48 protein-coding genes and 1 riboswitch are annotated in these 45814 nt (G+C 41.6%); of the genes, 3 read left to right on the forward strand and 45 right to left on the reverse strand.

Going from position 1 to position 45814, the window contains the following annotated elements; translation table 11 throughout:
- Nucleotides 1-215: 215 nt before the first annotated feature.
- A complete protein-coding gene (locus QGT46_RS13315; RefSeq protein WP_024728805.1) occupies nucleotides 216-587 on the forward strand; it encodes a winged helix-turn-helix transcriptional regulator in 372 nt (123 codons plus the stop codon).
- Nucleotides 588-725: 138 nt separating this feature from the next.
- Here QGT46_RS13315 and QGT46_RS13320 read toward each other — a convergent pair whose 3' ends face one another.
- The 13 genes from QGT46_RS13320 to QGT46_RS13380 form a co-directional block, all read right to left on the reverse strand.
- Nucleotides 726-1067 carry a hypothetical protein gene (locus QGT46_RS13320; protein WP_148459514.1) on the reverse strand — a complete coding sequence of 114 codons (342 nt, stop codon included), beginning with the start codon at nucleotides 1065-1067 and terminating at the stop codon, nucleotides 726-728.
- Nucleotides 1068-1131: 64 nt separating this feature from the next.
- Nucleotides 1132-1320, reverse strand: coding sequence for a transposon-encoded TnpW family protein (locus QGT46_RS17365; protein WP_148459572.1), 189 nt, complete (start codon nucleotides 1318-1320; stop codon nucleotides 1132-1134).
- Between the two features lie 300 nt (nucleotides 1321-1620).
- A complete protein-coding gene (locus QGT46_RS13330; RefSeq protein ID WP_148459515.1) occupies nucleotides 1621-2442 on the reverse strand; it encodes a DNA-3-methyladenine glycosylase family protein in 822 nt (273 codons plus the stop codon).
- A gap of 550 nt (nucleotides 2443-2992) precedes the next feature.
- Complete coding sequence (locus tag QGT46_RS13335; RefSeq protein ID WP_148459516.1) at nucleotides 2993-3601, reverse strand: AAA family ATPase; 609 nt, start codon at nucleotides 3599-3601, stop codon at nucleotides 2993-2995.
- Nucleotides 3602-3650: 49 nt separating this feature from the next.
- A complete protein-coding gene (locus QGT46_RS13340; protein WP_024728809.1) occupies nucleotides 3651-4385 on the reverse strand; it encodes a GntR family transcriptional regulator in 735 nt (244 codons plus the stop codon).
- Nucleotides 4386-4418: 33 nt separating this feature from the next.
- The gene (locus QGT46_RS13345; RefSeq protein ID WP_148459517.1) at nucleotides 4419-5201 is read right to left on the reverse strand and encodes an SDR family NAD(P)-dependent oxidoreductase; all 783 of its coding nucleotides are present in this window, start codon (nucleotides 5199-5201) and stop codon (nucleotides 4419-4421) included.
- A 14-nt stretch (nucleotides 5202-5215) separates the two neighbouring features.
- Entirely contained in the window at nucleotides 5216-5692 is a 477-nt protein-coding gene (locus QGT46_RS13350) for a PTS sugar transporter subunit IIB (RefSeq protein ID WP_024728811.1), read from the reverse strand.
- Complete coding sequence (locus tag QGT46_RS13355; RefSeq protein WP_148459518.1) at nucleotides 5664-6098, reverse strand: PTS sugar transporter subunit IIA; 435 nt, start codon at nucleotides 6096-6098, stop codon at nucleotides 5664-5666. Before QGT46_RS13355 ends, QGT46_RS13350 begins: the two co-directional genes overlap by 29 nt.
- A gap of 12 nt (nucleotides 6099-6110) precedes the next feature.
- Nucleotides 6111-7745, reverse strand: coding sequence for a PTS system mannose/fructose/sorbose family transporter subunit IID (locus QGT46_RS13360; RefSeq protein WP_148459519.1), 1635 nt, complete (start codon nucleotides 7743-7745; stop codon nucleotides 6111-6113).
- Between the two features lie 21 nt (nucleotides 7746-7766).
- A complete protein-coding gene (locus tag QGT46_RS13365) occupies nucleotides 7767-8771 on the reverse strand; it encodes a zinc-dependent alcohol dehydrogenase family protein (protein WP_148459520.1) in 1005 nt (334 codons plus the stop codon).
- Between the two features lie 14 nt (nucleotides 8772-8785).
- Nucleotides 8786-9631 carry a class II fructose-bisphosphate aldolase gene (locus QGT46_RS13370; RefSeq protein ID WP_148459521.1) on the reverse strand — a complete coding sequence of 282 codons (846 nt, stop codon included), beginning with the start codon at nucleotides 9629-9631 and terminating at the stop codon, nucleotides 8786-8788.
- A 201-nt stretch (nucleotides 9632-9832) separates the two neighbouring features.
- Nucleotides 9833-10102, reverse strand: coding sequence for a DUF3795 domain-containing protein (locus tag QGT46_RS13375; protein ID WP_024728816.1), 270 nt, complete (start codon nucleotides 10100-10102; stop codon nucleotides 9833-9835).
- 28 nt (nucleotides 10103-10130) lie between these two features.
- The gene (locus QGT46_RS13380; protein ID WP_024728817.1) at nucleotides 10131-10655 is read right to left on the reverse strand and encodes a PadR family transcriptional regulator; all 525 of its coding nucleotides are present in this window, start codon (nucleotides 10653-10655) and stop codon (nucleotides 10131-10133) included.
- Nucleotides 10656-10775: 120 nt separating this feature from the next.
- Here QGT46_RS13380 and QGT46_RS13385 point away from each other — a divergent pair, with 120 nt between their 5' ends.
- A complete protein-coding gene (locus QGT46_RS13385) occupies nucleotides 10776-12182 on the forward strand; it encodes an MATE family efflux transporter (RefSeq protein WP_148459522.1) in 1407 nt (468 codons plus the stop codon).
- Nucleotides 12183-12430: 248 nt separating this feature from the next.
- On the opposite strand, the gene QGT46_RS13390 is transcribed toward QGT46_RS13385, so the two are convergent.
- The 15 genes from QGT46_RS13390 to QGT46_RS13460 all read right to left on the reverse strand — a co-directional run bounded on the left by QGT46_RS13390 (nucleotide 12431) and on the right by QGT46_RS13460 (nucleotide 25458).
- On the reverse strand, nucleotides 12431-13603 hold the full coding sequence (locus tag QGT46_RS13390) for an iron-containing alcohol dehydrogenase (protein ID WP_148459523.1): 1173 nt from the start codon (nucleotides 13601-13603) through the stop codon (nucleotides 12431-12433).
- 21 nt (nucleotides 13604-13624) lie between these two features.
- Nucleotides 13625-14653, reverse strand: coding sequence for a zinc-dependent alcohol dehydrogenase (locus QGT46_RS13395; protein ID WP_148459524.1), 1029 nt, complete (start codon nucleotides 14651-14653; stop codon nucleotides 13625-13627).
- 71 nt (nucleotides 14654-14724) lie between these two features.
- Nucleotides 14725-15405 carry an L-fuculose-phosphate aldolase gene (locus QGT46_RS13400; protein WP_148459525.1) on the reverse strand — a complete coding sequence of 227 codons (681 nt, stop codon included), beginning with the start codon at nucleotides 15403-15405 and terminating at the stop codon, nucleotides 14725-14727.
- A 13-nt stretch (nucleotides 15406-15418) separates the two neighbouring features.
- Nucleotides 15419-16474, reverse strand: a complete 1056-nt coding sequence (locus tag QGT46_RS13405) for a 2-hydroxyacid dehydrogenase (protein WP_148459526.1) — start codon at nucleotides 16472-16474, stop codon at nucleotides 15419-15421.
- 40 nt (nucleotides 16475-16514) lie between these two features.
- Nucleotides 16515-17942 (reverse strand): PTS transporter subunit IIC, encoded by a 1428-nt coding sequence (locus QGT46_RS13410; RefSeq protein WP_024728823.1) that lies wholly within the window; start codon nucleotides 17940-17942, stop codon nucleotides 16515-16517.
- A 41-nt stretch (nucleotides 17943-17983) separates the two neighbouring features.
- On the reverse strand, nucleotides 17984-18283 hold the full coding sequence (locus tag QGT46_RS13415) for a PTS sugar transporter subunit IIB (RefSeq protein ID WP_024728824.1): 300 nt from the start codon (nucleotides 18281-18283) through the stop codon (nucleotides 17984-17986).
- Between the two features lie 15 nt (nucleotides 18284-18298).
- Nucleotides 18299-18754 carry a PTS sugar transporter subunit IIA gene (locus QGT46_RS13420; RefSeq protein WP_024728825.1) on the reverse strand — a complete coding sequence of 152 codons (456 nt, stop codon included), beginning with the start codon at nucleotides 18752-18754 and terminating at the stop codon, nucleotides 18299-18301.
- Nucleotides 18755-18907: 153 nt separating this feature from the next.
- Complete coding sequence (locus QGT46_RS13425; RefSeq protein ID WP_024728826.1) at nucleotides 18908-19315, reverse strand: hypothetical protein; 408 nt, start codon at nucleotides 19313-19315, stop codon at nucleotides 18908-18910.
- A gap of 30 nt (nucleotides 19316-19345) precedes the next feature.
- Nucleotides 19346-20053, reverse strand: coding sequence for a phosphoenolpyruvate-utilizing N-terminal domain-containing protein (locus QGT46_RS13430; protein WP_148459527.1), 708 nt, complete (start codon nucleotides 20051-20053; stop codon nucleotides 19346-19348).
- The gene (locus tag QGT46_RS13435) at nucleotides 20050-22104 is read right to left on the reverse strand and encodes a BglG family transcription antiterminator (protein ID WP_148459528.1); all 2055 of its coding nucleotides are present in this window, start codon (nucleotides 22102-22104) and stop codon (nucleotides 20050-20052) included. Before QGT46_RS13435 ends, QGT46_RS13430 begins: the two co-directional genes overlap by 4 nt.
- Nucleotides 22105-22110: 6 nt before the next feature.
- The gene (locus tag QGT46_RS13440; protein WP_148459529.1) at nucleotides 22111-22371 is read right to left on the reverse strand and encodes an HPr family phosphocarrier protein; all 261 of its coding nucleotides are present in this window, start codon (nucleotides 22369-22371) and stop codon (nucleotides 22111-22113) included.
- A gap of 290 nt (nucleotides 22372-22661) precedes the next feature.
- Nucleotides 22662-23396, reverse strand: a complete 735-nt coding sequence (locus QGT46_RS13445; RefSeq protein WP_024728830.1) for an ABC transporter ATP-binding protein — start codon at nucleotides 23394-23396, stop codon at nucleotides 22662-22664.
- A 5-nt stretch (nucleotides 23397-23401) separates the two neighbouring features.
- Nucleotides 23402-24400 carry an ABC transporter substrate-binding protein gene (locus QGT46_RS13450; RefSeq protein WP_270430438.1) on the reverse strand — a complete coding sequence of 333 codons (999 nt, stop codon included), beginning with the start codon at nucleotides 24398-24400 and terminating at the stop codon, nucleotides 23402-23404.
- Nucleotides 24401-24428: 28 nt separating this feature from the next.
- Complete coding sequence (locus QGT46_RS13455) at nucleotides 24429-25193, reverse strand: ABC transporter permease (protein ID WP_270430437.1); 765 nt, start codon at nucleotides 25191-25193, stop codon at nucleotides 24429-24431.
- Entirely contained in the window at nucleotides 25162-25458 is a 297-nt protein-coding gene (locus tag QGT46_RS13460) for a thiamine-binding protein (RefSeq protein ID WP_024728833.1), read from the reverse strand. Before QGT46_RS13460 ends, QGT46_RS13455 begins: the two co-directional genes overlap by 32 nt.
- Nucleotides 25459-25651: 193 nt before the next feature.
- Nucleotides 25652-25765: riboswitch (TPP riboswitch) on the reverse strand.
- Between the two features lie 162 nt (nucleotides 25766-25927).
- Here QGT46_RS13460 and QGT46_RS13465 point away from each other — a divergent pair.
- Nucleotides 25928-27334: an amidophosphoribosyltransferase gene (locus tag QGT46_RS13465; RefSeq protein WP_270430436.1), complete on the forward strand. Its 1407-nt coding sequence runs from the start codon at nucleotides 25928-25930 to the stop codon at nucleotides 27332-27334.
- Between the two features lie 123 nt (nucleotides 27335-27457).
- Here the strand turns inward: QGT46_RS13465 and QGT46_RS13470 are convergent, their stop codons facing one another.
- The 17 genes from QGT46_RS13470 to QGT46_RS13550 all read right to left on the reverse strand — a co-directional run.
- Entirely contained in the window at nucleotides 27458-28414 is a 957-nt protein-coding gene (locus QGT46_RS13470; RefSeq protein ID WP_024728835.1) for a transketolase family protein, read from the reverse strand.
- Complete coding sequence (locus QGT46_RS13475) at nucleotides 28402-29268, reverse strand: transketolase (protein ID WP_024728836.1); 867 nt, start codon at nucleotides 29266-29268, stop codon at nucleotides 28402-28404. Before QGT46_RS13475 ends, QGT46_RS13470 begins: the two co-directional genes overlap by 13 nt.
- Nucleotides 29269-29277: 9 nt before the next feature.
- Nucleotides 29278-29556 (reverse strand): PTS sugar transporter subunit IIB, encoded by a 279-nt coding sequence (locus QGT46_RS13480; RefSeq protein WP_024728837.1) that lies wholly within the window; start codon nucleotides 29554-29556, stop codon nucleotides 29278-29280.
- 27 nt (nucleotides 29557-29583) lie between these two features.
- Entirely contained in the window at nucleotides 29584-30969 is a 1386-nt protein-coding gene (locus QGT46_RS13485) for a PTS ascorbate transporter subunit IIC (RefSeq protein ID WP_024728838.1), read from the reverse strand.
- A 36-nt stretch (nucleotides 30970-31005) separates the two neighbouring features.
- Complete coding sequence (locus tag QGT46_RS13490) at nucleotides 31006-31464, reverse strand: PTS sugar transporter subunit IIA (RefSeq protein ID WP_024728839.1); 459 nt, start codon at nucleotides 31462-31464, stop codon at nucleotides 31006-31008.
- Nucleotides 31461-33512, reverse strand: coding sequence for a BglG family transcription antiterminator (locus tag QGT46_RS13495; protein WP_148459532.1), 2052 nt, complete (start codon nucleotides 33510-33512; stop codon nucleotides 31461-31463). The genes QGT46_RS13490 and QGT46_RS13495 overlap by 4 nt, the downstream gene beginning before the upstream one ends.
- A 291-nt stretch (nucleotides 33513-33803) precedes the next feature.
- Nucleotides 33804-34418 carry a class I SAM-dependent methyltransferase gene (locus QGT46_RS13500; protein WP_270430435.1) on the reverse strand — a complete coding sequence of 205 codons (615 nt, stop codon included), beginning with the start codon at nucleotides 34416-34418 and terminating at the stop codon, nucleotides 33804-33806.
- A 21-nt stretch (nucleotides 34419-34439) separates the two neighbouring features.
- Nucleotides 34440-37754 carry a DEAD/DEAH box helicase gene (locus tag QGT46_RS13505; RefSeq protein WP_270430434.1) on the reverse strand — a complete coding sequence of 1105 codons (3315 nt, stop codon included), beginning with the start codon at nucleotides 37752-37754 and terminating at the stop codon, nucleotides 34440-34442.
- A 181-nt stretch (nucleotides 37755-37935) separates the two neighbouring features.
- The gene (locus QGT46_RS13510; protein WP_330625607.1) at nucleotides 37936-38316 is read right to left on the reverse strand and encodes a hypothetical protein; all 381 of its coding nucleotides are present in this window, start codon (nucleotides 38314-38316) and stop codon (nucleotides 37936-37938) included.
- Nucleotides 38317-38409: 93 nt separating this feature from the next.
- Nucleotides 38410-39432: a Gfo/Idh/MocA family protein gene (locus QGT46_RS13515; RefSeq protein WP_270430433.1), complete on the reverse strand. Its 1023-nt coding sequence runs from the start codon at nucleotides 39430-39432 to the stop codon at nucleotides 38410-38412.
- A gap of 47 nt (nucleotides 39433-39479) precedes the next feature.
- On the reverse strand, nucleotides 39480-40304 hold the full coding sequence (locus QGT46_RS13520) for a PTS system mannose/fructose/sorbose family transporter subunit IID (RefSeq protein ID WP_024728844.1): 825 nt from the start codon (nucleotides 40302-40304) through the stop codon (nucleotides 39480-39482).
- Complete coding sequence (locus QGT46_RS13525; protein WP_148459537.1) at nucleotides 40297-41061, reverse strand: PTS mannose/fructose/sorbose/N-acetylgalactosamine transporter subunit IIC; 765 nt, start codon at nucleotides 41059-41061, stop codon at nucleotides 40297-40299. Before QGT46_RS13525 ends, QGT46_RS13520 begins: the two co-directional genes overlap by 8 nt.
- 11 nt (nucleotides 41062-41072) lie before the next feature.
- On the reverse strand, nucleotides 41073-41549 hold the full coding sequence (locus QGT46_RS13530) for a PTS system mannose/fructose/N-acetylgalactosamine-transporter subunit IIB (protein WP_024728846.1): 477 nt from the start codon (nucleotides 41547-41549) through the stop codon (nucleotides 41073-41075).
- Nucleotides 41536-41958, reverse strand: coding sequence for a PTS sugar transporter subunit IIA (locus tag QGT46_RS13535; RefSeq protein ID WP_148459538.1), 423 nt, complete (start codon nucleotides 41956-41958; stop codon nucleotides 41536-41538). The genes QGT46_RS13530 and QGT46_RS13535 overlap by 14 nt, the downstream gene beginning before the upstream one ends.
- A gap of 186 nt (nucleotides 41959-42144) precedes the next feature.
- Nucleotides 42145-44778 carry a sigma 54-interacting transcriptional regulator gene (locus QGT46_RS13540; protein ID WP_270430432.1) on the reverse strand — a complete coding sequence of 878 codons (2634 nt, stop codon included), beginning with the start codon at nucleotides 44776-44778 and terminating at the stop codon, nucleotides 42145-42147.
- A gap of 500 nt (nucleotides 44779-45278) precedes the next feature.
- Nucleotides 45279-45527, reverse strand: a complete 249-nt coding sequence (locus tag QGT46_RS13545) for a hypothetical protein (protein WP_148459540.1) — start codon at nucleotides 45525-45527, stop codon at nucleotides 45279-45281.
- Between the two features lie 60 nt (nucleotides 45528-45587).
- Nucleotides 45588-45814, reverse strand: a 227-nt coding sequence (locus QGT46_RS13550) for a type II toxin-antitoxin system RelE/ParE family toxin (protein ID WP_301591236.1), incomplete at its 5' end; no start/stop codon positions are given.

Raw genomic sequence — 45814 nt, forward strand, 5'->3', positions numbered from 1 at the left:
AAGGCATAGCTTCCTCTATGTCCAACGTTTATGCCCTTTTTTGCCAAATCTCTATTCCTGCACGATATTCAGTTTTCAAATTTCAGTTAGAATCTCATTCATTGAGATTCCGAGAAGTTATTTACATTCAAAAAACTTTTGTTATAATTAGTATAGCTTTAAGAAACAAAAATACAAGTACGCACACTTTTGTGCCCTAGAATAGTGAGGATTAAATGGCTGATAGAAATTTATATAATGGCTCTTGTGAAATTGTAAGTGCGCTCAATCTTCTCAGTGGTCGTTGGAAGTTACCAATTTTATGGAAATTATCTTATGGAAATATACGATACAATGAACTAAAAAGGCAAGTTCATGGTATCACCAATATTATGCTAACTCGTTCATTACAAGAATTGGAAACACATGGTTTAGTTACTCGTATTCAATATTCGGAAATCCCACCTCATGTAGAGTATTGTTTAACACAAGCCGGATTAAAGTTGGTTCCAGCGTTACAGGAGTTAAAAAAGTGGGGAGAAGAACAGGCGATTCTTGAAAAACAGCTACTTTCAACTTCTAAAAATAAAGTTTCAAATTCAAAATAGTTTTATATTTATCTATCTTTTTGACCATATAAGAATGAGAGGGATTCCGTAGTCGTCGGCATTGTGTGTAATGTGTATAACTGGCTGTCTTATGGAGTTGTGGGTAACTCTGTTTGCAGAATATGGGAAAGCTGCACTTTAGCTTTTCCATGTTCTGTGAACAGAGTTATCCATGACGCAATAGCCTGTTATGCACATTTCCACAATGCTTTTTTTGCTTCTCCGGCTCGCTGGCTCTGCGTTTCTCCCTCCATTCCTTTTGCCGTTCTCGGTTGTGTGCAAGCCGCTTTTCCTCCGCTTCCTGTTCCTCCTGCTGGCGGCGATCATTCCCCCGCCCGATAAGCGGCGGCGGCAAAGGTGTTTCGTCCAGTCTTTGCGCACCTGCGCCTTTTGCTCCTGCACAAGCTGTTTCCGCTTGTTTTCAAGCTGTCTGATTTCCTTCTCGATACCTGCGATTTTTTCAAGTTTGGTCTTTGGCATATCTGAAATGCTCCTTTCATTTTTGGAGTATGGAATGGATTTTTACAAATAAGCGGTTTTCCGTTTACTCCGTCCTGTCGGCAAGTATCATTTTCAATAGCTTGTCGCGGAATGTTTCTGTGCCGCTGTGGTTGAAAAACAACTCCGCAACAATGATCTGCCCGTTCCTCTGCGTCGTGATGATACCGTCGGGTTTCCGGGCGCGAAAAAGGGATTTCCCGTGGTTGGAAAATCCCTCTTTGCTGTCGGTTATTCTGTTTTACTGTGCGGGCGGCGCGGTGGCTTGTGCTTTTTTCCTTTCCCAAATGTCCAGATATCTCCCTTGCATCCCCTGCAAAATCCTCTCCGGATGCGAATACCCTATCTGCACGCCACGGCGAAAAATCCTGGTTCCAGTCGGCACCTGTGATGCCGATAAGAATGCACTGTTCCTTCATCTGTGCCCGGATATTCTCTGCTTCTCCCGGAAAAGTATGTATCCAGATGACCGGGTCATCTTTCCTTATTTTATCATCAAAAATTGTGATCTCATATCCCTTAACTTTCAACTCCTTCATTTATTCATCTTCTTTCCCATCAGTTCATAATAAAAAATGTACTGCTGCATGACTCCTTCACATCCATTGTATCTTTCTGCCGGAAACCCGTCAGGATAATGGCCTTCCAGAGCCTGTCTGATGTGAGTGTCTACAGGAAATGCTTCAAAATGATGAAGTGCAAACAGGCAGATACAGTCCGCCACTTTCTCCCCGATGCCATACAGTTTCATCAATTCAGTCTTTGCCTCTTTATAAGGCATCTGTTTTATTGCCTCCAAAGAGACTTCTCCCTCTGTCAGGCTTTTTGCAGTCCCCACCACATACTTGCTCCGGTACCCCAGGTTGCTGTCCTTCAAAGCATCCTCATGAAGTTCCGCCAATGCCTCCGCTTGGGGAAAAGTATAGTAAAGCTTCCCTGATCCGTCAAATCTTTTCTCTCCATAACACTCACAAATGTTGTCAATACACCGGCGGATGCGGACAATATTGTTTTGCTGTGATATTAAAAATGAGACGATCATTTCCCATAAATCCTGATTCAAAATACGGATGCCGAAACCAAACTCCGAGGCTTTTTTCAGATATTGGTCTTGTTCATCAATTGATTCTATGTATTTTTTGTAATCTGTATTCAGATCAAAATATTCCCTCCAAAATGTCTCGTACTTCCTTTCATCACAGTGAAATGTGCATTGGTTTCCATTCTGGGTCACTTCCAAATATTCATTTCCTGCAATCACCGAATATGTATTGTCATGCTTCTGCCTCATACGGAAACACTGACCGGAATCACAGATCTGTGCAATGTTAAAACAGTCTAATTCTTTTGTTATCATAATACTCCTTATAATATAGACATATAAACTTTCCTTTTATACTTCATCATTTTCTCTTTGCCTAATATGGAATTATCTTATTTACATCCCTTATATCTGAGTAGCTTGTATCATCTATGATAATTCCAATACCGCTTCTGTCTGATTCTGCACAGTTTCCAGATGTTATCTTGATCACTTATTGTTAATCCTAAGTACACTAAGACTATATTTGTACGCGTTCAATTGGTGTATTTCAAACACTTATAGTTAGCTCTAATACCCATTTCCTTCGCATAAAATAGTCATTCTATTAAAACAACAATTCTCACCAAAAAGCTCATATATCTCTCCATCCCGCATAAACTCGGATTTTTTTAAAACGGTTGATCCCCCATACTTTATACGCTATCATAGGCCGACCTTTATTAAATATCATACTATAATAATTACCTTTTTCCATTTATTTTAAAAATTCATAGAAAATACTGGTACGATCCTCAAAATATTTAATTCATCACATTTTTGCTTCCGTTAAACAATAAAAACAAATTTTTTCACAATTCTGTCTCTATCGATCCAATATCTCATCCACCCGATCCAACACCGCCTCACAATCAACCTTTTCATAATCCGTCACGTCCAGTTCAATCAGACTCCCCAGCTGAAACTTATCATAACCTTTATTTAAACACCGGTCTTTAAATATTTCATAAGTCACCAGAGCATCCGCCTTCGTCCGGTCTTCCAGCACATCCCCTTCATGATATCGTGTCACCAAATGTGCCAGGTGTCTGGACGGTTCCAGATCTCTGTTTCTTGACCGCTCATACAACACATCAATGTTTCCGGTAAGGCGGATCGTGAGCACCTGATATCCATAAGTTAAGGAAAGGCTTTCAAGTCTTCCCTTCTGTTTTTCGCTGAACGGATAATCCGAAATTACCGAGTACTCCCCACTCATGAGTTCCTCCAGCTTTGCATAGTACAACTCCCAGCTTTGATCTTCCAGACGAATCTTTTCTTCTATATTTTCAAATCCAAAACGGTCCCACAGCTTCTCTTTCATTTCATCCTGAGAAACTACAACAAATTCATTGTGCCGATTTAAAATCTGTTTGCACAGGAACGTCTTCCCCGTTGCGGGATAACCGGCAAGGAGTATCATTGCTTTTTTCATACATCTCTCCCAAATAAACAGACTGCCGCGGCAAAACGGCAGTCTCCTGTTATAATGCTAATTCAACTGTCAGATAATAAGTATCTGCCCGGTAATAAGCTTCTACATACTCTCTTGGAATTTTGTTTTCGTCATAGGAAACACGCTTCACATAGATCAGAGGCGCTCCCACTTCCACCTGAAGCAGCTTGGACCTCCGCTCATCTGCCAAAATAGAATAAATCTTTTCTTCCGCTTTCGCCAGCTTGATGTGACAGTGGTTCACATAATAAACTCTCAGCGATTCCTTGGAAAAGTCTTTCTCCAGCGCTTCCGGAACCCAATCGTAATCCAGATAATTGGTCTCAATATACATGGGCTTTTCATCTGCATACCGGACCCTCTCAATCCTGATCACTTTTGCGCCCTCTTCAAGTTGAAGATTTTCTAAGACTTCCTGATCCGCACGAATGACCGTCTTATCCAGAACCTTTTTGCTCGCCACCCTCTTGCCGTCACTGTGTTCCCGCAAAAAATTGACGATCTTCTGGTTATCACTTTTTGCTTTCATGTTCTTTACATAAGTCCCATGGCCGCGTTTTTTTTCGATCAGTCCTTCATCTGCCAGCATATCCATCGCTTTTCTGACCGTAGCCCTGCTGACCTTATAATAAGCCATCATTTCACTCTCAGCAGGGATCAGATCCCCGATCTGATACTTCCCGGTGACAATGTCCTGGTACATATAATCATATATCTGGTAATAAAGCTGTTCCCTTCCGCTGAAATCCAATTCATGTTTCATCGCTTACACCTCTCTGTAACTGTGTTCCTAAAATTATTCCATCAGCTCCCCGCCCACGAGATTGATGGACTGTCCGGTCAGATAGCTTGAGCTGTCCGTAGTCAGGAAGATCGCCGCATCCGTTACATTTTTCAGATCTACCAGCTTATGCATCGGAATATTCTTCTCAAAATACGGGAGCACTTCTTCCGGATCTAAATTTCTTTTCTTTGCATATTCATATTTTAACTTCTGCCACATCTCTGTCGGGACAATTCCCGGACAGATGGTATTTACCCGTATGCCCTTGTCTGCAAATTCTTTTGCTATGGACTGGGACAGTCCCTGGACACCGTATTTGCTTGCGCAGTAAATGGTCTGCCAGGAACTTGGCTTTTTCCCTGAAAGTGAAGACATATTGATGATTGTTCCGCCTCCGTCAAGCATCTGTCTCACTGCCGCCTGACAGCACAAGAACGTGGCTTTCAGATTCACATTGATCGTCGTATCCCAAAGTTCCTCACTGCTTTCCAGAAACGGCGCCATCTTGGAAAATCCGGCAGAGTTGATCCATGAATTGATTCTACCATATCTTTCGGCTGCTTTACATGTATTTTCATCAATTTGCTCTTTCTTCGTCACATCCGTCTTGAAAAAGCAGGCCTCACCGCCTCCGGCCTTTATTTTCTCCACAACCTGCATGGATTTTTCTTCATTCAGGTCAAAGATTACAACTTTGGCTCCCCTCTTTGCAAACTCTTTTGCCATAGCGGCTCCCATGCCGCTTCCGCCTCCGGTGATGACAGTTACCTTATCATCTAATCTCTCCGCATTCATGTTAAAAGCCTCCTTTACTTTTTAATATACTCCGCAACATTGACCTGTTTATCCTGAGGCATAACCTGGACAAAAACATTAACTCCCTTTTGGATCAAATCAAGGAAGTTTTTATTTTCTTCCGGGTTAGTAGAAATATTTTTATACAAAACACTTCTCCCTTCTTTTGCGCCCATTCCTCCCACGTCGATCTCATCGATTTCAATTCCTTGATCCACCATGTAATTCAGGATTTCCGGCCCTTTTACAAGAAGGATTGTAGGCGCTTCCAGCCCCTGTTTCATAAATTCCACCGCATCGTCCCGGTTAAATATACCGATGGCAATCTCATCGGGCACTGCCATTTCCAGCACATTGATCATAAAATCGTCTTCTGCCACTTCATCATCGGCAACGACAACCTGTACTGCATTTTTCTGCTTGATCCAGGCTGTCATCACCTGCCCGTGGATCAGCCGGTCGTCAATTCTTGTTAAGACTAAGTTTTCCATTCTTCCTGCCTCCTTTGCTTAAATTCATTCCCTTTACCGCCAATGCCCCCGGAGAGACTGCCTCCTGTATCAGTTCATCCAGCGTGCTCTTTTCGGTTCTGGCAAAAACCAGAGTGATCAGCATCGGCATATTCATACCTGAAACCATACCGATCTTATGGTCTTTCGCCAGGTATCCTGTACTGTTAAAAGGGGTTCCCCCTGTCACATCCGTAAGAACCAAAGTACCTTCCTCTGATTCGTACTCTTTTATCTCACTTTCCAGTCTGTTTCTGTATGCTTCCGGAGACTCTCCGGGCAGGAGAGGGACAGCTGATATCCCCTCCTGTTCCCCTGCCACCATCTGAAGGCTTTCTAAAAGCCCTTCACAGAAACGGCCGTGGCTTACTAACATAATATGTATCATAACGGCATCCCTCTATCCCACAAATCCAAGCAGCCCCAGATAAGATGCCGCAATTCCTACAATGAAGATGCCGATAACGATCCAAGTGACGTTGATCTTCTTTGAAACAAGCTTCCATACAATCAGGGTAATAGCTAAAGGAATGAGTCCTGGAAGAAGGGAGTTTAAAATCTCCTGAAACTTTACCACACCGCTGCCCACGGCAATCTTAAACGGAGTATTCACTGTAATTCTTGTGGAAGCCATGCACCCCACAACCATGAGTCCCACAATGCTGAAGGCATTGGTCACCTTATCAATCACCCCGTTTTTAAGGATTTTTAACAGAGTAGATTTTCCGTATTTGTAGCCGTTCATAAACATGAAATATCCGCATGTAAAAATCAGGATCTCAAACAATACTGTAAAAAATACCGGTCCGACATAATTCCGGTCCAGCGCCATCGTACAGCCGATACCCGCTAAAATAGGAAACAGGATTCCCTGCATAACGGTGTCTCCGATACCGGCTACGGGTCCCATGAGTCCGGTGCGGACGGAATTGATGTCTTCTGCCGAAACACTTTCCCCGTTGGCTCTGGCCTCCTCCATAGAAACCGTGATCCCGTTAATGATCGGCCCGATAGTAAAGACTTCTGAGTTATAAAATACCATATACTTTTTCAGCTCTCTGACCCGCTCTTCATTGGATTCGTACAGGCGTTTGACCGGCCCGATCATCAGATTGGCGATTCCCAGGGCCTGCAGCCGTTCATAGTTATAGCATGCCTCTGTGCTGGTGGTGGCCAGCCATGTCTTTACAAGATCTCTTTTTGACAGTTTTTTCTGATAATCCCTCGCTTCTGTTTCCTCTGCATAATCAGTGCGCTCTTCATTTTTCTTCAGCGTGAGGCGCTTCACTTTCTTCGTTTTTTCTTCCTTTTTATTATCGGCCATAAACATGATAATTGCAATGATTGCCGCAAAAATCGCAACGGCCATAATATCCAGTTTTAAGTAGATCGTCAGGAAAAATCCGGCAAAGAAATACGGAACCAGCTTTTTCTTTCCAAGATAGTTTAAAAGCATGGCGATTCCAAGTGCAGGCATGATCCCTCCGACTACCTGCAGCGCAGTTACAAGACTCTTGGGAATGGCATTAATCAAAGCAGTACCCCATGTTTTCCCGGACATCACGAGCGCAAAGGCAGGAATCCCATACAGCGCAAAGGCCACCAGAAAGGACGGGACAAAATTCATAAGCCGCACTCCTCTGATATTCCCGTTTTCCAGCATAACATCAGCCCTGTGAATCCAGAAAGAGTTCACAGTCATATAAACCTGATTCAGTAAAAGGCCAAACATACTGAACGGGATGGCAAATGTCACTGCCATCGTCGGGCTCGCGCCTGATAGAATCGTCATGGCTGTACCAAAGATCCCTGCAACGATCGTATTGCTAGGCATGGTTCCCCCTGCGGAAATCCATCCCAGATAGATCAGCTGTATGTTAGCACCCGCGAGCATACCTGTCATCGGATCTCCCATAAAAATACCGGTCAGCAGCCCTGTCGTCAGCGGGTACACCAGACATTTTGTCACCGGACCAAAAAACCACCACTGCCCCATTGTTGCCAGCAAAGCTACTAAAATTGCTGAAATTACCATCTTAAATCCTCCTCTTTCCGATTAATGTTTTCCGCTTAAGCGGACCATCACTTTCCCTTTCTTTGCATACCTCTGTGTTTTCAGCTCCTCACCCATCTCTTCCAGATCAAGGCTGGCACTGATGATTGTATCGGTATCAAGCTTTCCGCTTTCTAAAAGCGCCACCGCCCGTTTCGTTGTGTTTGGATTTAAATAAGAAGTATAGATGCTGAGTTCCTTCGTATACGCCTCAAATTGGTTCATGGAAACCGGCTCATCCGGATCTCCGAGTCCAAACAGCAGTACCTTGGCATTTTTTCCCGCAATCTTCAGAGACTGCTCCATGGTTGATTTTAATCCGATACATTCGATAACATAGTCAATATTAAATGTCTCAGCCAGCTTTTCTATCTCTTTGTCATCCACTGCATAATCGGCTCCCAGCTCAAGAGCCAGCTGCTGTTTCTCTTTCTCCCTCTCAACCACGATGATGACAGAGGCCCCCGAGAGTTTCACCATCTGAAGCATCAGGCTTCCGATAGAGCCCAGACCGTAAATTACCACTGCCGAGCCGCTTCGGATCTGAATCAGATCCAGTCCGTGGATCACACAGGACAAAGGCTCTGCGAATGCCGCATTTTTAAGATCCAGCTTCTCCGACACTTTATAGACGTTCTGCTCCGGAGGGTACACATAGTCAGAAAATCCTTTTGCCACACCGTGCCTTTCAAAACAGAAATTCGGAAGCCCCTGCTGGCAGTAAATACATTTCCCGCATCCGTAACTGGGATCTGCTGCCACCCTGTCTCCAGGTTTAAAATACTTAACCTTCGGTCCGACGGCTGTCACAATCCCGGAACACTCATGTCCGAGAATAATCGGCGGTATCACCGGACTGGCCCCGTTTTTCCCTTCAAATTTATGTATGTCTGTGCCGCACAGGCCGCACCATGCCACTTCGATTTTCACTTCATCATCTTCCGGTTCCCGGTCAGGTACTTCTCTCACTTCATAGGTCCAATCCCCTGTATAATATCCTGCTCTCATATGCATCACCCGCCTTAATTGAGATTTTTAAAGAGTTCTATTTTCCTCTGTACTACCTGGTTGACTGCTTCGATACACGGCACTACATTATTTCTCAGAGAACTGCTTTCCGAGGTCTGTCCAAAAAGCTCTTTGGACTTTTTCGTCCAGGTGACCAGAAGTTCTGTTCCCACATTAAATTTCCTGATTCCAAGATCGATTACCCGTCTCACGTCCTCATCCTTTACTCCGGTCCCGCCGTGAATAACCAGAGGAAGATCTACCGCCTCTTTAATTTCTTTCAGCCTTTCAAAGTTAATGTTTGTCTTGGACTTATACTGTCCGTGATTCGTGCCGATTGCCACTGCCAGTGCATCAATCCCTGTCTTCTTCACAAAGTCCACTGCTTCTTTTGGGTCTGTATAGCGCACTTCCGCCTCTGACACTGCTACTCCGTCCTCTGTTCCCCCGACGATCCCCAGTTCCGCCTCCACAGAGACATCAAATTTCCCTGCATATTCAATGATCTGCTGTGTCTTTAAAATATTTTCTTTCAGCGGCAGGGATGATCCGTCAAACATGACAGAACTGTAACCGGCATCAATCGCCTCTTTTATATCATCATACTCTTTTGCATGGTCCAAATGAAGCACCACGTCAATTCCTGCTTCCTCCGACATGGTCCTGCACACAGATACCAGATTCTTGTGCCCCACATATTTGGCCGTTCCGACACTCGTCTGAATGATCACCGGAGTCCCCTGTTCTTTCGCCGCCAGGATAATGGCTGGAAGCATTTCCAGACTGTGGGTATTAAACGCCCCCACTGCCATGTTCAGTTCATCCGCTTCTTTCAGAACCTTCTTCAAATTTGTATACATCTTAACCTCCTCAAATATTGACTTCTGCCTTTTGTTTTAAAATTCTATTTGTTCACCTCCCATCATTTTATCCTAACGTTATAATGTACGGACGTTTGTACTTTCGAATGTATTATACAACTCTTTTTACATTTTGTAAACAGTTTTTAAGCCAGAAGATGAAAAATCTTCTGGCTTAAGGTCATTCTCATATTCTATTGTTTACTTAACAGTACTCTCTCCCGCCCAAATCCTGCACTGCGTAATCTTAGGTTCCGGATCAAACCCCTCTTCCACGCCCATAGCAGAAAGCATCTCACACGGGAAATCCGGACAGACTCCGCAGTGGTCGAATCCTTTTTTCTCACAGCAGGACTTCACCCCGCACTCACCGCCCCAAAACGGCTGTTTCATTTCTGTGCATCCTTTACAGTGAACCTGCTCCTTTCGTTCACATGAATTGCAGCAGACACCGCATCTTGATTCAAACATAACTTACCCTCCTAAATTTTTCTTTCAGTTAAAGAGTTTCTTTCAGTTCCTCAATCCATGTTTCCAGCGCCTGTGCCAAGATAAGCTGCTGCTCTAAAACAGCCATTCCTGTTTTCGGAATCTCCGGCAGATGTTCTTTCAGGCTTACATTTTCTTCGATATATCCTTTTAAAGTCTTCATGTTATTCTCAATCTCTGTCAAACAGGATTTCTGTTTTTCCTTCGGCAGACTGTCCAGATTTACAATGACGGCATTAAAGTCGAGAAATATTCGGACAGGTTTTGAAGCGATCTCCAGCATGAGCTTTTCAAATTGCTTCTCGCCCTGCTCCGTCAAAGAATAAACCGTCTTTTCCGCCATATTTCCTTCTTTTACAATATCGCCTTTCATAAATCCTTTTTTCTCCAGCTGGATGACTTTTTTGTAAATAGAAGGTGTACTGATCTTCACCCATTTGGATATATTGCGGTACTCTACGATCTTTTGAATATCGTAGGCACTTAAAGATTCCTTCTTCAAGATTCCCAACACGATAAGATCAATGGTTGCCATGATTTCCCCCTTTTGCTTGACAACTACTATAATTTATAGTAGTATGTGATTCACTATTTACTTGCTATAATTTATAGTAGTATATTTTATATTTCATGTCAACAGAAAGGAGAGTTCATTATGAATGAACAAAACAAAAAGATGGAACTGTTAGGAAGTGCTCCGATACCGAAAGCACTTTTAGCCATGGGGCTGCCGACTATGATCGGCATGATGATCAATGCCTTATACAACCTGGTAGATGCTTACTTTGTGGGAGGGCTGGGAACCAGCCAGATGGGCGCAATCTCCGTTGCCTTTCCCCTCGGACAGGCGGTGGTAGGACTGGGCCTGTTATTCGGAAACGGAGCCGCATCCTATATTTCCAGACTGCTGGGACGCGGAGAAAAAGATACTGCCAACAAAGTCGCCAGTACAGCTCTCTACAGCAGTGTGGCTGCAGGTGCAGTCTTAATTATTTGTACGGTGATTTTTCTGAATCCGATTTTAAAGTTGCTTGGAGCAACCAAAAGCATAATGCCCTATGCAGTCACTTATACAGGCATCTATATTGTCTCATCTATCTTCAACGTTTTTAATGTGACAATGAATAATATTGTCACCAGTGAAGGGGCCGCTAAGACAACGATGTGTGCCCTGCTGACAGGTGCTGCTCTGAATATTATTTTAGACCCCATCTTCATTTATGTCCTGGATCTGGGCGTGGCCGGTGCTGCAATCGCTACGGCCATCTTACAAATAGTTTCTACCGCTGTGTATTTATGTTATGTATTCAGAAAGAAAAGTGTATTTGATTTCAAAATAAAAGACTGCTGTTTTTCTAAAAAAATGATATCGGAAATCATGAAAATAGGGATTCCTACCCTGATCTTTCAGCTGCTGACCAGTCTTTCCATCGCACTGATCAACAAACAGACGAAAGTATACGGGGATTCCGTCATCGCCGCTATGGGTGTGGTAACAAGGGTTATTTCTATGGGAAGTCTCATGGTCTTCGGATTTATCAAAGGCTTTCAGCCAATTGCAGGATTCAGCTATGGGGCAAAAAAATATGACCGCTTACATGAAGCGGTCAAAACTTCTATTATATGGTCCACAATATTCTGCCTAATCTTTGGGGCAGCTGCGGCTTCGTTTTCCTCATCTATCATTTCAGGATTCACAGAAGGAGATATGGAAATGATCCGTGCCGGCCAAAAGGCACTGCGGGCAAACGGTTTATCTTTTCTGCTCTTTGGTTTCTATACGGTATATTCATCCCTTTTCCTTGCTCTGGGAAAAGCAAAGGAAGGTTTTATCCTGGGTGCATGCAGGCAGGGAATCTGCTTTGTCCCTGTCATCTTCATTTTCCCGGCACTTTGGGGTATCAGCGGAATTCTTTATGCTCAGCCGATTGCTGATGTTATCTCTGGGGTTATTACAGTATTTATGGCTCTGCACCTTCATAAGGAACTTAAGAGTACAGCAGACGTTACTGCCCCAGTAAACAGGAGTCCCCAGCCAGACAATATAAAATATGAGTCTTAATGCTGTCCGCACAAAATCCCCGTTTCCATGCGGTTTGACGAAACGGGGATTTTTCTCTGTTTTTTATTATAATGTTATTGCAAAAATCAAATTTCTAAGAGGCGTGTACATTAATATCTAATTTTGTACTGACAAAAAAGTTTTAATAATGATTTTAATATTATTTTTAAAGATTTTCTTTCAAAAAGCTAACCTCTGAAATCGATTGATCTCAAAGGTTAGCTTTGACAAAATATAAAATTAAGCCTTTACAAGCTGTTCACAGTATCTTTCCCATAGTATACCTTAAGAATTAATTCCTTCATCTCTTCTGCCGTTGGCTGAATCGGATTAAATGGCGTTGCGACGTCACTCATTGCTTTTTCCGTTAATTTATCCAAATTCTTAATAAAAGTGTCTTCCTGTACTTTTTCTTTCATTGTTTTTGGAATATCTATTTTCTCGCTCAGCTCGGCAATTGCCTCCGCCAATGATTCCTTTCCAATGTACCCCGCAAGCTCATCATACATTTTTTTAACTTCTTCATCCTGACTGTTATATTCCAATCCGTATGGAAGTACAATCGCATTGGCAAGCCCATGAGGCACTCCATATTCCGCCCCGAAAGAATGAGCAATCCCATGAACAATTCCTAATCCGGAATTAGAAAATGCGATTCCTCCCATGCAGGATGCGGCCAGCATCTCTGCCCCTGCATTTTCGTTTTCCGGATTTTCGTACACTTTTTCCAGACTCTTATATCCATAAAGAAAAGCGGCCAGGGACATTGCCTTTGAAAATGGATTTGCAGTTGGCGTTACATAAGATTCTATTGCATGTGTCAGGGCATCCATTCCGGAAGCTGCCGTTAAACTCTTAGGCATCGTTGCCGTAAATTCAGGATCTAAAACAGCTGCATCCGGAACCAGTCTTCCATTCATGTCTCTGACAGAATATTTTTTCTTTTGTTCAATATCCTTAATTAAAGCTGCTCTGGTTGCCTCACTTCCTGTTCCGGCAGATGTGGCAATACAGCAGACTTTTGCTTTCACTCTTAAATTCTCTATGATATTCGGAGGCATTGTCTCCTCCAGTGTTCGATAGGCAGGATTCTCATAAAACACCCACATAGCTTTTGCTGCGTCCATTGCTGATCCGCCGCCAAATCCTATAATCCAGTCCGGTTCAAAAGTCTTCATCTTTTCTGCACCCTTTAAAATTGTATGAAAACTTGGCTCCGGTTCAACTTCTGTGTAGGCCTCGTATTCAAAACCGGCTTCTTCTAAAACATCCGTAACTTTTTTATAGGAGCCGACATCTATAAGAACATTTCCGCTCATGACAATAAATGCTCTTTTTCTTGGTCCTTCCAGTGTCTTAAGCTGTTGTACCGCGTTCTTCCCCCAGTAAATTTTTTCGCACCCTAATTTTATAGAATACATGTTATCACCATCCTTTTCTGCCTAGTAAACAATACAATTTTTAATTACTTTTTGGGCCGCATGTTCAAGTATCGCCTCTTCCAGTTTCTCAAGCGGATACTCCTTTTGAATAAAATCATCACTTTGGATCACTCCCATTTTTAACAACTCCAACGCAGTTCGAACATGTCTCGGGGTTGTGTGAAATACACCTTTGACCGTTACTTGTGAATAGTGCAGAAGAGTTGCATCAATCGAAAGGATACTTTTTTCCTTTGTTCCGCCGAATAAAAGAACAAACCCGGCTTTCCTTGCCATCTTAACACTGCTTTCCCATACATTGATCAGGCCGGTAGCCTCAATTACAATATCCGCTCCCCTGCCTCCTTCTGTCATCGCTTTTACTGCATATGCGCTGTCCTCAATATCTGTAATATTTAATATCTCATGAACCCCCAGCTTCTTTGCAAGCTCCAATCGATTTTGTGCCTTATCCGTAACAATAACATGAGCGCCTTTTAACACTGCAAGCCTCGCAAACATCAAACCGATCGGACCTGCACCGTTTACCGCTACTACATCACCTAAGTGAATGGGGCATTCTTCAATTCCATATACAGCACAGGAAAATGGCTCCATCAGGGAAGCACTCTTATGAGAAATCGAATCATCAAGCAAAAACATATTCTGTTCTACGATTCTCTCCGGTACTTTTACATATTCTGCATAGGTCCCTCTGTTAAATAACATGTCTTCGCACATAGAAGGAAATCCCTTTTTACAGAAATAACAATGATTACATGGGGCTGTATTGTGCACAGCTACCCGGTCTCCCTCTTTAAAATTCTTAACCTTTTTCCCCACTGCGGCAATCACTCCCGAGTATTCATGTCCGAATGGATGTGGTGGTTTCAATAAAGGATATCCCCTCTTATATATTTTTACATCCGTCCCACACGTAGCAGAGATCTTGTTTTTTACTAAAACATCTCCTTCTCCGATTTCAGGAACCTCACATTCTTCAATCCGAAGATTTTCCTGTTCATACAAAACTGCTCTTCTCATTTTCATTCCGGGACTCTGCTCCTCCTTAAATTAAATTGGAAATCCCGGCTCCAAAAGCGGAAACCGGGATTGAAACATCAGTAACAATTGGATGTCTGATCTTCTTTGTCTTTTTTTGGCTGTCCATATGATTTGAATTTCTCCATAACCACGTCCATTTCTTCGTCACTTAAAACAACCGGCTCACCGACTGACATTGCCCGATACTGCATTTCCGCACAAAATTCCATATTCACTGCCAGACCAAATGCTTTTTCAATTCCGGGTCCGCAAGTCAAAAGCCCATGATTTGCAAGTAAAACAGCTTTCCCCTTTCCGCAGGCTTTGATCGCTGCCTCCGCAAGCTCCGGAGTTCCGAATGTACAGTATGGTGCACACGGTACCATCGACGTTCCCGCACCTCCGATGACATAATGCAAGGCCTTAATCGGCATATTCAGACATGCAAATGTTGTACAATAAGCAGAATGTGTATGTACGACTGCCCTTGCATCCGGTTTATTTACATAAAAAACTGTGTGCAGCCCCCATTCACTGGAAGGCTTTTTATCACCTTCAACGACATTTCCTTCTAAATCCATCACAACGACATCCTCCGGGGCAGTTTCAAAATAACCTACGCCGGATGGACTGATTGCCATCATCTTTTCTTCTGCATTATATATACTGATATTTCCGCTTGTCCCCTTGCTGAGACCGGCTGCACTCATTTTTTTGCCGTACTCGACTACCAATTCTCTTTCTTTTTTTAATAACATATTGTTCCCCTTTTTAAAATGTGATCTGGTTTAAATTGACTATCATATCACTGGTTTTTGTCTCCCAAAAACGATTAATCGTGTCTGCCAGTAGTTTTGGAGATTTTGGGAGGGCATCGACAACATTTCCGGCGTTATGCGGCGTTAAAGTAATATTATCCAGTTTCAGAAGCGGATCGTCCTTATCCAGCGGTTCATTCCAATACACATCTAATGCCGCTCCGCCGATCCGTTTATTTTCTAATGCCTCAATAAATGCCCCTTTATCTAAGACCTTCGCTCTGGATGTGTTGATCAGATACGCCGTCGGTTTCATAAGACTGATAACTTCTTCATTAATACTGTTTTCAGTCTCCGGTGTTACCCTTAAATGAAGTGATATAATATCCGCTTCTCTGAACACTTCTTCTTTCTCTTTCATTGTTACAGCAATGCCTTTGGCATTCATGGCATCCTGAGTCACAAATGGATCATAAGCAATGATTTTCATGCCGATCCCGGCGGCTTTTTCCGCCACTAAACGTCCGATATGTCCCAGCCCTATGATCCCTACTGTCATTTCTCTCATTGCAGTGGTATATGCTGAATTAACATACTCTTTTCTCCAGATGCCCTGTTTCATTGCTGCGTGGGCTCTTGCAATGTTTCTTGTCTCAGCAAACATTAAGCCGACCGCAAAATCTGAAGTTGCTTCCGCATTTCTTATCACATGCACCACCGGAATATTTTTTTCAGTTGCGGCTTCCACATCTACATGCTCCAGTCCCCCGCGGCATGTTCCAATCAGCTTTAGATTTTGAGCCCTCTCAATTAATTTTTTCGGAACGGGACAGAAATGTACCAGCAGAATATCTGCATCTTCTATTTCGGTATAAAGTTCTTCTGGGATCTCTTCTGCCTCCGGCCCCTTTGTTTCTATGTTTAAAGCCTTTTTCTGAAAATCCTTTCGGTCATCTGCTTTCCAAACAATTTCTTTAATTTCCGGTTCATCATCAATGTTCAGGCTTTTTGCGGCTTCTGCCAGCAATCCGCTGCTCACGATGATATCCCCTACTACTGCAATCTTCATAATTTCCCCTTTCGTTTCAAAGTATCATCCGCACTGGGTCTTATGCAGTTTCTCCGCCCGATGCTCCGGCGGCTGCCTGTGCTCCTCCCATAGCATTAGATTCTAAATAATCCCATACTCTTTGTTTATTCTTCTTAAATAATACGAAACACAAAAGATAGACAGCTATGACCGCTCCAATAATGATCGGATTCATGGTCAGGAATGCGTATGTAATAAGCCCTGCCGTACAGTTTGACAGAATAAATCCGATAATTAATACAGTTCCTGCAGTCACTTCATATCCGGCATTTACTGCGATGTCTGTAAATACGGCTGCCCAGGAGGATGCCATTAACAGCTTTGCGCAGAACACAATACAGGCTGCAATCCAGGATTTAAAGATGTTGCCGTTTGACAGAGATACCGGAACTTCTACCATATATGGAAGAGAGGGCAATACCATTACCGGAAGAACGATATTTCCAGGCAAAATGAAGGCTAACAGAAGGGCCACCGGGATAACTAACAAGCCTGTTGTCAATGTAGCCGCTTCTCCATATCCCAGTGCATCATTTACTGCGACGATAAACTCCCGGTCCTTTCCATACTTTGATTTCTTTAATGCCTTTCTTGAGTAATCCGTAATGACAGTAAATCCTGAGGCAAACAATCCCGCAATCTTTGGAAAGATTGCCATTACTGCTGAACAGGTCACCGCAACATCTGCAACCTGTCCCCATGAAGTCATCTCATTTAAAGTCGATATATTTCCGACGATTCCAAGAATCAGTCCTACGATCAGGCCTACATACATTGGTTCGCCCAGAAATCCGATTTTCTTCTTAATTGCATCCGGTCTTAAATTAATCTTATCTGCTCCCAGTTTCCCAAGTGCAAAGTCTAAGGCTAAGTACAGAGGTACATCCCCCATATGATGCGGCGCTATCATTGCACAGCCTGGATAATGATAGTATGTAGACCATCGCTTTTGAACAATCTCTGCAAGCAGCAAGACAACCAAATTGACAAAAAGCATAAGAACAAATGCCATCACAAGGTTTCCTTTGATCTGGTATAACAGCGATCCCCACACGATGATTGAGTAATTATTCCACAGATCCGACGGCTGAAAGATATCTGTAATCTTTACCAGGAAAATTACAATCTGGAAGATCAGCCCGACTCCGATAAACATCATCCCAATGTCAGTGGAATAAGCTACCGAAGCAACGGCCTGCCACCCTACATCCAGCGCCGGCAGATTGATTCCCGTCTGCTCGATCAGTTTTGTTACTAACGCTGATAATACGCTGCCAAACGCACTGGTTATAAACGCCATACCTTTCAAACCGACACCGATCAGCACAGCAGACATAAAAGCCTTTTTTACCGGTGCTTTGAATATTAAACAAATAATAAATATGATAATCGGCACTGTTATATAGTTTCCGAATGTATCAAAAAACAGTTTCAGTGTATCCCACATATTTCAACCTCCTCGTATGAATGTTTTCCCGCCTTTCAAAACTACAGTTCCAGACTCTCTACCTCCTGCATTAATTCTTCAATAAATTCTTCTTCATTAATGCCCACAAGGAAACCTGTGGCATTCAAAATGGGAACTCCGTAGTTTCCTTCCACAGGGCTTGTGTAAACGATCAGGTCATAACCGCCTCCCTGCATGGCACCCGGAACTCCTCCGGGACTCACTTCCGTAGCTTCCATCTCATACCCTTTTTCCTCAAATATATCTGCTAATTTTGAAGAAAGCATTGCTGAACTCACTGTTCCTGAACCGCACACTGATAATACTTTTATTGCTCTCATAATTTCTCTTCCTTTCTAATCTTCTAAGATTTTTAAACAATCCAGGATTTCTGATCTGTCTTTAGAATCCCTGATCTTCTTCAACAGCTCTCCGTTTTGAATGATCTTCATCATCTGTTTCAGCATACTGATCTGCATATCCGAATCTTTGATTACCAGAGGAATAATCACTTCACAATCCAGCCACACATCTTTTGTTCCCATTGCACAAAATCTTACAGGTTCTCTGGGTACGATGACACCTACTGCCGGTTTATTTACATATGTATTATTTGTATGAGGAATCGCAATCGCCACTCCTTTTCCGGGCAAACCGGTGGGATATACTTTCTCCCGGTCTATCACTGCCTGTGTATATCCATCTTTTACATACCCTTTTTCATAAAAAATCGTTCCTCCGAGCCGAATACAGTCTTCTGCCGTTTTAACATCTGCATCCAAAATTACAAGTTCTTCATCTAGCAGCCTCAAAAATTGTCACCTCTTTCTATTTTTAGATTTTAATAGAATATTTAGTTATCGATAACTTAATTTCTAAATATACTATAACACTGATGCTTTTTAACAAAAAGAGCAGTTTTTTTCACTTTTTATTTCACTGATTTTACATTTTTTATACCTGTTTTATAAGAAGGACATATCCCATACCGTAATAACTGCTCCAAACACAATAAGCGCCCCTGCTGCAAAACGAACATACTTGAGCGTTTTCCATATTCCAAATCTTTCATAGTTATGAAAATGCATAAATACCAGCGGCCACTTACATAAACAAATCCCTATGATGACCAGCGGTATATGTGTCCACCAGCCTTTCATCGACAAACCGATGTTTATTAAATTGACAGCAGCACATATTCCAATGATTACATATGCTTTAAGCCTTGATGCATTATCCCACTTAATAAATCTGGACGTTTTGTTACAACAGTCCATACTGCAGCACTGGACTTCTTCTTTTTCCCTTTTCAGCCAAACAGCTGCCGGCTTTTTGGTGATCGGCTGTCCACAGTATATGCACCTTTTTTCCATAGAAACCTCCTCTCAAAGGATGTCCGATAACTACTGATCCGGATCTAAAATTATCGTGCCTTCACCGCCATCCATATAAATATTAGTTTTAGAACCGGCTTCATTCAATATATTTTTCACACCCACAACAGCCGGTATCTCTAATGCTTTTGCAAGGATCACCGTATGAGATGTGTTCCCTCCTCTTTCAGTTACAAAGCCCTTTACATATGTTGTGTCCATCCGGATCATATCTTCGGGTGTCAGATCTGCAGCGACAATCACAACATCTTCTTTTAATTTTTCAACCTGATCCATCGGAGAATTTAATCCTTCCATCTTCCTGATCAAAGCATTACATACATTTTCGATGTCAGTCCCCCTCTCCCGCATATATGGATCATCCATACTTTTAAATAGTGCCGCTGCTGCTGTTTTCTCCTCTTCCAAAATATAAACCAGATTCCGTTTTTCATTTTGTACCCTCTTGATAATTTTCTGAAAAAAAGCATCATCATTTACCATTTCAATATAAGCCAGGAAAATGTTTGCAGGCTCTTCCCCTGCTGAAACCTCCGCCTCTCTATACAGTTGTTTCAGCTCCTCCTTATATTCTTTTCTTACAGTTTCAAAGCGGCTGATTTCATATTCAGCATCGTCAGTCTTTTCAGCTTTAACTTCATATTTCAACTCGTTTAAAACCAGAATGGTGCCCGCAGCTTTTCCTTCAGCACCTCCAACTCCTCTCAGTTTTTTCACTTTTTAACTCCTTTCATAGCATTGATAAAACTTTTCCCCTTTTCACTCTCACAGTAACGATAAATACCTTCCAGCACAGGGAAATGTGTATTCTGATCTACGGTGACAAAGAAAATAAATATCTTCCCTTTTATCTCTTCAGATATTTTTATCCTTTCTTCTGAAACAACAATTTCATAATTTATTTCTACATTTAAATCTCCGCGCATGGGACAATGGAGTATTACAACATCCTGAGAAATTTCATAAAATTTTATTTTGTTATGGTTCATCATATTGCATAACCTGTTATACAGCCGCTTCCACGCTTTTTCTCCAACCGCTTTCTGGCATCCCAGCATGAGCAGCTCTTCTTTGGTGCTGTGTGCAGACAGTACGCTATACCTTTCATTTTGAATATAATCTGCAATGGAATTTAATTTTTTGTCTATCTTTCTGTTATCAGATTCAAATAATATCCGCAGCACGTCAAAATATAGTTCATTTTCATCAACAATACCATTTGTACTCCGAATGGCCGCCGATATAATTCTTTGAATTGTTTTGTTATACTCACCGATGACCCCGCACTGATTCATGACCTGGATAATTTTTTTCTTATCAGTATCCTCCAAAATAACATTGGTGAACACAATATTTTTCCGGTGTGACAGCAGCTCTGAATATCCCGTGGAAATAATCAGTGCAAAATCGTCCAGATTATATTTTTTAGCTTCAGAAATAATGCCCAATTTAATATCGGCGGTACTTCCAAACAGTGTTTTCAGCTGTTCTTTTACCAAAGTTGAGGTTGCCATTCCATCTGCGCAGAGTACTAAGACCTTAGAGACGCTGCTTTTCTTTTGGATTGTCTGATACTTCTCATCGCTTATAAAATAGATTGTTAAGTATGCGATCTCATCTGATGTTAACATTTTGGCAAGGTCATCTTTCATCTCTCTCACTGCTTTCCCAGTGAAATCATATATTTCGGGATACATTCTCATAACGTCCTGTACCAGCGGATTTGTCGATTGAACTCCATATTTCAATCTATAATACAATGGTCTGATATGCCCTTTTAATCTTGTCATTAAGCGGTCTTTATTATCAAAAGAAATACACGCAATCCGTTCAAAATTTACAACAAGCGCCTTTGTAAAATTAGAAATATACAAATCTTCCTGATCCTGAGACACAAACTGTGCAACCTTTATCCCTAACAAGAGCGTTGCAATATAATATATTTCCGATTCAGGAATTTCTAAGTTATAAACTTTTAATTTTTCAAAACTCTGTTTCAGCGATTGATACGGCTTTGTCTCAACTAAAGTCACCTTTTCTTCTGTATGAAGATTCATCGTGTAACCATCCATGCTTCTGATCCAGGAAATCAGGATCATGCTGCACTCCAGTTCTTCATTTTCCAAAACCAGTTTGATATTTTCGTCTTGTTCATACTGCTTTATCAGACATCTGGCGATCTCCAGATAATCATAGTCCTCCCCGGTTATCGTAACCAAAGATTTCTGCATCCACTTCTTTAAAATATCTTTAGGCTGAAAATTTTTTAGTTTCTTTATTTCCTTTCCAACAATTTTTCTGATTGCAAATTCTTCTCCCTGGAGTACATATCCGGACTTGATTGAACTTGCTATGGAAATGTCCTGGTTCCCCAAAATTTTTTTCCACTCTTTAATGTCCTTTAGGATCGTATTTTTGCTGACATCAAAAAGGTTCTGCATTTTCTCTATGGTTACAACTTCAGCAGACAGCAGTATCATCAAAAGCTCCAGTATTCTTCTCTCTTGTACGGAATAATAATAACTTCCGTTCTTTCTCATCTCAGCTTCCAACATTTCAATTTTCTTTGATTTCACACAGATAACTTTTGACTTTATTTCCAGCTTCCCTAATCCTCTGCTTTGCAGCCAGTCATTGATCAGTTCAATGTCATAGTAAAATGTTCTCTTTGTAATATTTAGTTTCTCAATAATGCGGTCAACAGTATAACCCTTTTTTTGTTCCAGTATAATTTTTAAAATATATGCCGGTCTGCTTTTTAATTCCAAAGCAATCTACTCCTTTAAATTTTCAATAAATTCACTGATTTTTTCTCCTGCTTCTTTTTCATCTGTTCCATTTACTACAAGTTTGATTTTTGTGCCTTTACATAGTCCCCCTGACAAAATACTGATAATACTTTTGGCGTCGATTTCCGTGTCTTCTGCCCTGATTTTTATATCACTTTCATAAGCTTGACATAATGTAGATAAGTCTGTTGCCGGCCTGGCATGAAGTCCTGTTTTGTTATTAATGATCATTTCCTTTTCGTACATGTTTGCTCCTCCTGACTGTTTCACTTTTCTCTGTGATTTCATTATATTCTCATTATTATTTTCAGAAAATAGCAATTAATATCACTCTTTTTTTCTTGTTTTGTGCAAATATTGTACTGAAAATGGAACCTTCATACGATAACAAGCTTTCTCCTGAGAAATGAAATACGGATGCAGCCCCAGTGCATCCGTTTACATATGTTATCTCTCTAATTTAGATTATAAAAATGACCCTTGGAAAACAATATATAATATTTTCCAAGGGCCTGTATCAATATAATCATATCTGTCTAAAGTTTTTTTAATATATCTTTCTTATACTCCAAAAATTCTTCCGTCAGATTAAAATCCTTCCTCCGGGGCTTCGGCTCCCGGATCACAATTTCTTCCGTAATCCTCCCCGGCCTTCCGGTCAGCAGATAAATCCTGTCCGAAAGCAAAATTGCTTCATCAATATCATGGGTGATAAACAGCGTAGACAGATGGATCTTATCCATCACATCCAGATACCACCGGTGCATATCACTTTTGGTCAGTGTATCCAATGCACTGAAAGGTTCGTCCAGCAAAGCCACATCTTCAGAAAACATATAGGTCCTCAGCAGTGCGGCCCTCTGACGCATACCTCCTGAAAGCTGTTTTGGATACTTTTCCTGAGTGCCCTCAAGGCCAAACTCCTGAAAGAGTGCCCCGGCTTTTTGCCGGGCAGTTTTTTTGTTCTCACCTTTAATCAAAAGCGGCAGTGCTACATTATCCTCAATCGTCCGGTAAGGAAGCAGTAAATCTTTCTGAAGCATATAACTGATATGCCCCGGCCGCCCGGTAATATCCCTGCCGTTCAGCATGACTTTTCCCTGATCAGGTTTTTTCAGTCCGGAAATCACATTAAACAGAGTCGTCTTCCCTCCGCCGCTGGCTCCCAGCAGACAGACCAGCTCATTGTCATGCAGCTCTATATTGATGTCTTCTATTATATTTGTATTCTCATATGCAAGCGTAACATCCGTTACAGTCAAATCCGACATTTTCTTTACTCCAAATAGTCATTGGTAAATCCGGTGTTTTCCGGAATCTTCGTTTTTGAAAGACCTTTTTCACTGATCCAGTTATAAAATGCATTCCACCTTTTTGGATTGATATAGCCCCATTGCTTCACTTCGGCTTTATACTGGTCTTTCATATATTTCTGGCTGGCCTGTACCATTTTGGAATCCAGTTCCGGTGAGGCTTCACAGAGAATATCTCCTGCATCTTTCGGATGTTCGATGGCATACTCATAGCCCTTTTTTGCGGCTGACAAAAATGCTTTTGCCGTTTCCGGATTCTTTTTCATCCATTCACTGTTCCCAATGATCACCGGCGTATAATAGTCAAAGACCGGATCAATATCTTTAAATGCAAAGTAATCTGTATCAAGTCCGGCCACCTCTGTGGCAATCCCCGCCCATCCATAGTAGATCCAGATGGCATCCACTTTTTTGCTCTTTAATGCAGAGACCTCATCGGTGACAGTGCTCGAGATCATTTCTACCTTGCTGAAATTCCCTTTGTCCTTCTCAACCACCTGTTTTAAGATTGCTTTTTCAATATCCTGATTCCATGTGGCATATTTTTTGCCTTCCAGCCCCTTCGGACGCTTGATCCCTTCCCCCTTCCGGGAAACGATCCCCGATGTATTATGCTGTAAAACTGCTGCCACAGCCTTGATCGGAAAGGCATCATCTCCAACGACAGCAGGCATCATTGTATCCTGAAATGAAATACCGAACTGTGCTTTCCCGGAGCCCACAAGTACTTCTGCTCCGTCCTCCGGCGGCTGTACGATTTCCACGTCCAGGTCGGCCTCTTTAAAATATCCTTTTTCCTTTGCCACATAAATACCTGTGTGGTTAGTATTCGGTGTCCAGTCCAGAACAAATGTAATCTTTTTAAGCTTTCCGTCTCCGGCTTCCTCTTTCTTTGATCCGCATCCAGTCATTGATACAGCTAATAATGCAGAAAGGAATACAGCTAACATTCTCTTTTTCATAATCATCATCCTCTTTTCACTTTTTCGGCTATTCCCGGCTCTCCCATGGCATACATTTCTTCTGCAGAAAATTGACTGCCCACATCAGCAGCAGACTGATCGCAGAAATCATAAAGATCACCGCGAACATTTTGTCAAATGCAAAACCTTTCTTAACCCGGATCATATAGACGCCCAGACCTTCAAATCCTCCCAGCCATTCTGAAATGACGGCTCCCACAACTGCATAGGAAGCTGAAATCCGCAGGCTGGCAAAAAACTGGCCCAGAGATCCCGGAAATTTCACATACCGGAATATCTGCAGCTTTGACGCACCCATGGATCGCATCAGACTGATTGTATCTTTGTCCGCCGAACGAAAGCCGTCCAGCAGGCTCACAGTAATCGGAAAAAATGTCACGATAATAATCAAGATTACCTTTGGAAGCATTTCATATCCAAACCACAATACAAGGAGCGGCGCAATGGCCACTGTGGGCACCGTCTGCGTCAACACGATCAGCGGATAAAATGCCTTATACAGTTTATCGAAATGATCCATGAGCACTGCCATAAAAAAACCAATGACAACGCCTATCAGCAGACCGATAAACGATTCAATTATGGTCACTCTCGCATTCGTCATCAGCAGTGAAAAATCATTCACAAATGCCTTGACCACATCCACCGGCGACGGAAGCAGAAATTTTGAAACCATCCCTGTCCCGCTGGCAGTCTGCCATATTGCCAGAAGCACAAGGATCGCCGCTGCCGGCCACAGTTTATTGGTGGTGTTTTGTAACTTTTTTATCAATGGTAAGCACATCCCCTTCTGGCTTATAGGACACTTTAATGTAAGCCGCAACCGACGGTGCACCCGCACGGACAGCGATATGCTGACACTCTTTCACAATGTCCATCAGTTCATCGTAGTCACCCTCAATCGCAGTTTCAAACGGTCCCACATAATAATTCAGTCCCGTACTCTTAATATAATCAATTACCTGATCCACAATACGGATCAATTCTTCGTCATTGGCTGCCTCCGGCAGTGTTTGGATCGCTACGCTTGCATTCATATTTCTTTCCTCCTCGTAAATCTGTTTCCTTGACAACTTTGCGTGCCGGATGCAATTTGCCAAAGGCAAATAATTTCCTTGCGCATCTGTGCACAACCTGCGGAGCATTTTTATTTCATAGGGAAGGTCGTAGAACTTTACTATGAAATAAAAACCCCGCCGGATAAAATCCAACGGGGAAATAGTCTCATGTACAACTGTACTGTTTTATTCCTACGCTGGCATTACCCAGATCAGGTATAAGGGTTAAAGACTTCTTCTCGTCTTACTCTCAGCCGGCAGTCTGCCAGCACCCCTGTATATAAAGTTTTCGTATGTCTCGGTTTAACGGTATGTTTGTATTATAATGAATATATTGAATTAAATCAATTCCCATTTCGAAAGAATACCAATCTTTCCTTGTCCCGTTCCTTCCGTTTGGTTATAATAAATACAGCAATATAATTTTATTTACAAATCGGAGGAATTTATGGGCGGATTTTTTGGTGTCACTTCAAAACAGGATTGTGTTTTTGATTTATATTTTGGGACAGACTATCATTCCCATCTTGGGACAAGACGTGCCGGTATGGCGGTTTACAGTAAAGACGACGGTTTTGACCGGGCCATTCATAACATAGAAAATGCTCCGTTCCGGACAAAATTTGACAAAGACGTCAACAAAATGCACGGATATATGGGCATCGGCTGTATTTCCGATTACGAACCGCAGCCGCTGATCGTTCGCTCCCACCACGGTACTTACGCGATCATGACAGTAGGAAAGATCAATAACACGGATGAAATTATAAAGCAGATGTTTGATTCAGGCTACACACATTTTCTTGAAATGAGCGGCGGAGATATTAACGCAACGGAGCTGGTTGCTGCTATCATCAATCAGAAAGAACATCTCGTGGAAGGAATTCAGCATGCACAGGATGTCATCGACGGTTCCATGACGATCGTGCTTCTGACACCGAAAGGCATCTATGCCGCCAGAGACAAAATGGGCCGCACTCCGATTGCTGTAGGCAAAAAAGACGATGGCTACTGTATTTCCTTTGAGAGTTTTGCCTATTTGAATCTTGGATATGTGGCCGAACGTGAGCTTGGTCCCGGAGAGATCGTGATTCTTACGCCCGAAGGCATTCAGACTCTGGCAAAGCCAGGCGAAGATATGAAGATCTGTACTTTCCTTTGGGTTTATTATGGTTATCCTTCGTCCTCTTATGAAGGAATCAGCGTGGAGGAAATGCGCTATGAGTGCGGAAAGAAGCTGGCTCAGCGTGATGATGCCTCACCGGATACAGTGGCAGGAGTCCCTGATTCAGGAACCGCACATGCTATAGGATATGCCAACGAATCCGGAATCCCATTTTCCAGACCATTTATTAAATATACACCGACCTGGCCGCGTTCCTTTATGCCGACCATACAGAGCAAAAGGAATCTGATCGCCAAGATGAAACTGATCCCGGTCCACGAACTGATCCAGGATAAAAGCCTTTTATTGATTGATGACTCCATCGTAAGGGGAACCCAGCTCCGGGAAACCACAGAATTCCTTTATCAGAGCGGTGCAAAAGAGGTTCATGTCCGCCCGGCCTGCCCGCCGATCATATACGGATGCAAATATTTGAATTTCTCACGGTCTACTTCTGAAATGGATCTGATCACACGCCGGATCATTGAACAGATCAGCGGAGATTACAAGAATGTACATCTGGAGAAGTTTTCAAATCCGGACTCCCCGGAATATCAGGGTATGATAGATGAGATCTGTAAGCAGCTGAATTTTACATCACTCCGGTATCACAGGCTGGATGATATGATTGAGTCTGTCGGATTAGATCCTAAGAAACTTTGTACTTATTGTTGGGATGGGAAAGAGTAGGATATATGTAAGATCGCCTTTGATATTATAAAAACCTCCAAACTGATAAGTTCATCTTATATCAGTTTGGAGGTTTATTAAAAATACTCCTATTAAATCAATTATCTACATTTTTGAATGCTTCTATAAATAGTTCTCTATCTCCTTTTTCAAGTGTTCTGCCGTCAGCCCAAATTCCTCTTGTAAAAATTCCGGCGTTCCGACCTGTCCGAATCTTTCATTTACACCTACTCGCTTAAACGGTACTGGAATATTTTCTTCTGCTATTACTTCAGCAACCGCACTTCCTAAACCTCCATAAATTGAGTGATTTTCAAATGTAATAATTAATTTCTTGTTCTCCGCCTCTTTTTTTATCAATTTTGTATCTAAAGGTTTGATCGTAAACATATCAATTACTTCAATTGAATGGCCTTCCCTTTCTAATTGTTCAGCACAATCCATAGCTTCTGATACTAACTGACCAGATGCAACCAATAATATTTCTTCTCCTTCTTTCAAAACATTTCCTTTTCCAATGGTAAAACCAGAACCTTTTTGATACACGTTTCTGACATCTTTTCGGTTTCCTCTGACATAATGAATTCCGTCCATAGCCGCAAATTCTTTTAAGATCCATTCCATCTGCACGTCATCAGCTGCATCACAAACAACGGCTCCTGGTATTTCTCTCATCAATGCCACATCTTCCCATGTTGTATGGGTTCCTCCGTTTGCCCCGACTGCAAACCCCGGATCAGATCCATAAATATTGATGGTATTTTCTGCATATGCTCCAGACAGATACAATTGATCAAATACTCTTCTTGTTGCGAACGGGCCAAAAGTATGTACAAAAGGTTTAAATCCTGTAACAGATAAACCTGCTGCAACGCCGATCATATTAGCTTCTGCAATTCCACATTGTACAAATCGGTCTGGATTGCTCTGCTGGATCTTCGTAAATCCGCTGGCTCCGCCCAAGTCAGCTTCCATGGCAACCACTTTGTCATCTGAGTCCATGAGCTCTTGTAAAGTTTCAACTACGCAATAGCGTAATTCTCGACCTTTTTCTTGTCTGTTTTCAGCTAATTTAAACATTCCTTTTCACCCCCTTCAATGACTTTTTGCAGTGTTTTCATGGCTTCATGGTTTGCCTCCAGAATTTCTTCATTATTAAACTTGACTGAATGATTCCCTGCAAGCTGTTCAAAATAAGGAACCCCTGCTCCTTTCACAGTATCTAAAACAATACACACTGCCTGATTACCTACTTCTTTTGCCCTGCAGATAGCCTCATTAATTGCTTCTTCATCATCTCCTTTTACTGTTTCTGTATGAAATCCAAAGGCCTTCATCTTATCGGCAATGCTAAAAGGATTCATGATTTCCATTGTTGTTCCATCCAACTGTTTCTTGTTTTCATCGATAATAACAATACAATGATTGAGGCGGTAATGTGCAATATATTGAAATGCCTCCCAACATTGCCCTTCGTTTAATTCACCATCTCCTACAATCAAATAAACATATTGGTCAGATCCTTTCATTCGGAATCCTGTTGCAATCCCTGCTGCCGCAGAAGTTCCTTGTCCCAAAGAACCTGTCGTCATATCAACACCTGGTGTTTTTAAACGGTCAGGATGCGATGGCAGTCTGGTCCCTCCATCATTTAAAGTGCTCAGCCATCCTTTGTCGAAAAAATTTTTTTCTGCTAGTGCAGAATACCATACTGGTCCTGCATGGCCTTTGGATAAAACAACCATATCCCTATCCTCCCAGTTAGGATTTTGGGGATCATATTTCAGCTGTTTTCCGTATAATACACTCATCAATTCCACAATAGATAATGAGCCCCCTATATGTCCATACCCGCGCTTTTCCAGCATCTCCAACACATCCAAGCGGATCCGGGCAGAAAGTACCTTTAACTGCTGCAATTCACTTTTCTCCATAAGTTCTGCCTACTCTTTCTCAATCTCTGCTTTCAGTTTTGTTTCTAATTCCGCTTTGTCCATGATATTGTCAAGAATAATAACTCTTGGCAGCTCCTTTACAAAATTAGCAAGGTCTTTTCCGACAACAAATAAATCTGCCGCTCCTTCTGCAGCATCCGATAAAGATGAATGAGATACCGAAATCCCTGAAGCTCCAAGTTTTTTAAGTGCTTTTTCCACATTCATACGAACCAGCATGCTGGAACCTAATCCTGAACCACAACAACACATGATTGAATGTACCATAACGATTACCTCCTAAAATAAATTAGATTATTGTACCTGTTTTTTTGGTGCAACGATATTAAAAATGATTGGAAGCAGGAATAATACGATGCATACTCCAAACAAACCGCCGTCTTTGATAAATTTTGTTATATTTCCTAATATAATTCCCAAGATTGAGAAGTCAGCATCTGAAAATGTACAGTTTGCAAAATTTAAAGATCCCATAACTGGCATACAAATCGCCGGAAGGAATGTGATCAGCAGCCCGTGCAGAAATGATCCCGCCAAGCAGCCTTTTAATCCGCCTTCTGCATTGGCAAAGACACCAGCAGATGCACCGCAAAAGAAGTGAGGAATAACACCAGGTAAAATCAATGCCACCGGAATCAACGCTTTGTTGATCGCTCCAAGTATAAATAATCCTAAAATTCCGCCTACAAATGATGTCAGAAAGCCGATCAGCACTGCATTTGGCGCATATGGGAAAATAACCGGACAGTCAATAGCTGGCTTTGCATTTGGTACAAGTTTTTCTGCAATACCGCGGAATGCAGGTACGATTTCACCAATGATCAAACGGACACCACTTAAGATAATATATACCCCGCCAGAAAAGCTGAATCCTTTTGTGATTGCCCATACCAACCAGTGTGTATTTGTTTCACCCTGGAAGAAAGCCGCGATGGTTGGATCGCTCATTCCATCCCTCACTACAACTGCAACAAATGTAACAATGATAAAGAAGATTACCATAGTCAATCCAATCGCAACGGTTGTATCTCTCAAGAATGAGATTCTCTGAGGAAAATTAACCTCCTCTGTTGATTTGCTTTTTCCTTTAAATAACTTTCCTATCTGTGCCGAAAACCAATACCCTGATCCTCCAAAATGTCCAAATCCCAGCTCACTCGTACCAGTGATTTTTTCCATCGTTGGCTGGCAAAGTGCCGGAGAGATTACCATGATAAGTCCAAGCATTAGACCTCCGCCAATCCATAATAAAGGCCCGCTTAAGTTTCCTACATTTAAGATAACCGCGATCATACAAGCCATGTACAGTGTATGATGACCTGTTAAAAATATGTAGTTCAGTCTCGAAAATCTGGCCAGAACAATATTGGCGATCATGCCTAAACACATAATATAAGCGGTATCCTGTGCAAACTCTTTTAAGCCTAATGATACGATCGCTTCATTATTTGGTACAACTCCCTGCATGTTGAATGCATAATTAAAAATTGTTCCAAAATCATTCAAAGACCCTGTTTGCAGAAAACTTGATCCAGCTGTCAATACTAGAAATCCAACGATTGTTTTTACTGTACCTTTTACTACATCCTCGGCCGGCTTCTTTTGCAAAAGCAATCCAAATAATGAAATGAAACCCACCAAAATTGCTGGTGTTGATAAAATATTAATAATAAAATCCATTTTTAATCCTCCTATATTTATGAGATGTCTGATATCCTATTTGTCTTCAGTTGCGTGAATGAACAAATCATATATTTCATTTTCTGTTCTGGCATTCAATATATTCTGCACACTGTCCTGCTCAGAAAATAATTGCGACATTGCCTGAAGGATTTCCATATGAGAGTCTGAATCTGTCGCTGCAAGAGTCACCATAACTCTTACATTGTATCCATCCTCTTTAAATTTGATTGGTTCTTCTAACAATGTAATTGCAATCTGCCGTTTTAGTACTCCCTGATCTGTACTTCCATGAACCAATGCTAGATTCTCGCACAGTACATAATAAGGTCCTAATTTTTCTGTGTTCTTAATGATCTCATCAATATATCTTGCTTCACAATACCCACCGTTTACTAATGGCTGCACTGCTACATGGATTGCTTCCCTCCAATCTTTTACTTTCGATATAATCTGGATATTTTCCTTTTTTAGCATGTTATATATTTCTTTCATGTCTCCTCCTGTACAATTTTACAGATGGTATTTCTTATACCCTTGGCACTTTTCAGCTTCCAAATCTTTTCTGCATTTTCGGGTACTTCAAAAATCGTCATAATGTCGTTTAACATTCGGATATGCGTTACCTGATCTTCTGCACATAAAGTCAAAATAATCTTTGCTTTTCGTTCCTGTCCATCCAACGTATGGAATAATACTGGCTGCTTAAATATAGTAAATGATATCCCCAAATGTTTTGAACCATCTTCAATATCTGAATGTGCAAGAAAAACAGAGTCTGTAATAAACATATATGGTCCATACTGCCTTGTTTTATCCACAATACTTTCTAAGTAAGAAGGAAGAATATAACCATCATCGATTAATTTTTCTCCTGACATTCTGACAGCTTCTACCCAACCCATTTTTTCCTCAACGATACGGATAAAAGGCTCCTCCAACATCTGGCAGATTCCTTTGTGTTGATTTCCCTTTTTTACATATGTCTTAATTGCCGTATTGGAAAAATAATCTGTTAATTCTGTTTTAAATTTGCGCAGATTGTCCTGTGTCATATACTTTGCTGCAAGTCCTGCAATAAAGGAAATATCAGCACTGTTTCTGTTCTCTATCCGCATACATTTTTTTAAGATTAAAATCCTATCATTGTCTGTCAAAATCGGATGAACCAGGATAAGATTCTTTTCTTCGGGAATTGCAATCGTGGAAATTACAACATTATAATTATGCTCTTTGTGATATTTTTTCATTGAGATAATATCAACTGCATGGGCATTTGGAACTAAAGTGTGGATTTCTCCGCATAACATATTGGCTGTACTTAATCCGTTTGGGCAGACAACCAAGACCCTTAATTTCCGTTTTTTTTGCTGCCCTGAGTTAATAAATGCTCCAAAATGCAATGTTATGTACGCAATCTCTCCCTCAGGAATAGGAACACCAATTTCACTTTCCAAATCTTTGCAGGCTCTGCTTGAGACCTCAAACAGATCACCATACTCATTTTTAATATCATGCAGCAGAGGATTTCCCAGTTGTATTCCATACCGGTAACGGTACAACGAAGTCTTTAAGTGGGCCGCTATTGCTTCGACCAATTCCTCTTCTCTTGTAAATTCAATACCCGCAAGTCTTGAAAACGCCTTAACTAAAATCTTTGAAAGCCGCTGATACTCCTGTCCGCTTTCTTCATTTCTGAAATTGACAGAAATATTCTGCGTTCTGGATCCAAGCAGATGTAATGCAAGATATAACTGTTCACTTTCCTCAAAATCAGTAAATTGTTTTGATACAATTTCATACTCTATGCTATGCATAATTTCCAGTTTTTCATTTTCTGTAAATTCAACGATATCGGTTCGGTTTTCAATGGTTGAAAAAAAAACTGCTATGGAATATAACGTTCCTGCAACATACTGGGTATCCAGCGCATCTTCAATGTCTTTTAACTTATCCAGAATCTGTTGTACTTTGTCTGGAGCATCTAATGGAAGAATTCTTTTTTTATAAAAGTCTGCAATGGAGTTAAAATATAAGAAATAAATGCTCCGTTTTCGTACTAAATCTCCTGTAATGTGATAACCTTCTCCATTTTCATAGGTCAGGAGAAGCTGATATTTAGAGATTTCTTTAGTCGCTTCCTTTATGTCATTAATGATTGTATTTCTGCTTACCTGACAAAGCTCCATAAAATCATCGATATGAAGATTTCGGTTTCTCTGCAATATAGAACAAATAATAATTTTTTTTCTTTCCACCGGTGAAAATATGTAAGGAAGTTTGGGTGAGATCTCTCTTAATCTTGTACGGATTAATCCTTTTTTCTGCTCATCAATCAAGATTCCTTTTTTTCTTTCAATTTCTAGTGGAGCTATCCCTTGGGTTTCCATCCACTCACTTATTTTTCGTATATCATAATAAGCACTTCGTTTAGAAATTTCTTTTTCTTCTGCAATTTGCTGTACTGTGATATATTCATCTCTGTACAATAAATACTCCAGTATTTCATAGCATCTTACATCTAAGTTATACGAGATTGACATTTTATACCTCCTTGCATCTTCCATGCTTTAAGATTAACTAATGAAAATACACTCGTAAAGTCCAAGAAATGTTCAATTTCTTTCTACAGAAATGCAAAATTTGCACAGTCCAAAAAATGTTTACTTTCTAATATTTTTTGTGCAGACTTTTATATTCTAAAAGCCAGAGGTTCATACCTATCAGAGCAGAAACAGGACGACAAATGCTTTTCTAATAAACAAAAAAAGCAGCCTTTTCGGCTGCATATATAGATATCTTTACATTTCAATTCCAATCTCTTCTCTAACTGCTCATTCACCCCCCAAAACATAACCTTCTCTCCTCTTCAAAATCATATTCAGCCATATTTCTTCATCTCTCCCCGGTCTTACATCAGACGTAATCCATGTTTCCTCAACAATAAAAACTCCTGTATCATCTACCAATCTGTGCAATCGCTCCTCATTCAAGTCCGTAAAATATCTTCCATTCCGCTCTCCCTTGAAATGTCCATATTTAAATGAAGCATATACAATCCCTTGATGTCTTAATGCCTTTGCCATTTTAGGAAAAACTTCCTTAAGCTCATTTACCGGCAAGTGAAGAATAGAGGAACAGGCCCAAATTCCATCATACCTATCTTCCTCATCCAGTTCATGAAAGTACCTGTGCTTCACCTCAATTCCTGTAAAATCCGAAGCCATCCTGCACAGTTCCTCTGATCCGTCCAGCGCCTCCACTTGATAACCCTGACTCATAAAATACTTAGTATCACGCCCGGAGCCGCAGCCAAAGTCAAGCATCAATGCACCTTTCGGAAGCCTCTCACAAAAACGCTTCTGATTATATTCCATGTTGGCTCCAACTGTATTGGAGACAAATTCTTTGGCATTTTCGTTGTAATACCTGATTGTTTTAGTGTGCATAAATCCTCAGCCTTTATCTATTTACTTCAATAATTCCTTCAGTTCTTCTCTGGTAAAGCTTGCGCTTCCCATTCCTTCTCCGCCCAAAATCTGCTCTGCCAATTCTTTTTTCTTTTCCTGGAGCTTCACAATGTTGTCTTCAATGGTTCCCTCAATGATCAGGCGATAGACCATAACCACATGTTCCTGTCCGATCCGGTGTGCCCTGTCTGTGGCCTGATTCTGTACGGCCAGGTTCCACCACGGGTCATAATGAATCACGATATCCGCGGAAGTCAAATTTAACCCGGTACCCCCTGCCTTTAGGGAAATGCAGAAAACCGAAGTATCGTCATGATTAAAGTCTTCCACCATCTGGGCCCGTTTTTCTTTGTTTACCGATCCGGTAAGCGTATAAAACGAGATTTTTTCAGCTTTCAACCGCTCTTCCAATATAGAAAGCATGGATGTAAACTGAGAAAAAAGGAGAATCTTATGCCCTCCGCTGACTGCATTCTTTATAAGATCAATACACAGATCGGATTTTGCAGACCCTCCTGTATAACCTTCAAAAACCAGCTCCGGGCTGCAGCAAAGCTGTCTTAACCGGGTAAGCTCCGAGAGTATCTGGAGCTTAGAGCTTTTAAATTCTTCTTCCGACTGCTTATCGAGCATCAACCGCATCCGTTTTACATAGGCATCATAAAGCTTCTGCTGTTCCCCTTCCATCCTGGCATAATAATTTTTTTCCAGTTTGTCGGGCAGATCTTTTAACACATCCTTTTTTAAGCGCCGCAGCACAAAGGGCCTGATCATCTTTTGAAGACGCTTTATCTCATTCTCACTGTTATCCTGTACGATTGGAAGCTCCAACTCTTCACGAAACCTCTGATAAGAATATAAAAATCCCGGCATGAGATAATCAAAAATACTCCAAAGTTCACTCAAGCGGTTTTCCACTGGAGTTCCTGTAAGAGCCAGCTTAAACCCTGCATTCACCATCTTGACTGCTTTGGCTGCCTGAGTATTATGATTCTTAATATACTGTGCCTCGTCAATGATCTGGTTGCTGAAAGTCATATTTTCATAGAGGTCAATATCCCGCTTCAAGAGATCATAGGAAGTGACGAGGATATCCCGGCTGCCTGCATGTTTGATGATAGACTTTCTGTCTCCGGCCTTTCCCACAACCATCTGGACCGGAAGGTCCGGAGCAAACTTTCGGATCTCGCTCTGCCAGTTAAATACCAGCGATGCAGGGGCCACGATCAGACTTGGACTGTTTCCTTCTTCCTCCAGGTATTCAGATAACAGAAATGCAATCACTTGAAGTGTTTTCCCAAGCCCCATGTCGTCTGCCAGGATTCCGCCGAAACCATTGTATTTTAAAGTCTTGATCCACAAAAATCCTCTTTTTTGATATTCTCTCAGGATAAGTTCCATTTTGGCAGGGATTTCAAAATCATTGTCCTCCACCGTTTTCATATTCCGTATCAGGGCCTTAAACTCTTTATCCTTGTGGGCGGAAACCGACTGCCATTCTTTCAGCTCCTCGTCCAGATAAAGGGCGTGGTATTTCGGAAGGATCACCTGCTCCTGTTCCAGCTGCTTTTTCGTCAGGTGAAGCCCTTCTTTCATTTCCAGCAGGGCATTAATCCCCTCTCCTTCCATATTCACGAAATCACCGCTCTTTAAACGAAAAAATTTCTTTTTCCGATTGTATTTTGATAAGATCTCCAAAAGCTCTTTTCTCGGCATATCTCCCGCGGTCATATTTAACTCCAGCAGATCGCCGGAAAGAGATACTCCCACAGCCACTTTCGGCGCCGGGGCAATGTTGATTTTCTTCAGGGCGTCGGAAATATATACTTCTGCAAACTGCTGCATGGCAGGAATCCCGTAGACCAGCAATTCATAAAGCATCTCCTCATCATTGGCCAGGACCATGGTTTTTTCATCTTCATCATAGGCATTACAGTAACGGGAAACGATCCTGGCGGCTTCTGCTTCTTTTTTCAGATCCCGGCCCCCTGTTTTCTGGTTCTTTTCAAAAACATGGTATTTCTGTTCTCCGTACACCGCATCCAGCTTACATGTAATAAAATCTTTTTGAGGTGCATCCAGATATACTTCAAATATGGCCGGCACTACCCCATAGTCCTTCTCGTCAAAGCTCTCTCTTGTGCAGTCAAAATACTTTTCCAGCACGGGCAGGGCTTCTCTGCAAAACACAGGCACATCTGCCGTTTCTATAAAAACCTTCCGCTGCGGCAGATTTGCCATACAGGACAAAAAATCATTGATGGGCTCCAAAAACGCTCTGCTTACTTTGTAGATCTTTCCTTTGCAAAAATAAATATTGTGTTTGATGCCCTGGAATCCGAACAAATAGTTGATCTCTACGTCAATTCCCTGTTCCTGACCTGTAATCTTCATGGTCCTGCACAGTGAATCCTTTGTCACATGCCAGAGTTTCTCCGGCATCCTGCTGATTTCCGCCGAAAACTCCCGGTCTCCCACTGCTTCTAAAAACAATTCCAGATCCCCTGTTGTCAAAGGGGCTTTTCTTAATTTCATTGTGGAATCTGTATATGAATACCCATAATAAGAAATCTGCATATACTTAATCCGGTTCTGAGCAGTCCACGACTGTATAAATTCAGCCAGTTTTCTTGATTCACCGTCAAACACTTCCATATCATGAATAAATTCCAGTTTCTGCCCATAAGCGAATTTCTGTTTATTCTGTAAAGCATCTGCAAAGGCAAAGACATCTTTTAATACATACATATAAGACGTTCCGATCTTAAACTCCAAATAGATTTCGTTGTCCGTGCATGTTAAAAATGGTTCCAGATGCACTTTTCCATAAATATCTTCCTGGACGATGGGCAGGGTGCTTTTGAGCTGCTGCTGTGAAAGAAATGCCTTCATAGCCGGAGTCGTCTTTGGTTTCCATCCATCACCGGCCATAAGTTTATTCTTCATGTCTTTCATTATCTGAAGCTTTGCAAGGCTTTCTTCTTTCCTCTGTTCATACTGCCAGACAGCTTCCTGTGTTTCTAAGTAATCTGCATATTCAAACAAGACAGCTACACAGTGCTTGCATAATCCCTCATATTCTCTGAACGCCGGACATGTGCAGTACGCATTTTCCAGCCACCCTTCTTCCATATTATATTCCAAATCGACTTCATACATATTTCTGCCGCTGCCCTGTACGGCGGCATATATATAATCAATTTGGCCGTCTTCCTCCACGGAATATTCCAGAACAGCGTCTGAACGATACAGGTTTCTTCCTCTTTTATAAGAATTTTGATCTGCCAACACACGTATTTCTGATTGATCCAACATCTTACCGCAACCGCCCTTCCCTTTTATACAAAAAATGCAAAATGACTCTCAAATTTATTATATGTCATAAGATATTTCCAATCAAATAAAAGTTCCCAAAGACAGACACTCTTTGAGAACTTTTGACCTCACCCTATGAAATTTCTGTATTATACTATTGGTAGCTTATGTTTTTCTTTGATCACAGAGAGAGCCTCCTCATCCGCAAATATGGCAGTATGAGGATGAAGTTTAAGGATTGATGCCGGGACTCTCGGCGTAATTTCACGCAGTGGGTATCAGAAATAAAGGCATCCCCCGGCTCATTGAAACCGATATGTCCATTAGCACCCAGCCCAAGAAGCTGAAGATCAATCCTTCCCTTTTCTGCGATGATCTCCTCATACTCACGGCATGCTTTATCAGAATCCTCTTCTGCCCCGAGTCCTTTATATTCATCCAGATTAATGGTGGTGAGCCCTGAAAAATCAAGCTGTCCCTTCTGATGCCATTCCACCAGCCGGTCATAAACTCCGATCGGTGTAGACCCCGTTGACAGTCCGAGAACTGCCCTGGGATTCATTCTTATTTCGGAAGCAATGATCTCTGCCGCTTTTTGACAAATTTCTTTATAATCTTTTCCTTAATAAATTGTCATAAGATAAACTTCTGTGTTTTAATCTCTTTTAACCTGAACTCTCTGTCCTGTCTTCAGGCTTTCGTGTACAGCCTCCGCTACCAATTCCGCCTGCAGCCCGTCATTCCCGTCTGCAATGAAAGGAATATCTTTTTGCAGACAATAGATGAAGTCGTTAATCGGCTCAATCCCAAATCCGCTCGGCCTGCCGCAGTTATTTAAGATAAAATAAGAGTTGGGCGTGCGCTGTTTCTCATGGTCAAACATTTCCACACCGCGGTTCTGTGAATCAATTCGGAACATAGCATTTTCACAGAGGATCTGTGTCCTTCCGTCATTGTTTTTTGCAAATCCTTTCGGAAGAATCCAGGAATTTTCCACTGTCCAGTAACATCCGTTTTCCATCTTTAATGTGGCTTGGATCGAATCATACGTATCAATCCCCTTTGATTTTAAGACCTTTTTTGTCCCCACGGCAGATACTTCTTCTACTTCGCATCCCATGTACCAGCGGATCTGATCATAGCAGTGAGTGCCGAGGAAATGGACCGGACTCGACTTGTCCGCCCAGCCAAACCATTCCGTCGGGACGTCGATGATGTCGTCCATATTCATATACCCACGGACAGGAGCTCCTGTTTCCGCTTTCTGCAGTTCATTTCTAACATTGATCGCCGCCGGGTCCCATCTCTTATGATAATCCACCGCAACACGCACCTTATACTTTTCGGCTTCTGCAATAATTTTTTTCGCGTCCTCTGAAGTCGTAGCCAAAGGTTTTTCCACTAGGATTGGTTTCCCATGGCGGATAGCCGCCAACGCCGGCTCCATATGAAAGGCATCGGGGGTCGCAATAGACACCGCATCGATTTCTTCTTTATCCAGCATTTCATTGACATCATTGTAGGTCTTGACCTCATACTGTTTGGCTATTTTATCCGTGATTTCTTTATTCAGATCACACACCGCCACAAGATTTGTATTCGGATTCCATGTATAGGCATTCACATGATTAATTCCATATATTCCGGCTCCCACAACGGCTACATTCATAACTTTCATCTTTATAATCTCCTTTGATTTTTTTCAGCTTATTTATATAGCTTTATTTAAAAAATACCTATTAAGGCACACAATATAGAAACTGCGATGATGCCAATGACAATCTTTCCGGTTCCGATTTTTTTATGTCTGACTAAATAGTAAATCAGGAACAAGGCCGCCAGCGGAAAGACTCCCGGAAAAATCCCGTCCAGTTTTTCCTGAATGACAACACTGCTAATCTTTAACGGAGTTGTGAGTGTGACCATGGACGCGGTCATCGCTCCCATCATAAACATCGCAAGCACATTTGCGCCGGAAATCACGTCCTGCATGAGGCCGGAACCCATAATAGTTTTGATGGAACTTCTGCCCTTTTTATAAGTCAGATTTGTAAAAAATACTAACTCGACGATACAGTACATCACAAAAGCGAGTAACACTGCAATCGCAAACGGATTCCCCGCTGCCGCCAATGTGGCTGCTGCTATTTTAAACAACGTGCCAATGATACCCCAGTCAAAACTGTCTCCCAGAGCCGCCACCGGTCCCATAAGCCCGGTCTTCAAACCTGTGATAGCTTCCGCCGGCATCACTTCCGGTTTTTTGGCCCTCTGTTCTTCCATTGCAATGGTCGTTCCGAGGATCAGTCCGCCAGCAGTCACGTTGCAGTTATATAACAGCAGATGGCGTTTTAATGCCTCCGCCAGGTCTTCTTTTTTCGTATACAGCTTTTTTAAAATCGGTGCGATACTTCCGCAAAATGCAATCCCCTGCATATTTTCAAAATTCAGTGGCATCTCCGCCGACATATACCAGCGGAACATGGCTTTATTTAAATCTTTTTTTGTCAGTGCAGGGGCTGTATCCGCCGTCGTTACTTCCTTACTCATCGCTGCTTACCTCCTCCATAATCTCTCTCTTCTGGAACACATAAATAAATGCAATGCAGATTCCAATGATTCCGGCCGTCAATGAGTTAATCCCTCCAACCGAGATCACAATGTACCCAAGAAACACATACGGGATCAGTTTTTCTTTTCCAATCATATTCATGATGAGAGCAAATCCCAGGGCCGGCAGGATACCTCCCGCGACTTCTAAACCGTGAGTCACAAATGTCGGAAGAGCATTCATCAGATTTACAACTACATCCTGCCCCACCATGTTGATAATAAACACCGGGAGAAACAGAAGCGGAATTGCCAGGAGCACCGGAAAAAGTGTCGCACATCTCCAAATGCCTCCTGCGTTTCCTTCCTCCGCATAATCATTTGCTTTCTTTACAAAGTATGTATTTACCACTTTTCTTAAGTTGGTCACAAAAGAGCCAAGCAGCCCGACCGGCACAGCCAGTGCGATGGCGGTCGTTGCACTCATGCCTGACCCAATTGCAATAGGAATCACGCAGGTCGCCGCCAGGCACTCATCTGTTGGCAGATTTCCGCCCGGCGCGATAATTCCCGCAAACACAAGGGCAATCCCTCCGCCGATGATCAATCCCTGCATTGGGTGACCCATCAATAATCCTGCCACAAGTCCGACAGTTACCGGACTCGAAATAAACAAAAAACCAAAGTACGAAAAGATCATTCCTCTGCACCACCAGTACATGATCCCCATCGTGACCGCAATTACCACAGTACTCATATTTTAACCTCCTACATTTTCTTTTTAACTGCATCAAAATTGATGGCAGAAATTTCAGGGATGGGCTGAACCGTAATTTCAACTCCCTCTGCATTCAGTTCTTCTAATTTTTCCAGTTCCCCTGCCGAAATCGCCACGCCGCTTGTAATTAAATTCTTCCCGTCTTCGTTGGGAACTGCCCCTACATTGAGAGAAGAAATTTGAACCCCTTTCCGGATCGTCCGGCAGCAGCTGTCAATATCTTTAAAAATAAGAAACACCGTATCGTTGGTTTTATCCAGAACGCTTTTTGCTTTATTCACAGTTACAATGTCCACAGCGGTACCCTTGGGCACTGCCATTTTGTAAATATCACTCATAAATTCATCGCTGCCCAGCACGTCATCCACAAGCACGATCCTTCTTACCGGGCTTACCTTTAACCATTTTGCGACGACCTGTCCGTGAATCAGACGGTAGTCAATCCTCACCATTTTAATATCCGCCATCTGTACACCTCCACTCTTCAATTGATTTGTTAGGACACAGGATTCCATCCTTGCCTGCCTCTGTACACTCCAAGATCAAATTGTCCAGAGAATTGTTCTCTCTGCATGATACAAACTGAATCAGCATCGGAAGATTGACACCTGTCAAAATCCCTACATTTTTTCTCATAGAAATTTTTAACGCAACGTTTGACGGTGTTCCTCCGAATAAGTCTGTCATGATCATGACGCCGGCACCTTCATCCAGACTTTCCACGTATTGCTCCAGTTTCTTTTCTCCAAGTTCAATGCTGTCTCCCGGGTTTAAAGTCCATGTCTCACAATTTTTCAATGGCCCCGAAAACATCTCGGCACTTTTCACCAGTTCTGCACAAGTATTTCCATGAGTTGCAATAATTAATCCGACCATTTTCTCCTCCTTTCCAGGTCTATTTTAAGGTTTCCTGACACTCGGCATACAATTTCCATATCACGCATCATTTCGCCTCTGCAAATATATACAGCAAAATCTGTGCCAACTTTTATTTTTTTGCAATAAAAAAAGCCTGTATTTTTTAAAACCGCATAAATACAAGCTCTTTTAGCACTTTATTTTTTAAATATTTTTTATCAAACTATAAATCATATGAATTTCCATATGGTTAATCGACACATTATACTGGGCTTCTATGACAGAAAAACTTTCCTTTAAGTTTTTTATAAAGCTTTCCCGACACTTTAAACTTTGTGTCGGATTACTCTCTGATAATTGTCCTTTTTCCAGGATCAGTCGTTCCACCATCACACAAATATGAATATAAAGCATTTTTTTCAAATCAATAGGATAATTCTCTCCCTCCAAAATTTCCAGCCTCGTCACTGCTTTTTCCACATCGTCTAAAATCTTGTCCGGATTGAGAATCGTCAGCTGGCCGATCAAGTTTCTTATGGTAAAACTGCGGACAATATTTTCAATAAACTTCTGAACCTTTTCCTTATCAAAATATTTGCCTACTGTTGCATAAATGACCTCTTCTCCCCGTTTGTCTATCAGTTCATTCAAATGAATCGCGGTATAATCCTCCGCCTCCAATTTACTCGTAGTAACAACAAACTGTACATTATACTTCCGGAAAACATCACACTGGCTCCCGTTCCTCTGCAAATCCGGAAACGGCATCTCCACTACCTCCAGTTCGATTCCTTCCAGGCACTCTTTGAGAAGAGTCTTCATTTTCACCGCAGTCCCAAGCCCCGTGATACAGCATAAAACGATGGCTTTCGGTTTCTGTCTGCTGGGCACATACGACTTTTTCGTCACATGGTGAGACAGAATATTGTCCATAATACTCTGAAGATCTTCATGACGCAGGATTCTCTCTCCCGCTTCTAATGCCATTTCCGTAGTAATATTGTTGACAATGCCAAGATCCCCTTCAATATCGTCTTTTAAATCCTTGGATATGCTCAGCAGCGACCCCATATCTACAAAGATCAGCAGGCCTTTTGACGTATTGGTATTTTTCAAATATTTTTTTATCCTCGACACAATTTCACTTTTCGGTGTATCGTATGCCATATCAAACGCCTCAAAGATATAGGTCTCAAACACCCTGTTCACCGTGCTTGCAATGCTGGACGCTGTCGCAGGTCCGTGGGATACAATAATGGCATTGGTATAATCCCCATCCTCCTTTGCCATACTGTAAAAATACAGCATAACAAATAATCTCACAAACCAGGGACTTGTCTCATAATCCATGGTCTGGTGAATCATCTCCGTAAAAATCAATCCCATTTTATAGTAGCGGTACATGACCGGCTGCAGTTTCCTGACGATGATCTCGTATTGACTGTCATCGGGTTTGTCACTCTGATTATTCAGGTCATATAAGATTTTTACAAACACCATCTCCATAACCCCATTGTATTTTAAGCCGTAATTGTCCTGAAGATACACTAAAATATTGTTGACCGCCTGGTTATAGAGATTTTGTATAAATGGGTCCATTTCCCGATAAATGACATCGTCTATCATATGATTGATCTCATCATAAATAATTTTGCGGAACCGAACCTTTGATATCTTCTTTTCCAGATATTCATATACTGCCGTGACAATGGTCTCTGCCGGGAAATACACATGGATCTGCTCCGTTGTCAAAATATACTGAACCGACTCTTTTTCCGATGAAATCTCAACGTCTTGATTTACATAAGGAACTGAACCGATGCCTGTCATAAACTTCTGTGTATCTGATAAATGTCTCAGCTTTAACGGTACTGTCCCCTTTTTATCTTCCGCCTCATTATAAGCCTTTGTACATGACAGCTTAATAATATTGCGCAGGCTCCCGATGTTCCCTTTTCCCTGAAAGGTCAGCAATCGGTTGATCACATTGCTGCTCACCAAAAAGCTGCATTCCATGACAAATGTCTCCTGATGAATCAGATAAATGATCAGCTGATATCTTTCCTCCAGAGTCCGCTCGTGAAACGGAGGAAGTGTCACCTCCACCGGAATCCTTCTTAAAAAAGTATCCAACATGGATTCCTTCCCCTCTGTCGTAGCGAAAATCAGCCTGACATTGAGTTCAATGTTATGTCCATTATCACCGACCCGTGACACAACCCCTTTATCCATATAATGAAATAATTTCTCCTGTCCTTCCGGAGAAAGACGGTGTACCTCATCTAAAAATAAATACCCATTATCCGCTTCCTCGATCAGCCCCCTCGTATCTGTGTGGGCCCCAGTGAAAGCACCTTTTTTATATCCAAACAAGACAGAAGACAGCAGTTCCTTATTGTTTGCATAGTCTGCACAGTTTAAAACGACAAACGGGGCATCCTCTGGTATTGTGTGGATATACTTTGCATATTTATAAATGTACTCGGCCAGCAGACTTTTTCCCGCGCCACTTGGGCCAAACAGTAAAATAGGCATATCCCGTTTGAGATATATCGCAGACAGCTTGCACTTTTCCACCGTCTCCTTCAGACTTTTGTCCGCACCAATAAAGGACGCAAACGGATCGTCGGAAAATACCGAATCTTTTTCTATATAAGAAAACATCACCGGACGTGTTTTCTCCTTCCGGACGATTTCATCTCTGGCAAGCTCATTTAAGATAGCACTGGCTGTATTCCTTTGAATCCCCAGACAATCGGCGATTTCTTCTGCGGTCTGCTTATTTCTGTTTTCCTGAAGAAGTTTTATAATGTTGTTTTTGTTTCCTGGTTTTCCCATTAATCTCTCCCATGCCATTGGATTTGTGGTTGGCTTTCCTTATAAGAGAAATATAGCATGGCAGTGGGGTTTTGTCACTTGTGAATGTGTTTTCATATACTGTAGCTGCTTTGCTCTTCCGACCGATTTCCATGAAACTTCTTTTCGGACTCTTGTTTTTAGAAATCGAGGTTGACATTTGTCCCTATATGGGCAGGCATTACATGTCTCTATTTTGAAATATGCAACAGAGCGATCATTTCCAGAATCATATGTGCATTCTTCAGGAGAACTGCCATTCACGCATTCTATCAAAAAGTGTCCATCCTCAAAAGCCTGCCGTTTGTGGATGTATTTTGATGTTGTATGTTAAAAAAAATCTGGTCTACTTGGCCATAATGGAGTAGACGCTTGATCCTTTAATAAAACTAGGTTTATCAAAGCAAGTAATTCATTAAACAAGATCTCTACATCCTGTGGGTTCATAAGAATCTGCTCATCTTCTGTCTGAGGTATACCCTCTATTTCATACTTTTTCTAACCAATCCATATATAATTTTTTCAGCACAATTTTTATATGCTCTTTCCAAATTTTCAATAAGTGATGTCATTGTATCCTTATTTTGAATTTGAAGTAACATGGTCAAAAAGTCAGCATCTGTAAAATATACTCTACAACCATTCTTTAAGTACAAAAATCTCGTAAGTTTCCCCTTCCTAATTATGTAGTTCTCGTTTATTTTTCTTACGTTCTCTCCAATATCTTTCATCTAAGTCTTCTACAAAATTACTCATCCTTTTTCCTTCAGTGAATTTTGAATCCATAATAACTATTCAAATAATTTTGTAATATCTCGATACCGATTTACCACCCGGTAAATCTCAACATACTCTTCCCCAACTTTATAAATGATTACATAATTTTCCCATACTGCATACTCATAATTTGTTCGGAAACTGACTCTTTTGGAAAGATCTGCCCCCATCTCGGGAAACAGTTGAATATTCTCAAATTTACTATAGATTTCTTTGATCGTCTTTGCAGCATATTCTGCAT

It is taken from the genome of Anaerostipes faecis, from assembly GCF_910574135.1.
GTDB lineage: Bacteria > Bacillota > Clostridia > Lachnospirales > Lachnospiraceae > Anaerostipes > Anaerostipes hominis.

Bases quoted from the DNA above. Each gene is read 5' to 3' on its own strand.
- QGT46_RS13450 (WP_270430438.1), bottom strand. From the start codon at position 24,400: ATGAAAAAGAGAATGTTAGCTGTATTCCTTTCTGCATTATTAGCTGTA.
- QGT46_RS13410 (WP_024728823.1), bottom strand. From the start codon at position 17,942: ATGTGGGATACACTGAAACTGTTTTTTGATACATTCGGAAACTATATA.
- QGT46_RS13370 (WP_148459521.1), bottom strand. From the start codon at position 9,631: ATGTATACAAATTTGAAGAAGGTTCTGAAAGAAGCGGATGAACTGAAC.
- QGT46_RS13355 (WP_148459518.1), bottom strand. From the start codon at position 6,098: ATGATACATATTATGTTAGTAAGCCACGGCCGTTTCTGTGAAGGGCTT.
- QGT46_RS13360 (WP_148459519.1), bottom strand. From the start codon at position 7,745: ATGGTAATTTCAGCAATTTTAGTAGCTTTGCTGGCAACAATGGGGCAG.
- QGT46_RS13415 (WP_024728824.1), bottom strand. From the start codon at position 18,283: ATGAGAGCAATAAAAGTATTATCAGTGTGCGGTTCAGGAACAGTGAGT.
- QGT46_RS13375 (WP_024728816.1), bottom strand. From the start codon at position 10,102: ATGTTTGAATCAAGATGCGGTGTCTGCTGCAATTCATGTGAACGAAAG.
- QGT46_RS13465 (WP_270430436.1), top strand. From the start codon at position 25,928: ATGGGCGGATTTTTTGGTGTCACTTCAAAACAGGATTGTGTTTTTGAT.
- QGT46_RS13535 (WP_148459538.1), bottom strand. From the start codon at position 41,958: ATGGTCGGATTAATTATTGCAACTCATGGAAATACTTGTGCAGAACTG.
- QGT46_RS13315 (WP_024728805.1), top strand. From the start codon at position 216: ATGGCTGATAGAAATTTATATAATGGCTCTTGTGAAATTGTAAGTGCG.
- QGT46_RS13490 (WP_024728839.1), bottom strand. From the start codon at position 31,464: ATGAAAGAAATATATAACATGCTAAAAAAGGAAAATATCCAGATTATA.
- QGT46_RS13340 (WP_024728809.1), bottom strand. From the start codon at position 4,385: ATGAAACATGAATTGGATTTCAGCGGAAGGGAACAGCTTTATTACCAG.
- QGT46_RS13400 (WP_148459525.1), bottom strand. From the start codon at position 15,405: ATGTTATTAAAAAAAGAAAGAGAATTGGTAGTCGAGTACGGCAAAAAA.
- QGT46_RS13475 (WP_024728836.1), bottom strand. From the start codon at position 29,268: ATGGAGAAAAGTGAATTGCAGCAGTTAAAGGTACTTTCTGCCCGGATC.
- QGT46_RS13530 (WP_024728846.1), bottom strand. From the start codon at position 41,549: ATGGCGGATATTAAAATGGTGAGGATTGACTACCGTCTGATTCACGGA.
- QGT46_RS13480 (WP_024728837.1), bottom strand. From the start codon at position 29,556: ATGGTACATTCAATCATGTGTTGTTGTGGTTCAGGATTAGGTTCCAGC.
- QGT46_RS13505 (WP_270430434.1), bottom strand. From the start codon at position 37,754: ATGTTGGATCAATCAGAAATACGTGTGTTGGCAGATCAAAATTCTTAT.
- QGT46_RS13350 (WP_024728811.1), bottom strand. From the start codon at position 5,692: ATGGAAAACTTAGTCTTAACAAGAATTGACGACCGGCTGATCCACGGG.
- QGT46_RS13320 (WP_148459514.1), bottom strand. From the start codon at position 1,067: ATGCCAAAGACCAAACTTGAAAAAATCGCAGGTATCGAGAAGGAAATC.
- QGT46_RS13525 (WP_148459537.1), bottom strand. From the start codon at position 41,061: ATGAGTACTGTGGTAATTGCGGTCACGATGGGGATCATGTACTGGTGG.
- QGT46_RS13500 (WP_270430435.1), bottom strand. From the start codon at position 34,418: ATGCACACTAAAACAATCAGGTATTACAACGAAAATGCCAAAGAATTT.
- QGT46_RS13540 (WP_270430432.1), bottom strand. From the start codon at position 44,778: ATGGGAAAACCAGGAAACAAAAACAACATTATAAAACTTCTTCAGGAA.
- QGT46_RS13545 (WP_148459540.1), bottom strand. From the start codon at position 45,527: ATGAAAGATATTGGAGAGAACGTAAGAAAAATAAACGAGAACTACATA.
- QGT46_RS13395 (WP_148459524.1), bottom strand. From the start codon at position 14,653: ATGAAAATGAGAAGAGCAGTTTTGTATGAACAGGAAAATCTTCGGATT.
- QGT46_RS13405 (WP_148459526.1), bottom strand. From the start codon at position 16,474: ATGAAGATTGCAGTAGTAGGGGATATCATCGTGAGCAGCGGATTGCTG.
- QGT46_RS13460 (WP_024728833.1), bottom strand. From the start codon at position 25,458: ATGAATGCAAGCGTAGCGATCCAAACACTGCCGGAGGCAGCCAATGAC.
- QGT46_RS13520 (WP_024728844.1), bottom strand. From the start codon at position 40,304: ATGAGTAAGGAAGTAACGACGGCGGATACAGCCCCTGCACTGACAAAA.
- QGT46_RS13470 (WP_024728835.1), bottom strand. From the start codon at position 28,414: ATGTTTAAATTAGCTGAAAACAGACAAGAAAAAGGTCGAGAATTACGC.
- QGT46_RS13495 (WP_148459532.1), bottom strand. From the start codon at position 33,512: ATGTCAATCTCGTATAACTTAGATGTAAGATGCTATGAAATACTGGAG.
- QGT46_RS13345 (WP_148459517.1), bottom strand. From the start codon at position 5,201: ATGAATGCGGAGAGATTAGATGATAAGGTAACTGTCATCACCGGAGGC.
- QGT46_RS13510 (WP_330625607.1), bottom strand. From the start codon at position 38,316: ATGAATCCCAGGGCAGTTCTCGGACTGTCAACGGGGTCTACACCGATC.
- QGT46_RS13440 (WP_148459529.1), bottom strand. From the start codon at position 22,371: ATGTACGAAAAGGAAATGATCATTAATAACAAAACAGGACTTCATGCC.
- QGT46_RS13445 (WP_024728830.1), bottom strand. From the start codon at position 23,396: ATGTCGGATTTGACTGTAACGGATGTTACGCTTGCATATGAGAATACA.
- QGT46_RS13385 (WP_148459522.1), top strand. From the start codon at position 10,776: ATGAATGAACAAAACAAAAAGATGGAACTGTTAGGAAGTGCTCCGATA.
- QGT46_RS13330 (WP_148459515.1), bottom strand. From the start codon at position 2,442: ATGATAACAAAAGAATTAGACTGTTTTAACATTGCACAGATCTGTGAT.
- QGT46_RS13425 (WP_024728826.1), bottom strand. From the start codon at position 19,315: ATGGAAAAAAGGTGCATATACTGTGGACAGCCGATCACCAAAAAGCCG.
- QGT46_RS13335 (WP_148459516.1), bottom strand. From the start codon at position 3,601: ATGAAAAAAGCAATGATACTCCTTGCCGGTTATCCCGCAACGGGGAAG.
- QGT46_RS13365 (WP_148459520.1), bottom strand. From the start codon at position 8,771: ATGAGAGCAGGATATTATACAGGGGATTGGACCTATGAAGTGAGAGAA.
- QGT46_RS13390 (WP_148459523.1), bottom strand. From the start codon at position 13,603: ATGTATTCTATAAAATTAGGGTGCGAAAAAATTTACTGGGGGAAGAAC.
- QGT46_RS13380 (WP_024728817.1), bottom strand. From the start codon at position 10,655: ATGGCAACCATTGATCTTATCGTGTTGGGAATCTTGAAGAAGGAATCT.
- QGT46_RS13515 (WP_270430433.1), bottom strand. From the start codon at position 39,432: ATGAAAGTTATGAATGTAGCCGTTGTGGGAGCCGGAATATATGGAATT.
- QGT46_RS13485 (WP_024728838.1), bottom strand. From the start codon at position 30,969: ATGGATTTTATTATTAATATTTTATCAACACCAGCAATTTTGGTGGGT.